64 protein-coding genes and 3 tRNA genes (2 of these 67 only partly in view) are annotated in these 53,993 nt (G+C 58.8%); 45 read left to right on the top strand and 22 right to left on the bottom strand.

Going from position 1 to position 53,993, the window contains the following annotated elements:
• Nucleotides 1-525 carry the 3' portion of a uracil-DNA glycosylase family protein gene (locus tag WA367_RS09755; RefSeq protein WP_336056562.1) on the top strand. 105 nt of this gene lie to the left of the window's left edge, so only the last 525 of its 630 coding nucleotides appear in the window; its start codon lies beyond the left edge, outside the window; the stop codon is at nt 523-525.
• A gap of 89 nt (nt 526-614) precedes the next feature.
• On the top strand, nt 615-1,109 hold the full coding sequence (locus WA367_RS09750) for an Lrp/AsnC family transcriptional regulator (protein ID WP_336057097.1): 495 nt from the start codon (nt 615-617) through the stop codon (nt 1,107-1,109).
• Nucleotides 1,110-1,148: 39 nt separating this feature from the next.
• Here WA367_RS09750 and WA367_RS09745 read toward each other — a convergent pair whose 3' ends face one another.
• The 7 genes from WA367_RS09745 to moaA all read right to left on the bottom strand — a co-directional run bounded on the left by WA367_RS09745 (nt 1,149) and on the right by moaA (nt 7,638).
• The gene (locus WA367_RS09745) at nt 1,149-2,021 is read right to left on the bottom strand and encodes an NAD(P)-dependent oxidoreductase (RefSeq protein ID WP_336056561.1); all 873 of its coding nucleotides are present in this window, start codon (nt 2,019-2,021) and stop codon (nt 1,149-1,151) included.
• 30 nt (nt 2,022-2,051) lie between these two features.
• Entirely contained in the window at nt 2,052-2,900 is an 849-nt protein-coding gene (locus WA367_RS09740) for an ABC transporter permease (RefSeq protein WP_336056560.1), read from the bottom strand.
• On the bottom strand, nt 2,897-3,610 hold the full coding sequence (locus tag WA367_RS09735; RefSeq protein ID WP_336056559.1) for an ABC transporter permease: 714 nt from the start codon (nt 3,608-3,610) through the stop codon (nt 2,897-2,899). The genes WA367_RS09740 and WA367_RS09735 overlap by 4 nt, the downstream gene beginning before the upstream one ends.
• Nucleotides 3,611-3,760: 150 nt before the next feature.
• Nucleotides 3,761-4,546, bottom strand: coding sequence for an ABC transporter substrate-binding protein (locus WA367_RS09730; RefSeq protein ID WP_336056558.1), 786 nt, complete (start codon nt 4,544-4,546; stop codon nt 3,761-3,763).
• Nucleotides 4,547-4,687: 141 nt separating this feature from the next.
• On the bottom strand, nt 4,688-5,302 hold the full coding sequence (gene mobA, locus WA367_RS09725; RefSeq protein ID WP_336056557.1) for a molybdenum cofactor guanylyltransferase: 615 nt from the start codon (nt 5,300-5,302) through the stop codon (nt 4,688-4,690).
• A complete protein-coding gene (locus WA367_RS09720) occupies nt 5,295-6,500 on the bottom strand; it encodes a multidrug effflux MFS transporter (RefSeq protein ID WP_336056556.1) in 1,206 nt (401 codons plus the stop codon). The genes mobA and WA367_RS09720 overlap by 8 nt, the downstream gene beginning before the upstream one ends.
• A gap of 130 nt (nt 6,501-6,630) precedes the next feature.
• Nucleotides 6,631-7,638 (bottom strand): GTP 3',8-cyclase MoaA, encoded by a 1,008-nt coding sequence (gene moaA / locus WA367_RS09715; protein WP_336056555.1) that lies wholly within the window; start codon nt 7,636-7,638, stop codon nt 6,631-6,633.
• Between the two features lie 111 nt (nt 7,639-7,749).
• Here moaA and WA367_RS09710 point away from each other — a divergent pair, with 111 nt between their 5' ends.
• A complete protein-coding gene (locus WA367_RS09710) occupies nt 7,750-8,100 on the top strand; it encodes a DUF971 domain-containing protein (protein WP_336056554.1) in 351 nt (116 codons plus the stop codon).
• A gap of 8 nt (nt 8,101-8,108) precedes the next feature.
• Here the strand turns inward: WA367_RS09710 and WA367_RS09705 are convergent, their stop codons facing one another.
• The gene (locus WA367_RS09705) at nt 8,109-8,918 is read right to left on the bottom strand and encodes a polysaccharide deacetylase family protein (protein ID WP_336056553.1); all 810 of its coding nucleotides are present in this window, start codon (nt 8,916-8,918) and stop codon (nt 8,109-8,111) included.
• Between the two features lie 332 nt (nt 8,919-9,250).
• On the opposite strand from WA367_RS09705, the gene WA367_RS09700 reads away from it, so the two are divergent.
• Entirely contained in the window at nt 9,251-11,134 is a 1,884-nt protein-coding gene (locus tag WA367_RS09700; RefSeq protein ID WP_336056552.1) for a L,D-transpeptidase family protein, read from the top strand.
• A gap of 58 nt (nt 11,135-11,192) precedes the next feature.
• Here the strand turns inward: WA367_RS09700 and WA367_RS09695 are convergent, their stop codons facing one another.
• The 3 genes from WA367_RS09695 to WA367_RS09685 form a co-directional block, all read right to left on the bottom strand.
• The gene (locus WA367_RS09695) at nt 11,193-12,644 is read right to left on the bottom strand and encodes a TrkH family potassium uptake protein (RefSeq protein WP_336056551.1); all 1,452 of its coding nucleotides are present in this window, start codon (nt 12,642-12,644) and stop codon (nt 11,193-11,195) included.
• A 71-nt stretch (nt 12,645-12,715) separates the two neighbouring features.
• A tRNA-Val gene (locus WA367_RS09690) sits at nt 12,716-12,790 on the bottom strand.
• 55 nt (nt 12,791-12,845) lie between these two features.
• On the bottom strand, nt 12,846-13,541 hold the full coding sequence (locus WA367_RS09685) for an HAD family hydrolase (protein WP_336056550.1): 696 nt from the start codon (nt 13,539-13,541) through the stop codon (nt 12,846-12,848).
• Between the two features lie 136 nt (nt 13,542-13,677).
• Here WA367_RS09685 and rpiA point away from each other — a divergent pair, with 136 nt between their 5' ends.
• Nucleotides 13,678-14,373, top strand: coding sequence for a ribose-5-phosphate isomerase RpiA (rpiA, locus tag WA367_RS09680; protein ID WP_336056549.1), 696 nt, complete (start codon nt 13,678-13,680; stop codon nt 14,371-14,373).
• 45 nt (nt 14,374-14,418) lie between these two features.
• Nucleotides 14,419-14,949, top strand: a complete 531-nt coding sequence (locus WA367_RS09675; RefSeq protein WP_336056548.1) for a DUF2059 domain-containing protein — start codon at nt 14,419-14,421, stop codon at nt 14,947-14,949.
• A gap of 97 nt (nt 14,950-15,046) precedes the next feature.
• On the opposite strand, the gene WA367_RS09670 is transcribed toward WA367_RS09675, so the two are convergent.
• The gene (locus WA367_RS09670) at nt 15,047-15,874 is read right to left on the bottom strand and encodes a TrmH family RNA methyltransferase (RefSeq protein ID WP_336057096.1); all 828 of its coding nucleotides are present in this window, start codon (nt 15,872-15,874) and stop codon (nt 15,047-15,049) included.
• Nucleotides 15,875-16,068: 194 nt separating this feature from the next.
• Between WA367_RS09670 and WA367_RS09665 the strand changes: the two genes are divergently transcribed.
• From WA367_RS09665 to WA367_RS09495, 35 genes are all read left to right on the top strand, one after another.
• Nucleotides 16,069-16,153, top strand: a tRNA-Tyr gene (locus tag WA367_RS09665).
• Between the two features lie 62 nt (nt 16,154-16,215).
• Nucleotides 16,216-16,289: transfer RNA gene (locus tag WA367_RS09660), tRNA-Gly, on the top strand.
• 167 nt (nt 16,290-16,456) lie between these two features.
• Nucleotides 16,457-17,632 (top strand): elongation factor Tu, encoded by a 1,176-nt coding sequence (gene tuf, locus WA367_RS09655; protein WP_336056547.1) that lies wholly within the window; start codon nt 16,457-16,459, stop codon nt 17,630-17,632.
• A gap of 66 nt (nt 17,633-17,698) precedes the next feature.
• On the top strand, nt 17,699-18,007 hold the full coding sequence (gene rpsJ / locus WA367_RS09650) for a 30S ribosomal protein S10 (RefSeq protein ID WP_036483982.1): 309 nt from the start codon (nt 17,699-17,701) through the stop codon (nt 18,005-18,007).
• Between the two features lie 81 nt (nt 18,008-18,088).
• Nucleotides 18,089-18,814 (top strand): 50S ribosomal protein L3, encoded by a 726-nt coding sequence (gene rplC / locus WA367_RS09645; RefSeq protein WP_336056546.1) that lies wholly within the window; start codon nt 18,089-18,091, stop codon nt 18,812-18,814.
• Nucleotides 18,814-19,434: a 50S ribosomal protein L4 gene (gene rplD / locus WA367_RS09640; RefSeq protein WP_336056545.1), complete on the top strand. Its 621-nt coding sequence runs from the start codon at nt 18,814-18,816 to the stop codon at nt 19,432-19,434. Before rplC ends, rplD begins: the two co-directional genes overlap by 1 nt.
• Nucleotides 19,431-19,724 carry a 50S ribosomal protein L23 gene (locus WA367_RS09635; RefSeq protein WP_036480290.1) on the top strand — a complete coding sequence of 98 codons (294 nt, stop codon included), beginning with the start codon at nt 19,431-19,433 and terminating at the stop codon, nt 19,722-19,724. Before rplD ends, WA367_RS09635 begins: the two co-directional genes overlap by 4 nt.
• Nucleotides 19,725-19,743: 19 nt before the next feature.
• Nucleotides 19,744-20,580 (top strand): 50S ribosomal protein L2, encoded by an 837-nt coding sequence (gene rplB / locus WA367_RS09630; RefSeq protein ID WP_336056544.1) that lies wholly within the window; start codon nt 19,744-19,746, stop codon nt 20,578-20,580.
• 16 nt (nt 20,581-20,596) lie between these two features.
• Nucleotides 20,597-20,875 carry a 30S ribosomal protein S19 gene (gene rpsS, locus WA367_RS09625; RefSeq protein WP_036480295.1) on the top strand — a complete coding sequence of 93 codons (279 nt, stop codon included), beginning with the start codon at nt 20,597-20,599 and terminating at the stop codon, nt 20,873-20,875.
• Between the two features lie 2 nt (nt 20,876-20,877).
• Nucleotides 20,878-21,267: a 50S ribosomal protein L22 gene (gene rplV / locus WA367_RS09620; protein WP_036480298.1), complete on the top strand. Its 390-nt coding sequence runs from the start codon at nt 20,878-20,880 to the stop codon at nt 21,265-21,267.
• Entirely contained in the window at nt 21,267-21,971 is a 705-nt protein-coding gene (gene rpsC, locus WA367_RS09615) for a 30S ribosomal protein S3 (RefSeq protein ID WP_036480299.1), read from the top strand. The genes rplV and rpsC overlap by 1 nt, the downstream gene beginning before the upstream one ends.
• A gap of 24 nt (nt 21,972-21,995) precedes the next feature.
• The gene (rplP, locus tag WA367_RS09610; protein WP_036480302.1) at nt 21,996-22,409 is read left to right on the top strand and encodes a 50S ribosomal protein L16; all 414 of its coding nucleotides are present in this window, start codon (nt 21,996-21,998) and stop codon (nt 22,407-22,409) included.
• Between the two features lie 13 nt (nt 22,410-22,422).
• Complete coding sequence (rpmC, locus tag WA367_RS09605) at nt 22,423-22,623, top strand: 50S ribosomal protein L29 (protein WP_336056543.1); 201 nt, start codon at nt 22,423-22,425, stop codon at nt 22,621-22,623.
• Between the two features lie 11 nt (nt 22,624-22,634).
• Nucleotides 22,635-22,877 carry a 30S ribosomal protein S17 gene (gene rpsQ / locus WA367_RS09600; RefSeq protein WP_036480307.1) on the top strand — a complete coding sequence of 81 codons (243 nt, stop codon included), beginning with the start codon at nt 22,635-22,637 and terminating at the stop codon, nt 22,875-22,877.
• 66 nt (nt 22,878-22,943) lie between these two features.
• Complete coding sequence (gene rplN / locus WA367_RS09595; protein WP_336056542.1) at nt 22,944-23,312, top strand: 50S ribosomal protein L14; 369 nt, start codon at nt 22,944-22,946, stop codon at nt 23,310-23,312.
• 13 nt (nt 23,313-23,325) lie between these two features.
• Nucleotides 23,326-23,640, top strand: coding sequence for a 50S ribosomal protein L24 (gene rplX, locus WA367_RS09590; protein ID WP_036480311.1), 315 nt, complete (start codon nt 23,326-23,328; stop codon nt 23,638-23,640).
• On the top strand, nt 23,633-24,190 hold the full coding sequence (gene rplE / locus WA367_RS09585; protein ID WP_036480313.1) for a 50S ribosomal protein L5: 558 nt from the start codon (nt 23,633-23,635) through the stop codon (nt 24,188-24,190). Before rplX ends, rplE begins: the two co-directional genes overlap by 8 nt.
• Nucleotides 24,191-24,217: 27 nt before the next feature.
• A complete protein-coding gene (gene rpsN / locus WA367_RS09580) occupies nt 24,218-24,523 on the top strand; it encodes a 30S ribosomal protein S14 (RefSeq protein WP_336056541.1) in 306 nt (101 codons plus the stop codon).
• 13 nt (nt 24,524-24,536) lie between these two features.
• Nucleotides 24,537-24,935, top strand: a complete 399-nt coding sequence (rpsH, locus tag WA367_RS09575) for a 30S ribosomal protein S8 (protein WP_036480317.1) — start codon at nt 24,537-24,539, stop codon at nt 24,933-24,935.
• A gap of 38 nt (nt 24,936-24,973) precedes the next feature.
• Complete coding sequence (rplF, locus tag WA367_RS09570; RefSeq protein WP_336056540.1) at nt 24,974-25,507, top strand: 50S ribosomal protein L6; 534 nt, start codon at nt 24,974-24,976, stop codon at nt 25,505-25,507.
• Between the two features lie 12 nt (nt 25,508-25,519).
• Complete coding sequence (gene rplR, locus WA367_RS09565; RefSeq protein WP_336056539.1) at nt 25,520-25,879, top strand: 50S ribosomal protein L18; 360 nt, start codon at nt 25,520-25,522, stop codon at nt 25,877-25,879.
• Nucleotides 25,880-25,951: 72 nt separating this feature from the next.
• On the top strand, nt 25,952-26,509 hold the full coding sequence (gene rpsE, locus WA367_RS09560) for a 30S ribosomal protein S5 (RefSeq protein WP_336056538.1): 558 nt from the start codon (nt 25,952-25,954) through the stop codon (nt 26,507-26,509).
• 58 nt (nt 26,510-26,567) lie between these two features.
• Nucleotides 26,568-26,768 (top strand): 50S ribosomal protein L30, encoded by a 201-nt coding sequence (gene rpmD / locus WA367_RS09555; RefSeq protein WP_336056537.1) that lies wholly within the window; start codon nt 26,568-26,570, stop codon nt 26,766-26,768.
• Nucleotides 26,769-26,784: 16 nt separating this feature from the next.
• Complete coding sequence (gene rplO / locus WA367_RS09550) at nt 26,785-27,255, top strand: 50S ribosomal protein L15 (protein WP_336056536.1); 471 nt, start codon at nt 26,785-26,787, stop codon at nt 27,253-27,255.
• A 223-nt stretch (nt 27,256-27,478) separates the two neighbouring features.
• Nucleotides 27,479-28,819, top strand: coding sequence for a preprotein translocase subunit SecY (gene secY / locus WA367_RS09545; RefSeq protein ID WP_336056535.1), 1,341 nt, complete (start codon nt 27,479-27,481; stop codon nt 28,817-28,819).
• Nucleotides 28,816-29,466: an adenylate kinase gene (locus WA367_RS09540; RefSeq protein ID WP_336056534.1), complete on the top strand. Its 651-nt coding sequence runs from the start codon at nt 28,816-28,818 to the stop codon at nt 29,464-29,466. The genes secY and WA367_RS09540 overlap by 4 nt, the downstream gene beginning before the upstream one ends.
• Nucleotides 29,467-29,659: 193 nt before the next feature.
• Nucleotides 29,660-30,028 (top strand): 30S ribosomal protein S13, encoded by a 369-nt coding sequence (gene rpsM, locus WA367_RS09535; RefSeq protein WP_036480332.1) that lies wholly within the window; start codon nt 29,660-29,662, stop codon nt 30,026-30,028.
• Between the two features lie 125 nt (nt 30,029-30,153).
• Entirely contained in the window at nt 30,154-30,543 is a 390-nt protein-coding gene (gene rpsK / locus WA367_RS09530) for a 30S ribosomal protein S11 (protein ID WP_036480335.1), read from the top strand.
• Between the two features lie 94 nt (nt 30,544-30,637).
• Complete coding sequence (locus tag WA367_RS09525) at nt 30,638-31,648, top strand: DNA-directed RNA polymerase subunit alpha (RefSeq protein WP_336056533.1); 1,011 nt, start codon at nt 30,638-30,640, stop codon at nt 31,646-31,648.
• A gap of 47 nt (nt 31,649-31,695) precedes the next feature.
• Nucleotides 31,696-32,127: a 50S ribosomal protein L17 gene (gene rplQ / locus WA367_RS09520; protein WP_336056532.1), complete on the top strand. Its 432-nt coding sequence runs from the start codon at nt 31,696-31,698 to the stop codon at nt 32,125-32,127.
• A 176-nt stretch (nt 32,128-32,303) separates the two neighbouring features.
• Nucleotides 32,304-33,758, top strand: a complete 1,455-nt coding sequence (locus WA367_RS09515; protein WP_336057095.1) for a DegQ family serine endoprotease — start codon at nt 32,304-32,306, stop codon at nt 33,756-33,758.
• A gap of 15 nt (nt 33,759-33,773) precedes the next feature.
• A complete protein-coding gene (locus WA367_RS09510) occupies nt 33,774-35,093 on the top strand; it encodes a replication-associated recombination protein A (RefSeq protein WP_336056531.1) in 1,320 nt (439 codons plus the stop codon).
• Nucleotides 35,093-35,473: a fluoride efflux transporter CrcB gene (gene crcB / locus WA367_RS09505; RefSeq protein WP_336057094.1), complete on the top strand. Its 381-nt coding sequence runs from the start codon at nt 35,093-35,095 to the stop codon at nt 35,471-35,473. Before WA367_RS09510 ends, crcB begins: the two co-directional genes overlap by 1 nt.
• Before the next feature lie 34 nt (nt 35,474-35,507).
• The gene (locus WA367_RS09500; protein WP_336056530.1) at nt 35,508-36,494 is read left to right on the top strand and encodes an RluA family pseudouridine synthase; all 987 of its coding nucleotides are present in this window, start codon (nt 35,508-35,510) and stop codon (nt 36,492-36,494) included.
• Nucleotides 36,495-36,542: 48 nt separating this feature from the next.
• Complete coding sequence (locus WA367_RS09495) at nt 36,543-37,334, top strand: ATP12 family chaperone protein (protein ID WP_336056529.1); 792 nt, start codon at nt 36,543-36,545, stop codon at nt 37,332-37,334.
• 12 nt (nt 37,335-37,346) lie between these two features.
• Here the strand turns inward: WA367_RS09495 and WA367_RS09490 are convergent, their stop codons facing one another.
• The 4 genes from WA367_RS09490 to gltX form a co-directional block, all read right to left on the bottom strand.
• Nucleotides 37,347-38,981 (bottom strand): sodium:solute symporter family transporter, encoded by a 1,635-nt coding sequence (locus WA367_RS09490; RefSeq protein WP_336056528.1) that lies wholly within the window; start codon nt 38,979-38,981, stop codon nt 37,347-37,349.
• A complete protein-coding gene (locus WA367_RS09485; RefSeq protein WP_336056527.1) occupies nt 38,978-39,223 on the bottom strand; it encodes a hypothetical protein in 246 nt (81 codons plus the stop codon). Before WA367_RS09485 ends, WA367_RS09490 begins: the two co-directional genes overlap by 4 nt.
• 196 nt (nt 39,224-39,419) lie before the next feature.
• Entirely contained in the window at nt 39,420-40,709 is a 1,290-nt protein-coding gene (gltA, locus tag WA367_RS09480; RefSeq protein ID WP_336056526.1) for a citrate synthase, read from the bottom strand.
• Between the two features lie 163 nt (nt 40,710-40,872).
• Nucleotides 40,873-42,294 carry a glutamate--tRNA ligase gene (gene gltX / locus WA367_RS09475; RefSeq protein WP_336056525.1) on the bottom strand — a complete coding sequence of 474 codons (1,422 nt, stop codon included), beginning with the start codon at nt 42,292-42,294 and terminating at the stop codon, nt 40,873-40,875.
• A gap of 113 nt (nt 42,295-42,407) precedes the next feature.
• Between gltX and WA367_RS09470 the strand changes: the two genes are divergently transcribed.
• Nucleotides 42,408-44,759, top strand: a complete 2,352-nt coding sequence (locus WA367_RS09470; protein WP_336056524.1) for a ComEC/Rec2 family competence protein — start codon at nt 42,408-42,410, stop codon at nt 44,757-44,759.
• Nucleotides 44,760-44,788: 29 nt separating this feature from the next.
• On the opposite strand, the gene lexA is transcribed toward WA367_RS09470, so the two are convergent.
• The 6 genes from lexA to WA367_RS09440 all read right to left on the bottom strand — a co-directional run bounded on the left by lexA (nt 44,789) and on the right by WA367_RS09440 (nt 51,021).
• Complete coding sequence (gene lexA / locus WA367_RS09465; RefSeq protein WP_336056523.1) at nt 44,789-45,511, bottom strand: transcriptional repressor LexA; 723 nt, start codon at nt 45,509-45,511, stop codon at nt 44,789-44,791.
• A gap of 83 nt (nt 45,512-45,594) precedes the next feature.
• Complete coding sequence (locus WA367_RS09460) at nt 45,595-46,803, bottom strand: molybdopterin molybdotransferase MoeA (protein ID WP_336056522.1); 1,209 nt, start codon at nt 46,801-46,803, stop codon at nt 45,595-45,597.
• Nucleotides 46,784-47,287, bottom strand: coding sequence for a cyclic pyranopterin monophosphate synthase MoaC (gene moaC / locus WA367_RS09455; RefSeq protein ID WP_336056521.1), 504 nt, complete (start codon nt 47,285-47,287; stop codon nt 46,784-46,786). The genes WA367_RS09460 and moaC overlap by 20 nt, the downstream gene beginning before the upstream one ends.
• Nucleotides 47,288-47,293: 6 nt before the next feature.
• On the bottom strand, nt 47,294-48,094 hold the full coding sequence (gene trpC, locus WA367_RS09450; RefSeq protein ID WP_336056520.1) for an indole-3-glycerol phosphate synthase TrpC: 801 nt from the start codon (nt 48,092-48,094) through the stop codon (nt 47,294-47,296).
• A 26-nt stretch (nt 48,095-48,120) separates the two neighbouring features.
• Complete coding sequence (trpD, locus tag WA367_RS09445) at nt 48,121-49,131, bottom strand: anthranilate phosphoribosyltransferase (protein WP_336056519.1); 1,011 nt, start codon at nt 49,129-49,131, stop codon at nt 48,121-48,123.
• Between the two features lie 3 nt (nt 49,132-49,134).
• The gene (locus WA367_RS09440; protein ID WP_336056518.1) at nt 49,135-51,021 is read right to left on the bottom strand and encodes a peptidyl-prolyl cis-trans isomerase; all 1,887 of its coding nucleotides are present in this window, start codon (nt 51,019-51,021) and stop codon (nt 49,135-49,137) included.
• A gap of 136 nt (nt 51,022-51,157) precedes the next feature.
• Here WA367_RS09440 and tpiA point away from each other — a divergent pair, with 136 nt between their 5' ends.
• The 3 genes from tpiA to WA367_RS09425 all read left to right on the top strand — a co-directional run.
• The gene (gene tpiA, locus WA367_RS09435) at nt 51,158-51,916 is read left to right on the top strand and encodes a triose-phosphate isomerase (protein WP_336056517.1); all 759 of its coding nucleotides are present in this window, start codon (nt 51,158-51,160) and stop codon (nt 51,914-51,916) included.
• A 158-nt stretch (nt 51,917-52,074) separates the two neighbouring features.
• Nucleotides 52,075-52,494, top strand: a complete 420-nt coding sequence (gene secG / locus WA367_RS09430; RefSeq protein ID WP_336056516.1) for a preprotein translocase subunit SecG — start codon at nt 52,075-52,077, stop codon at nt 52,492-52,494.
• A gap of 140 nt (nt 52,495-52,634) precedes the next feature.
• Nucleotides 52,635-53,993, top strand: partial view of a CTP synthase gene (locus tag WA367_RS09425; protein ID WP_336056515.1) — the 5' portion only. The gene runs 270 nt beyond the window's last position; only the first 1,359 of its 1,629 coding nucleotides appear in the window; it begins with the start codon at nt 52,635-52,637; its stop codon lies beyond the right edge, outside the window.

Raw genomic sequence — 53,993 nt, 5'->3', positions numbered from 1 at the left:
CCCCGCCCCGTAGCCTGGCTCTCATCCAAGGCGAGAATCCTGATAGCCGGGCAGGCGCCGGGGACGAAGGTTCATGCATCGGGCATTCCATTCGATGACCGGTCTGGTGATCGATTGCGCTCATGGCTCGGCGTATCGCGCGAGGCCTTCTACGACAGAAACCTGTTTGCAATTGTGCCGATGGGGTTCTGCTTTCCGGGACAGGATGAAAAAGGCGGCGATCTTCCACCACGCCGCGAATGCGCGCCGACCTGGCGGGAGGAAGTGATGGGAGCCATGCCGCAGGTCGAGCTGATCCTTGCTGTTGGCCAATATGCACAAGCTTGGCATCTGGGGCGACTGAAACAGCGAACCCTGACGGATACGGTTGCCAATTGGAGGGAGATCCATGCCAAGACAAAGCCGGTGCCAGTGCTACCTCTGCCACATCCTTCGTGGCGGACAATCGGGTGGGCGCGGAAGAACCCATGGTTCGAGAGAGAATTGCTGCCATTTTTACGCAAAGAGGTGTCTGTGAGAATGTGACACCATCACTGGGTGATAAGTGAAATGAGATTCTTGTGGTCGAAGAATGTCGGTGATATTTGAGAATAAATTTCTCAATGGGTGCCATTATGGACCGTCTAGACCGTAAAATTCTCCGCCTGCTTCAGGAAAATGCCACTCTTGCCGTTGCGGATATCGCAAAGAAGGTGGGGCTTTCCACCACACCATGCTGGAGGCGCATTCAGAAACTTGAGGAGGAGGGTGTCATTCGCCGCCGGGTGGCGATCCTTGATCCTGCGAAGGTGAATGCGCGCGTCACGGTCTTTGTCTCCATCCGCACCAATGCCCATAGCCATGAATGGCTGAAGCGCTTTTCGGAAGTCATCCGCGAGTTCCCCGAAGTCGTGGAGTTTTATCGGATGAGCGGAGATGTGGACTATCTTCTGCGGGTCGTCGTTCCCGACATTGCCGCCTATGACGCGTTCTACAAGCGTCTGATCTCCAAGATCGAGATCAGGGACGTCTCCTCAACCTTCGCGATGGAGCAGATTAAGTACACGACCGAGTTGCCGCTGGATTATCTCGTCCTCGACAAGGAAAGCCAGTCCAGCGCGGCGTCGTAATTGGCCATGGGCGCTGACGAAGCCAGCGCCCGTGGACGCCTATTTCTTTTCCAGGCGCGCAAGCAGAGACGATGTGTCCCAGCGGTTGCCGCCCATCTGCTGAACATCCTTGTAGAACTGATCCACCAGAGCCGTAACGGGCAGTTTTGCGCCATTATTGTCGGCCTCAGTCAGGCAGATGCCAAGGTCCTTGCGCATCCAATCGACGGCAAAACCAAAATCGTATTTCCCCTCCGCCATGGTCTTGTGGCGGTTCTCCATCTGCCAGGAACCGGCGGCACCCTTGGAGATCACATCAACGACTTTCTCAACATCAAGCCCGGCCTTGCCAGCGAAATGTATGCCTTCGGCAAGCCCCTGAACCAGGCCTGCAATGCAAATCTGGTTGACCATCTTGGTGAGTTGACCTGAGCCTGCCGGGCCCATGAGGCCAATCATGCGTGCGTAAGATACGATGACTGGCTTAGCCTTGTCGAAATGCTCCTGCGCGCCACCGCACATCACGGTGAGGACGCCGTTTTCTGCTCCTGCCTGGCCGCCGGAAACCGGTGCATCAATGAAGGCAAAACCTTTTTCTTCGGCAATTCCGGCAAGCTCGCGGGCGACTTCTGCCGATGCGGTGGTGTTGTCGATAAAGATGCTGCCGGGTTTCATGGACTGAAACGCGCCGTCGGACCCGGTTGTCACTTCGCGCAGGTCGTCATCATTGCCCACACAGGCAAAGACAAAATCCTTGTCTTTTGCCGCTTCGGCCGGGGTCGACGCGTGTACGCCACCATATTGGTCTGCCCAGTTCTTTGCCTTCTCGGTGGTGCGGTTATAAACCGTCACCTCGTGCCCGCCGCGTTCCTTCAGATGCCCGGCCATGGGATAGCCCATGACGCCAAGGCCGATGAATGCCACTTTCGCCATCGTTTCCCTCCTCCATGTTTGGTGCAGTGCCTAACGCTTCAGATGGCGCGTCAGGCGGTTCTCAATACGGTCGATCACGACGCGCAGCGTTTCAACGAGCGACAGATAGATGAGCGCGGCCCAGATATAGGTCTGGAGATCGAACGTGCGGGCAAAGGCGCGTCGCGTCTCGCCCATCAGGTCATAAACCGTGATGATCGCCACAATGGCAGACCCCTTGATCATGAGTATGATCTCGTTGCCGTAGGAGCGAAGCGAAACAAGCAGGGCCTGCGGGAGAATGACCTTGTAAAGCGTTTGCATGCGCGTCAGGCCAAGCGCGGAAGCTGCCTCCCACTGTCCACGACCGACGCTTTCGACAGCACCACGCAGAATTTCAGCCTGATAGGCTGCTGTGTTGAGCGTGAAGGCAAAGAGGGCGCAATTGAACGCGTCGCGGAAGAACCACCACAGACCAACTGTCTGCAGCTCCGGGCGGAACGAGCCAAGGCCGTAATATACGAGAAATGCCTGTGCGAGCAGGGGCGTGCCGCGGAAGAAATAGACATAGCCATAGGCGAGTGACGAGATCACCCTGTTCCCGGAGCGTCTTCCGATCGCGATGGGGATGGAAAGCAGTGCGCCAAGAATTACGGACAGACCAACAAGCTTGATTGTGATCCAGAGGCCGGACGCATAACGCGGTGCGTAGCGCCAGAAGATATCGGGGTCCCAGGCGGCGACCAGATAAAGTGCAATGCCGAGGGCGGCGAGTGACCAGAGAGCGACCAGAGCGAAACCCGCAATGCGCGCTTTGGAAAGTCCTGCGGCCTGCACAGGTGGTGGCGGACTGGCCGGGATCATGCCGTTTGCCGCGGATGTGTTGCCTTCCAGGCTCATCGTGCAGGACCTCCTGCAGACACACGCCGTTCAATCGCGCCCAAGGCTATTGAGCTTAGAAGAGCCAGCACGAGATAGAGCAGACAGGCGAGGGAGAAGAAGAGGAAGGCTTCCTTGGTGACGCGCGCTGCCACTCCGGTTTGGCGTAGAATATCCGACAAGCCGATGACCGATACGAGTGCCGTCTCCTTCAGCAAGATGAGCCAGAGATTGGAAAGGCCGGGCAGGGCCAGACGGATAAGCTGAGGCGCGATGACCAGCCGCATGGTCTGCCAGCGGGAGAGGCCGACGGCGTGTGCGCCTTCATATTGTCCTGCCGGAATGGCCTTGAAGGCGGAAAGGAACACTTCGCTGGCATATGCTGAGAAAACCGCACCAAGCGCTACCATGCCCGCTGCAAATGCGCTGATCTCGATAGTGATGTCGGTGCCGATCAGCTGCAAAATCCGCTGAACGCCAATCTGTGCCCCGTAATAGACGAGGAACAGGGTCAGGAGTTCGGGCAAGCCACGGAAAATCGTGGTGTAGATCCCGCAGGCCATGCGGAGCGATCGCTCCTCGGATTTTTTTCCCAATGCGACGAGAAATCCGAGTGCCAGCCCAAGCGGCAGGGTCGCAAGAGCCAGGGTTACCGTGACCAGCACACCGGCGGCGATGTCATCGCCCCAGCCTTCAGGTCCGAAACTGAGGAGGGTCATGAGACCATCCATGCGCGGTTATCCCTTTTCTGCAGCCGCTTGAAAATCGTCAGCACCGGTAAGGCGGCTTGTGAAAGGATGCAAGTTTCCGCCCATGGCAGGTGGTGCAAGAAGCCAAAAAAGCGGCGGGAAAACTCCCGCCGCTCAATGGTTCAATGCAGATCAGCCGCCATACACGTCGAAAGTGAAGTAGCTGTCGTTGATTTCCTTGTAGGTGCCGTTTTCACGGATCGCCTTGATGGCGGCGTTGAACTTCTCGCGCAGTTCGTCTTCGCCCTGACGGATCGCGATACCGATGCCCGGTCCGTAGATTTCCTCAACCGGGTCCACCGTGCCGACGATCTTGCAGCAGGCGCCGTCTTCGGTCTTCAGCCACTCATCAATGACGATGACATCGTCAATGGCTGCATCAAGACGTCCGTTTACCAGGTCGAGCTTGTATTCCTCGGCCGTGGGATAGCCCTTTACGTCTGCATCCTCGTAAGTGGTTTCAGCATACTGGGCATGCGTGGTGGAAGCCTGTGCGCCGATTGTCTTGCCCGAAAGGTCTTCAGGTGTGACGCCGGAAATATCCGAATCCTTCGGCACCACGATCGCAGGCGGCGTGTTGTAATACTTGTCCGTGAAATCGACCTGTTTCAGACGCTCTTCGGTGATAGACATGGAAGCGATGATCGCGTCGAACTTGCCACTCTGAAGAGCCGGGATCATGCCATCCCATTCCTGGGTGACGAACTCGCACTCTGCATTCATTTCTTCACAGAGCGCCTTGGCGATGTCGATGTCGAAGCCTTCAAGCTCACCGCTGGCATTGGTGGAATTGAATGGAGGGTATGCACCCTCAGTGCCAATCTTGATCTGGAGCTTGTCTTGGGCCTGGGCCGCGCTGCTGGCAAGGGCAATGGCCAGTGCGGAAAGACCGAGGGCGAGACGCCGTGATACCATCATGGATGTTCCTCTCTGTCGTGGCATTCCAATGCGTTATTGCTTTTCATTGGAACGGAAGCCGCGATACTCCCACTCTTCGCAGCAAAAATGCAACCATAAACAATCCCTTGGCGGGGTATACGCAGATGGTTTTTCACTGGTTTAGAGTGAGTTTTGAGAACTTTGGTTGCTGTAGATGCGCTCCGCTTCGAGCAGATCCCGGGGCTGGTTGATGTTGAAAAACGCATGTTGCGGCGCATCGTCAAAGTCCACAACGGTTGCATTGCAAAGTTTAAACGCAAAATGGCGAAGGCTCATGGGTTCACTTGCGATGGCCGCGCGCAGTTCCTTACGCAACGCTTTAGGCCACAACGCCAAGGCCGGGTGAAGGCGCTTGTTCTGGCTGCTGATTGCCGGGGCGTCACCCGAAGCATGATCGCGCAGCCGTTCAACCAGATCACAGGGGAAGAAGGGCGTGTCGACTGCAACGCTCACGAGGTGGGTTTCCTCTCGCTCAGCCATCCACTCCAGACCGGCAAGTATGCCTCCCAATGGGCCACGGTCATTGATCGGGTCTGCGAGCACTGGTGTGTCGGGCGGACAAACAGGCGCAAAGCGTCCGCTTATCAATAGCTGTGAAACTTGTGGTGAAAGGCGTGAGACACAGTGGTCCAGAAGAGTGCGTCCCGCCAGTTTTGCCAGCGCCTTGTCCGAGCCGAAACGAGTGGAGCGCCCACCAGCGAGAACAATACCCGCAATTAGCGGTCGTTCAGACATCACCGGCGATCCGCGCCACATGCATGACATAGAGCGTGGCAATGACACCGCATGCAGCTGAGGCCAACATGACGAGTACCAGCGGGAAAGGCCCTGTCTCTACTGAAAGCAATGCGCCGGAGATGACTGAAAGCGCAGCCCCGCCGCCGATCTGCAATGCACCGCCGAGGCCCGATGCGGAGCCTGCCAGATGTGGCCTCACACTCACAACACCGGCATTTGCATTGGGAAGCGTGATGCCATTGCCGAGCCCGACCAGGAAGCTTGGACCGAACAGGGAGAGTGCGTGCATATATCCGGCGGCAAAGAGGAGTAGGGAGATGATCATGCCGCAAAAGGCCGCAATATTGCCAGCAAGCATCATCTTGTTGATGCCCATACGTGCAGAGTAGCGTCCCGAGAGGAAGTTTCCGAGCATGTAGCCAAGCGTTATGACCGCGAAATACATGCCATATTGAGACGGTGTGAGACCCAGCAGTTCCGTAGCTACAAAAGGGCCGCCGCCGAGAAAGGCGAAGAAGGCGCCGGATGTAAATGCGGCTGTCAGAGAATATCCCCAGAACCGGCGGGACTGAAGCAACTTGGGATAGTTGCGAAACTGGCCGCCCAGACTGGAGGACTGAGTTCGGTTCGTTTCGCCCAGATCGAGATAAACGATGATCACGGCAAATAGGCCGAAGCCGAGCATCAGGTAAAACGGGGCCTGCCAGCCATAGGTTTCGCCCAGAATGCCGCCGATGAGAGGCCCGATTATGGGGGCCGCCGTCATGCCCATGGTGATATAACCGATGCGGCTGGCGGCTTCGTTTGCCTCGACAGTGTCGCGCACGATCGCACGCGAAAGAACCATGCCGGCTGCCGAAAAGGCCTGACATATACGGAAGAGAAGCAATATCTCGACTGTCGGTGAGAGTGTGGCAGCAAGCGTACTCACCACGAAAACAGAAAAACAGAACAGCATGACCGGTCGCCGACCGAAACGGTCGGATGCAGGCCCAATGAAAAGCTGCAGGATGGCTGTCGCGCCCAGATAGAGTGATACCGTCAACTGCACCACGGCATAGTCGGCATCGAAATGAGCGGCCATCTGGGGGAGTACGGGCAGGAACACATTCATCGAAACCGCGGCGGTCGCGGCTGCAATCACGAGTGTAAGTATGTGTGGTGGTGTGGTGTTGTCGATCGCCCGACTGGCCATATGCCTGTTTTCCAAATGTCGCTCGTGGCCTTCTGTGCTGACGGAATCACGGCCTGATGTTCCAGCTTGATGAAGACGCGAAGGCGTTGAGATCTGCAAGGTCCAGTTGCCGGTCGGGGGCAGTTCCAACCTATCCGCCGGTCACGCTCATATGCCTGGAGACGGCGGGCTGTCTCGTGGTCCGGTCGATCACGAAGTCATGGCCTTTGGGCTTGCGCAGGATTGCCTCGTCGATCGCTTGTGACAGTAGCGTATTGCCCTCAGACGCGCGCAGCGGAGCACGCAGATCAGCGGCGTCTTCCTGGCCAAGACACATGAAAAGCGTGCCTGTGCACGTAATGCGCACGCGGTTGCAGCTTTCACAGAAATTGTGGGTGAGGGGCGTGATGAAGCCAAGCCGCCCGCCGGTCTCCTTCACCTGGACATAACGTGCCGGACCACCAGTCTTGAAAGGAATGTCTTCCAGCGTGAACTGGTTTTCCAACTGGCTGCGCAACTCGCTCAGTGGCAGGTACTGGCTGGTCCGGTCGCCATCTATTTCGCCCAGTGGCATGGTTTCGATCACGGTCATGTCCATGCCCCGGCCATGGGCCCAGCGCATCATCTCGGGAAGCTCCCGTTCGTTGAAGCCGCGCAGGGCCACCGCGTTCAACTTTACTGCGAGACCAGCATCCAGCGCAGCATCAATGCCGCGCAGAACGCGATCCAGATGGCCCCAACGGGTGACCTCATGAAACTTCTGCGGATCAAGTGTGTCCACAGACACATTCACGCGTTTCACGCCAAATTCGGCAAGTTCGTGAGCGAAGCGTTCGAGCTGGGAGCCGTTGGTCGTGAGGGTCAGCTCCTCCAGCGCGCCTGTTTTCAGGTGACGTGAGAGGCTTTTGATGAGCTGCATGATATTCTTGCGCACCAATGGCTCGCCGCCGGTGAGACGCAGCTTTTTGACACCTTTTTCCACGAAAACGGTGCACAGGCGATCGAGCTCTTCGAGGCTCAGCAGGTCCCGTTTGGGAAGAAAGGTCATGTCTTCAGCCATGCAATAGACGCATCTGAAGTCGCACCGATCGGTCACGGAGACACGCAGATAATCAATCCTGCGCCCAAACGGGTCCACCATGTCGCCGAATGCTGTCATGTTGTATATCCTGCTCCGCCCGGTGGGACGGTTCTCGTCTTTCAAGGAGGCGGAGCCTATCACCGGGTCCGACCGTGCTGCAATCAGGAACGATGAGGAAGTGTCACAGCCATGAAGCCTCCGCTCGAGATCAGGGTGGCATCCGACCGCCGCCGTTTGACGCTGACCTTTCCCGACAGCGCGCCTTGCGGCTTGGACGCGGAGTATCTGCGCGTCTTCTCGCCTTCAGCTGAAGTTCGCGGACACGGTCCTGATGACAAGGTGCTCCAAACGGGCAAGCGCCATGTCATGATCACGAATATCGAACCGGTGGGAAATTACGCCATCCGCATAACCTATTCGGATGGTCATGACAGCGGCATCTACACCTGGCGCTATCTGAAGGAGCTTTGCGACAGCCACGAAACCAAGTGGGCCGAATATCTTGCCGAGCTGGAAGTAGCAGGCGCAGGCCGCGAATAGTACCGCCTTCAGCTTGAGGCGTCGTGACTTTCCGTAGGTGCAGGGGGGCGCGGAACCAGGTGAACCACGCGGTAGCCTTCGCGCTCCATCGCCATGAGCAAGCTTGGCAACATGCGGGCGGTTCGCCTGTGAATGTCATGCAGCAGGATGATGCCTGAACCCCGCTTGCGGAGCGCCCTCATGATCCTGTCGCGGATCTGGTCGGGTGTCGAAACCCAGTAATCTTTAGAATCGATCGTCGGATCAATGACGGTTATGCCCTGACGGGCGAGGCTGTCTCGCAGCTTTGGCGTATCGGCGAGATAGGGGAAGCGGAAAAACGGTGCGGTCTTTCTCTCCAAGGGCACAAGTGCGCGGTCGAGGCTCGCCTGGCCAGCCTTGATCTGCTGACGGGCATCGTTTGTGTTGATGCGAGCGAGGTTGAGGTGGTTCTGCGTGTGCGAGCCAATCGTGTGGCCTGCAACCGCGACCTCCCGCACAATGGCGGGATAGGAATTGGCCATCTGTCCGACCATGAAGAATGTGGCTTTCACATCATGTCGGGCGAGAGTTTTGAGGATGTTTCGTGTGTGGTGACGGATCGGACCATCATCAAAGGTCAGCACGACTTCCCCATCGGAAAGCTTCAGGTCGTCGATGCTGTTTACTGCTATGGTGCGACCGGCCAGTCCGGGCTTGTTCAGCGGAAATTGCGCCTGCAAAGGTTGGGCCGCTTGATGCTCAGGCGATGTAAAGGCCGTGGGTGCAGGCTGATTGTGGGTACAAGCCTGCAGAGCAAGTGCCGTGACCAGACCCGTAACCTTCCAGAAATTGAACATGCAACCTGCTCGCATAAGTGGAGATGCGGGCAGTCTGCGATGCTATGGTTAACGGATGGATAATTCCGGCTGCTGCCTGTTTCCTTCCGCATTGTTTAAGACGCAGCCGCCACGGTCGGTAACTGTGCTTCTTTGGCCACAAAGTCAGGCAAACAGGCGCTTAATCACATCGACGTGACTATGAATGCCGCTGATATTCAGAGAGAGTTAACCTAACGCCGATGAGTTGGCAGGGCTGCCTGCGCATTGGGCCTACACTACCTTGCGACGAAACCGGCAGCGGATCTGGAGCATTCACCTGCTTGACCGACGGGATTATTATGGGGAGCGCCATGAAGGCGAGTTTTTTCAAGTCCACTGCCGTTTTGGCACTCGTTCTGACGGTAGGTGGCGCGGTCGTGCCTACAACGGCTCAGGCTGAACAGAAATATCTGTTCGACTATCTCTTTGGCGGCAATCAAAAGCGTCAGCAGGTGCGCAAACCAACGCCCCAGGTCAGGCAGCAGGTTCAGCCGCGCCAGCGCAAGCAGACGGTAAAACGCGCTGCGCCGAAACCGCTGCCCAAGATTTCCGGCCCGCAATATTACAATTACAAGGTCGCCGCTCTCTCCGCCGTCAGTTTCGCTTCAATCATCGAGGCAGCCGAAGGTGAGGGAGCAAATGCCACTTTCGCCGAAGCCATGAAGACGCTGAGCGGTGAAGATTTGCGTGCAGAGAAGGCTGTGGCAGCTGCCATTGCCGAATATTACGCGGCCAATCCTGATTTTATATGGCTTGAGGATGGAAAGCCAAACAGCCGCGCGGAGCGCGTGCTTGAAGCACTGGCTCAGGCCGGGGAGCATGGGCTGGATGAAACCCACTATGCCGTCTCCCTTCGCCCCAGTGCAGCGCTTTCCGAGGATAATGATGAAGCCTTGATGGCGCAGGCGCGCTTCGAGATGCAGTTGAGCGCCAAGGTTCTGCGTTACGTTCTGGATGCGCGGCGCTCGCGAATCGATCCGAACAAGATTTCCGGTTATCATGATTTCGACCTGCCGGAGGTTGATCTCGTCAAGGCGCTTGATATCCTTGCTCATACCTTCGATCCGCAACGCTATCTGGAAAGCCAGCATCCCCAGAACGAGCTTTATGCCCATCTGCGCCGGGAACTCGCCGCGCTGCGCAAGAGCAGCGAGCGTGAGATCGTGGTGGACCCGGATACATTTATCCGACCCGGCAAGGCGCATGAGGAATTTCCCAAGCTGATGCAGCTCATCGAGCGGGATGAGGAACTTCAGTTCAGCGAGGAGCAGCGTGCGCTTTTTGCGGCTTATGACGGCGGCGACATCTATGCGCCAGATCTGGTGCCGCTGATCAAAGCTGCGCAGAAGGCCAAGGGGCTGACGGCTGATGGCATCATCGGCAAGCGTACCGTCGCGGCGCTTGCCGGCGAATCCAAGGCTGCTCGCATCGAGAAGGTGAAGCTGGCAATGGAGCGCCTGCGCTGGCATCCCTCAAAGCTTGGCGATACGCGCGTCATGATCAATGCTGCATCCTATACGGCGCAGTTCATCGAGAACGGGCAGGAGAAGCTGTCCATGCGGGTGGTTGTCGGCAAAAAGGCCAATCAGACGACCTTCTTCCACGACGAAATCGAATATGTGGAATTCAATCCATATTGGGGCGTGCCGCGCTCCATCATCGTCAATGAGATGCTCCCGCGGTTGCGTCGGGATCCCGGCTATCTTGATCGTGCAGGGTATGAGGTGACGGATTCCCGTGGGCGCCGCATCCCGTCGAGCACGATCAACTGGGGGCGGTATGGGGCGAATATCCCGTACAATGTCCGCCAGACGCCGAGTGAACGGAATGCGCTGGGTGAATTGAAGATCATGTTCCCCAACAAGCATGCCATCTACATGCACGACACGCCCGCCAAGAACCTGTTCTCACGGGATATGCGGGCCTATAGTCACGGTTGTGTGCGCCTTGAAGATCCTCGCGCAATGGCCGCCGCAGTGCTGCAAAGCACGCGGGAGGACGTTACCTCGTCCGTCAATCGCGGAAAGAATGCAAGGCGGAACGTGCCCACAAAGATCCCCGTCTATGTCGCCTATTTCACTGCATTTCCCGATGCACAGGGCAAGGTCGGGTACTACGAGGATATCTATGACCGCGACGAAGCGTTGCTGAAGGCGCTGGCAAAAGTTCAGGAGCAGAGATCGGCCGGTAGCTGAGGCGGATTGAGCTGCGTTCAAAGCCGTTGGCGGAAACGCCGACGGCTTTTTTCCATGGTCAACGCCAGAATGACGGTAGCAGAAGAACGAGAACCGCCAGGATCTCCAGGCGTCCAAGGAGCATGGTGACTGTAAGTATCCACTTGGCATAGTCGCTGAGTGGAGCGAAGTTGCCAGCCGGACCGATTATCGGGCCAAGGCCGGGGCCGACATTGGTCAGGGCGGTAAGGCTTGCCGTAATCGAGGTCGTGATCTCCAGCCCACCGGCGGCAAGCAGCGCGGAAGCCAGCGCCCAGACAAACAGAAAGGCGAAGATGAACAGCGTCACGGAGCGCTGCATCTGCGCATCCACGATGCGGTTCCCATAGGGCACGCTTTTTATGGCATTCGGGTAGACCAGCATATGGAGGCCGTTCAGGATCATGCGTCCCATGATGAGGAAGCGGTAGGCCTTGATCCCGCCTGCTGTGGAGCCGGAGCATCCACCGACGAAGGTTGCCAGAAAGGCCAGAGTGACCGCCAGAGGCCCCCAGAGTGTATAGTCTTCGCTGGCGAAGCCGGCCGTGGTGATGATTGAGACGAAGTTGAAAGCGGCTGCGGTGAGTGCTTCACCAAAGGGCACATGTGCACCAAGGGTGCGTTCCAGCGCTGCAAGAAACACGAATATCCCGACATAGGTCATGAAGAGCCTGATCTGGGGATCGCGGACCGCATCAAGCCGTCCACGCACCATCATCAATATCAGGATTGAAAATGGCAGAGCCGAAAGGAGCATGAAGACCGTGCCAACCCATCTTATCGCATAGCCTTCATAGTGGCCGATGGAGGCATCGTGGGTCGAAAAGCCGCCCGTGGCGATGGTGGTCATTGCATGATTGATCGCGTCGAACAGGCCCATGCCGGCGGCCACATATGCGACGGCGCATAGCACGGTGAGGCCGACATATACGGCGAGCAGAGCCTGGGAGAGGGTGGTCAGACGACTGAATGGTTTGTCTTCGATATCCGAGGATTCGATGCGCAGATATGAAAAGCCGCCGACCTTCAGGATGGGAAGCAAAAACAGACCCAGCGCGATCACACCGATGCCGCCGATCCACTGCAGGACCGAGCGCCACATCAATATGCCTGGAGGGGCGCTGTCCAAGCCGGAGATGACGGTGGAGCCGGTTGTGGTGATTGCAGACACGGATTCGAAAACTGACGAGGCGAAATCGAGTCTCAGTGAAGAGGCATAGAACGGTACCGCACCGACCAGGCCCACGGTCGCCCACAGAACCGTTACGACCAGAAATGCAAAGCGCGTGGAAAGCACCGGTTCGCGCGTATGTGTGGCCAGCGCGGAAGCGAGTGCAAGGCCGCCGGTTGTAAGGGCGCTGGCGAGGAAGACGGACCAATCGTCATTGCCGTAATAGATGTCGACGAATGCGGGAACCAGCATCGCCGCTGCTACATAGATGGCAAAGATGGAGGCGACATAGGCCGCCGCTCTGACTGGAGCTGCGTGCAAGGACGTATCGCTTTCTTGAAAAACCGATTGGACGACTTTTTAGGTCCGATCCTCATCTGCCGGGTTGCAGATGGTGGGCGCGACAGGGATTGAACCTGTGACCCCACCCGTGTGAAGGGTGTGCTCTCCCGCTGAGCTACGCGCCCGCCCGACGGCAAATTGCCGAGCGAGCGGCGATATAGAAGACGGCTTGGGTGCAAGTCAAGAGACTGCGTGACCTTGAGACGCCAGGATCAGCTTCTGCGCCAGTTCGACCGTCAACTCATCAAAGTGAGAAATCACACGGCTTGGCTCGAACACTTGGACCGGCTGATCGGTATATCCGAAATCCACGGCCACCACCGGGATTCCGGCAGCCTTGGCAGTATCGATATCGGTACGCGAATCGCCGATCATTACGGCGCGTTCGGGATCGCCGCCGGCCATTGCGATCGTGTCGGTCAGGTGGCGCGGGTCGGGCTTGCGGTGACCGAATGTGTCAGAGCCACAGATTGCCGAGAATAGCGCCGTCATCTGCAACGCCTCCAGGAGCTGGCGTGACAGGCCTTCATATTTGTTGGTGCAGACGGCTGTCAGGTAGCCGGCCTCATGGAATCGCGCAATTGAGGCGAGGACACCGACGAAAGGGCGCGACCTGCCCGGCATGTTGGCGGTATAGTGGTCAAGGAATATCTGTTGCAGGCGATCAAGCTCGCCTTCGGCAAGACTTCGCCCGTGGGCATCGAAGGCGCGCTGGATCATGACCCTGCTGCCAAAGCCCACATAGCGGCGTATCTCGCTTGCATTCACCGGTCCTATGCCGACACCTTCAAGGCAGTGGTTAAGGCTGTCGAGCAGGTCGGGAGCAGTATCGATCAAGGTGCCATCCAGATCGAACACGATAATGGGCTGCGTCATGAAAATCCTCCTGGCTGGTGCTTCTGGTTACAGGCTGGATAAGGGCGGGGCAACAGTCAGGCAGCCGCAGCATATCTCCAGAATTGCCCAGACTTGCGAAAAAGGGTAGGGAACCAACCCAGACAGTGAGGGCGGAATGGCAGACCAACAGGCATTGAAGATTGAAGCGGCGCGAGAGGCGCTGAAATTCGTCGAAGATGGCATGCGGCTGGGAATCGGTACCGGTTCGACAGCTGCCGAATTCGTTCGCCTCCTGGCGGAGCGTGTGGCCGATGGTCTCAACGTCATCGGCGTGCCCACATCAGAACGGACAGCAAAGCAGTGCCGCGAGCTTGGGGTGCCACTCACGACCCTTGAGGAAACACCGGAACTCGACCTTGGGATTGATGGCGCTGACGAGATCGGTCCTGAACTTGCACTCATCAAGGGCGGCGGTGGAGCCTTGCTCCGTGAGAAAATCGTCGCGGCAGCCTGCCGGGAAATGATTGTCATTGCCGATGAAACCAAGCTGGTGGACACGCTCGGCGCGTTTCCGCTGCCGATCGAGGTGAACGAGTTTGGTCTGGGGGCGACAAAAGCCGCCATAGAGCGCGCCGCAGAAGGTCTTTCATTGAGCGGTGAGATCCGCCTGCGTGAACGTGAAGGCAAGCCTTTTGTAACCGATGGTGGACATTTCATCCTCGACGCATCTTTTGGCCGCATTCGCGAGCCAAGAGCGCTTTCGGATGCGCTTCATGCTATCCCCGGCGTTGTCGAACATGGGCTATTCCTGGACATGGCAAGCCGTGCGGTGCTTGCAGGCGCACAGGGCGTGCGCATGCTCCAGGCTTGAAGAAGCAGAGCAAGAAGTAATGAGATACAACGGAGTTGTAACGCAATGAATATGGCCAAACGCGCTCGCCACGTCGCGCTAGCCGCTGCGATGGCCTTTTCCATGCTGTCGATGAATGCAGTCGCGCAGGAAATTTCCGATTCGCACCTCAAGGCCGCCCGCGAAGCCGTGGCAGCCATCAACGCCACCTCGGATTATGATGTGGTGCTTCCACAGGCAGCACAAAATCTGAAGACGCAGCTCATTCAGCAAAGCCCTAATCTGGTGGACCTGATCAACCAGACGGTTGATGAAAAGGCCCTGGAGCTTGCGAGCCGTCGTGCTGATCTCGAGCAGGAAGCCGCGCTTGCCTATGCCCGCGTCTTCAGCGAGGAGCACCTGACCGCGATCGCCGAGTTCTACAACTCCGAAGCCGGCAAGAAGCTTGTCGCTGACGGTCCGATTGTCATTCGTGAAGTTGCCAAGGCTGGTGAGATCTGGCGGCGCGGAATTGTCCGCGATCTCTCCAACGCGGTTGGTGAAACGCTTCAGGCTGCAACGAACTCCCAGGCTCCTGCCGAGGGCAACAACCAGTAGGTTCTGGAGAACCGGTCCCTGATCAGCAACAAGCCCGGGCGCGCAGCCCGGGCTTTTTTTTGATGTTGGAAGCGCCGTGCGTTGCCCGATCCGGAGGCTAGATGCTTTGGAGAGCCCGCCTTGCGACATAGAGCGACACTGCCGCCGCATTTGACACATTCAGCGAGCGAATGGCTCCAGGCATGTCGAGGCGCGCCAGAGCGGTAACGGTTTCCCGCGTTTTCTGCCGCAGGCCCTTGCCTTCGGCGCCGAGCACCAGCGCGATCCGTTCCCCCGACAGCGTTTCCTCGAGAGGGGCCGGGCCTTCCGAATCAAGCCCGACCGTCTGGAAACCTGCCGCATGAAGGTCTTCCAGCGCGGCGGCAAGGTTTCTGACTTCAATGTGATCAATATGTTCGAGGGCGCCCGAGGCTGACTTGGCAAGCACACCCGATTCGGTGGGGCTGTGGCGCGTTGTCGTGACGAGTGCACCTACGTCGAACGCGACGGCGGAGCGCATGATGGCACCGACATTGTGGGGATCGGTGACCTGGTCCAGTACCAGGACAAGGTTCGCTTCACCAAGCGCGCTCAGCGCCTTTGCCTTGCGTCGGTATGCTTCCACGACAACGCCCTGATGAACTGCATCGCTGCCAACCAGTGCGTCGATTGCTTTCGGTTCGACGAGTTCAGCGGGGAAGGGGAGTAGCTCCAGATCGCCCAGTTCAAGCCGTTGTGCGGCATTTCGCGTGACCATCATGCGCAGAATCTTGCGCGATGGATTATCCAGCGCAGCACGAACCGTGTGCAGTCCGTAGAGACGCACCTGATTCTCCGGCAGGTCCGGTGCGTTTGGCTCCGTCACCTGCTTGCGTTCGCGATGTGCGCGCCTGAGGCGTGCGTAATGGCTGTCTTTGGCCGAGCCGGCCTTCTTGTCATCTGTCATGATTGCAGCGCTATAAACCATGATACGCTGACCTGCCATCAGGCAGTTGGCCAGGAGCGGCGAAAAATTATCCACTGCGTGCTGTCACACTGTTGACAGAAGAAGTCGTCCTCGCCATAACGCGCCTCGCAGACGGGCCGAGGCAAAAACCGAAGCTCAGACGCAAAAGTAGCTCGCTACACGGTTCCGGTTTCGGAGGGGTGTCCGAGTGGTTAAAGGAGACGGACTGTAAATCCGTTCGCTATGCGTACGCTGGTTCGAATCCAGCCCCCTCCACCACCGGCCGGACCGTGCGAGTTGCCCTCCAAGCGAAAAGTGAAGGAGGGCTGTTCACGCTGTATGCGGGTATAGCTCAATGGTAGAGCAGCAGCCTTCCAAGCTGAATATGCGGGTTCGATTCCCGCTACCCGCTCCAGATGCTCCTCATACACCAAGTGGATTGATTGCCGGTCGCGGTCGGCTTTGCCCATCATTCGGCAGTCCGATGGCTTTGAATGAAGCAAGACCCCTTGTTTTTTTCGGCCATAGCCGCTAATCGCCCCCGCATCTGCAATTCCAACCACGCCGCCTAAGGGAAATAAGATGGCCAAAGGTAAATTTGAGCGTACGAAGCCGCATGTGAACATCGGGACGATCGGTCACGTCGACCACGGCAAGACGTCTCTGACGGCCGCGATCACCAAGTATTTTGGTGAATTCCGCGCCTATGACCAGATCGACGGTGCGCCTGAAGAGAAGGCACGCGGTATCACGATCTCGACGGCCCACGTTGAGTATGAGACGGAAGCGCGTCACTACGCTCACGTCGACTGCCCGGGCCACGCCGACTATGTGAAGAACATGATCACCGGTGCGGCACAGATGGACGGCGCGATCCTGGTTTGCTCGGCTGCTGACGGCCCGATGCCGCAGACCCGCGAGCACATCCTGCTTGCCCGTCAGGTTGGTGTTCCGGCCATCGTTGTCTTCCTGAACAAGGTTGACCAGGTTGACGATGCCGAGCTTCTCGAGCTGGTCGAGCTTGAGGTTCGCGAGCTTCTGTCGTCCTACGACTTCCCCGGCGACGACATTCCGATCGTCAAGGGTTCGGCTCTTGCTGCTCTCGAAGACTCCAACAAGGAGATCGGCGAGGATGCAATCCGTGAGCTGATGAAGGAAGTTGACGCCTACATCCCGACGCCTGAGCGTCCGGTTGACCAGCCCTTCCTGATGCCGATCGAAGACGTGTTCTCGATCTCCGGCCGTGGTACGGTTGTGACGGGTCGCGTCGAGCGCGGCATCATCAAGGTTGGCGAGGAAGTCGAGATCGTCGGTATCCGCGACACCACGAAGACGACGGTTACCGGCGTCGAGATGTTCCGCAAGCTGCTCGACCAGGGTCAGGCCGGCGACAATATCGGTGCTCTGATCCGCGGTATCGACCGTGAGGGCGTTGAGCGCGGCCAGGTTCTTTGCAAGCCGGGTTCTGTAACCCCGCACACGAAGTTCAAGGCAGAAGCCTACATCCTGACGAAGGAAGAGGGCGGCCGTCACACGCCGTTCTTCACCAACTACCGTCCGCAGTTCTACTTCCGTACGACGGACGTGACGGGTGTTGTTTCCCTGCCGGAAGGCACGGAAATGGTGATGCCTGGCGACAATGTGACCGTTGACGTCGAGCTGATCGTGCCGATCGCCATGGAAGAGAAGCTGCGCTTCGCTATCCGTGAAGGTGGCCGTACCGTCGGTGCCGGCATCGTGGCATCCATCACCGAGTAATCTGGGGCAGCATCCGGCGCGGCGCGGCAAAGGCCCGCGCCGCAGCGGAGAAGGAAACGAAGAATGATGAACGGACAAAATATCCGTATCCGCCTCAAGGCTTTCGATCACCGGGTGCTCGATTCCTCGACCCGCGAGATCGTGTCTACGGCAAAGCGCACTGGTGCGAATGTGCGTGGGCCGATCCCGCTGCCGACGCGCATCGAGAAGTTCACGGTGAACCGTTCGCCGCATATCGACAAGAAGAGCCGTGAGCAGTTTGAAATGCGCACGCACAAGCGTCTTCTGGATATCGTCGATCCCACCCCGCAGACGGTTGACGCGCTTATGAAGCTCGATCTGGCTGCCGGCGTGGACGTCGAGATCAAGTTGTAGGCGGAAGACATTAGGTGAGGAACCCGCGATAGGCGGCTTTAAGGCGGCCGAAGGCGGGAACCCTGAAAGGAAATCGAACCGATGCGTTCAGGTGTTATCGCACAGAAGATCGGGATGACGCGCGTCTACAACGAGGCGGGCGAGCACATCCCTGTCACGGTGTTGCGCATGGAAAATTGCCAGGTCGTCGCGCAGCGTACCGAGGAGAAGAACGGCTACACGGCTGTTCAGCTCGGTGTTGGACTGGCCAAGGTAAAGAACACGTCGAAGGCTATGCGTGGTCATTTCGCCACGGCCTCCGTCGAGCCCAAGGCCAAGCTGGCCGAGTTCCGGGTAAGCCCCGACAACCTTCTTGAGGTTGGTGCAGAAATCACTGCCGAGCACTTTGTTGCCGGCCAGAAGGTTGATGTCACCGGTACCTCGATCGGTAAGGGCTTCCAGGGTGTCATGAAGCGCCACAATTTCGGTGGCGGTCGTGCGACCCACGGTAACTCGGTGTCTCACCGTTCGCATGGTTCGACCGGTCAGCGTCAGGATCCGGGCAAGGTCTTCAAGGGCAAGAAGATGGCTGGTCACATGGGTTCGACCCGCGTGACGACTCAGAATCTTGAAGTTGTTTCCACGGATACCGAGCGCGGTCTGATCCTGGTTCGCGGCGCAGTTCCGGGTTCCAAGGGTGCATGGATCGTGGTTCGTGATGCGGTCAAGGCACCGCTGCCCGAGAATGCTCCGGTTCCGGCTGCAATCCGTGCTGCAGGCAACACGAATTCGGCTGAGAATGCCGGTGCCAGCGAGGGTGCAGAATAATGGACGTCAAGGTAACAACACTCGCAGGCAAGGAAGCCGGCAAGGTTGCGCTTTCCGATGCAATCTTCGGTCTTGAGCCGCGCGAGGACATCATTCACCGCGTAATCCGCTGGCAGCTTGCCAAGCGTCAGCAGGGCACGCACAAGACCAAGGGCCGTGCAGAGATCGCACGCACCGGTGCAAAGATGTACCGCCAGAAGGGGACGGGCCGCGCTCGTCACTCGTCTGCTCGCGTACCGCAGTTCCGTGGCGGTGGTCGTGCTCATGGTCCGGTTGTTCGCAGCCATGCACATGATCTTCCCAAGAAGGTCCGTGCGCTCGGTCTGAAGCATGCGCTTTCAGCCAAGGCTCGTGCGGATCAGCTCATCGTTCTCGATGACCTGTCCTTCGCCGACGGCAAGACCAAGGCGCTTGTCGACAGCTTTGCAAAGCTCGGTCTTTCGAATGCGCTGATGATCGGCGGCAACGAGATCGACGCTGGCTTCAAGCGGGCTGCAGCGAATATCCCGAATGTGGATGTTCTGCCGGTCCAGGGTATCAATGTTTACGACATTCTTCGTCGCGGCACGCTGGTGCTGTCGAAGTCGGCTGTCGAGGCACTCGAGGAGCGCTTCAAATGACGGATCTTCGCCATTACGACGTGATCGTCAGCCCGGCGATCACCGAGAAGACCACCATCGCCTCGGAAAACAACCAGGTTGTTTTCAATGTTGCGCCGAAGGCAACCAAGCCGGAAATCAAGGCTGCGGTTGAAGCTCTCTTCGGTGTGAAGGTGAAGGGTGTGAACACTCTTGTCCGCAAGGGCAAGGTCAAGCGGTTCCGCGGCACGATCGGCAGACAGAGCGACGTCAAGCGCGCAGTTGTCACGCTGGCCGAGGGCCATTCGATCGACATCGCGACAGGTCTTTGAGAGGCCCGGGGATTAGAACATGGCACTCAAGCACTTTAAACCTGTAACACCGGGCCAGCGTCAGCTGGTGATCGTCGACCGTTCGGGCCTCTACAAGGGCAAGCCTGTCAAGGGCCTGACCGAAGGTCTGACCTCCAAGGGCGGTCGCAACAATACGGGTCGTGTAACGGCCCGCTTCCAGGGTGGTGGTCACAAGCGCTCCTACCGTCTGATCGACTTCAAGCGTCGCAAGTTCGACGTTTCGGCGACTGTCGAGCGCATCGAATATGACCCGAACCGCACCGCGTTCATCGCGCTGGTTCGTTATGAGGACGGTGAGCTGTCCTACATCCTGGCTCCGCAGCGTCTTGCTGCCGGCGACAAGGTCATTGCCTCGCAGAAGGCTGTTGACGTGAAGCCTGGCAATGCAATGCCGCTGGGTTCCATGCCGATCGGCACCATCGTCCACAATGTGGAGATGAAGCCGGGCAAGGGCGGTCAGATGGCACGTTCGGCTGGTGCATATGCCCAGCTGGTTGGCCGCGATGACGGGATGGCGATCCTTCGCCTGAACTCGGGCGAGCAGCGTCTGGTTTCCGGTAACTGCATGGCAACTGTCGGTGCGGTATCGAACCCGGATCATTCGAATGTGAGCCTTGGCAAGGCCGGTCGCAAGCGCTGGATGGGCAAGCGTCCTCACAACCGTGGTGTCACCATGAACCCGGTCGATCACCCCCATGGTGGTGGTGAAGGCCGTACCTCTGGTGGTCGTCATCCGGTTTCGCCCTGGGGCAAGCCCACCAAGGGTGCGAAGACGCGGTCGAACAAGTCGACTGACAAGTTCATCATGCGCTCGCGCCATCAGCGCAAGTCTTAAGGAAAGGTAACGGCAAGTGTCCCGTTCAGTCTGGAAAGGTCCGTTCGTAGACGGTTTTCTGCTCAAGAAAGCAGAGAAGGTGCGCGAAAGTGGCCGCAAGGAAGTGATCAAGATGTGGAGCCGCCGCTCCACCATTCTGCCGCAGTTCGTGGGCCTGACCTTCGGCGTCTACAACGGCCAGAAGCATATCCCGGTCCTCGTCTCTGAAGAGATGGTCGGCCACAAATTCGGTGAATTTGCTCCATCCCGCACCTATTACGGCCACGGGGCGGACAAGAAGGCAAAGAGGAAGTAACGATGGGCAAAGCCAAAGCACCGCGCAGGCTTGCAGATAACGAGGCACGTGCCGTATTGCGCACGATCCGCGTCAGCCCTCAGAAGCTGAACCTCGTTGCTGCCATGATCCGCGGAAAGAAAGTGGCGAGCGCTCTCGCCGATCTTGAATTCTCGCGCAAGCGCATCGCCGGTACCGTCAAGAAGACGCTTGAATCGGCCATTGCAAATGCAGAGAACAATCACGATCTCGACGTGGATTCGCTGGTGGTGGCTGAGGCCTTTGTCGGCAAGTCGATGGTTCTCAAGCGTTTCCATGCCCGCGGTCGTGGCCGTGGTAACCGGATCCTGAAGCCTTATTCGCATCTGACGATTGTCGTCCGCGAAGTCGAAGAACAAGTGGAGGCCGCCTGATGGGCCACAAAGTCAATCCGATCGGCCTGCGCCTCGGCATCAACCGGACCTGGGATTCCCGCTGGTTCGCTGACAATGCTGAATATGGTCAGCTCCTTCATGAGGATCTGAAGATCCGCAACTATATTCAGAAGGAACTGAAGCAGGCTGCAATCTCCAAGGTGGTTATCGAGCGTCCGCACAAGAAGTGCCGCGTTACGATCCACGCAGCCCGTCCTGGCCTGATCATCGGCAAGAAGGGTGCGGACATCGAAAAGCTGCGCCGCAAGCTGACCCAGATGACGAATGCGGAAACGCATCTCAACATCGTCGAGGTTCGCAAGCCGGAAATCGACGCAACGCTCGTTGCCCAGTCGATTGCCCAGCAGCTGGAGCGTCGTGTTGCATTCCGTCGCGCCATGAAGCGTGCGGTTCAGTCGGCCATGCGTCTTGGAGCAGAAGGTATCCGTATCAACTGCTCGGGTCGCCTGGGTGGCGCGGAAATTGCTCGTATCGAATGGTACCGCGAGGGTCGCGTTCCGCTGCACACGCTGCGTGCGGATGTTGACTATGGCACGGCTGAAGCTAAGACGGCCTACGGCATTTGCGGCGTGAAGGTTTGGGTATTCAAGGGCGAGATCCTTGAGCATGACCCGATGGCTTCCGAGCGTCGTGCTGTCGAAGGCGACCAGGGTGGCAACAACCGCCGCCGTGAAAACGCCTGATAGCCGGGATTTTGGAGTAGAAAGATGCTGCAACCAAAGCGCACGAAATTCCGCAAGCAGTTCAAGGGCCGTATTCACGGCACTGCAAAGGGCGGCACGGAACTGAATTTCGGTTCCTTCGGCATCAAGGCTCTCGAGCCGGAGCGCGTTACTGCGCGCCAGATCGAGGCAGCCCGCCGTGCGATCACGCGTTACATGAAGCGCCAGGGGCGCGTGTGGATCCGCGTGTTCCCCGATCTGCCGGTCACCTCGAAGCCTACGGAAGTCCGTATGGGTAAGGGTAAGGGCTCGGTTGATTACTGGGCAGCCCGCGTCAAGCCGGGCCGCGTGATGTTTGAGATCGACGGCGTGGGTATCGACGTGGCCCGTGAGGCGCTGCGCCTCGGTGCTGCCAAGCTCCCGGTCAAGACGCGCTTCGTACAGCGCATCGCAGAGTAGGAGACGGTTCATCATGAAGGCCGCAGACGTTTGGGCAATGACCCCCGACCAGCTCAATGATGAGCTGGCCAAGCTGAAGAAAGAGCAGTTCAATCTCCGCTTCCAGCGGGCAACCGGACAGCTCGAGAAAACCGCGCGCGTGAAGCAGGTTCGCCGCGACATTGCGCGTATCAAGACAATCGCCGCCGAGAAGTCGGCCGGCAACAACGCCTGAGGAAAGCGAACATGCCAAAGCGCGTTTTGCAGGGCACCGTGGTTAGCGACAAGGGCGACAAGACGATTGTCGTTCGCGTCGAGCGCCGGTTCGCTCATCCGCTCTTGAAGAAGACCGTGCGCCGCTCAAAGCGGTACAAGGCCCATGACGAGAACAATGCGTTCAAGGTCGGCGACAAGGTGTCGATCGAAGAGACGCGTCCGATCTCGAAGGACAAGAGCTGGATCGTCGTTACCGAGAACCAGGCGCAATAATAATTGGAATATGCCGGAACTGCCGTTAAGAGCAGCTTCCCCTGAAGAATTAGAAGGCGGCCAGTCATGATTCAGATGCAAACAAACCTCGATGTGGCGGATAATTCCGGCGCACGTCGTGTCATGTGCATCAAAGTGCTCGGCGGCTCGAAGCGGAAATATGCTTCCGTAGGCGACGTTATCGTTGTCTCGGTAAAAGAAGCCATTCCGCGCGGCCGTGTGAAGAAGGGCGACGTTATGAAGGCGGTTGTGGTTCGCACCGCCAAGGACATTCGGCGCGCGGATGGAAGTGTCATCCGGTTTGACAACAACGCAGCCGTACTCGTCGACAACAAGAAAGAGCCTGTCGGTACCCGTATCTTCGGACCGGTTCCGCGCGAACTTCGCGCCAAGAACCACATGAAGATCATTTCGCTGGCGCCGGAAGTGCTCTAAGGAGGCCGGAGAAATGCAGAAGATCAAAAGAGGCGACCAGGTCGTCGTGCTCGCCGGCCGTGACAAGGGCCGTACGGGCGAAGTAATCAAGGTGATGCCGAAGGAAGACCAGGCTCTGGTCCGTGGCATTAATGTCGTTCGCCGTCACCAGAAGCAGTCAGCGCAGCAGGAAGGCGGCATCATCTCCAAGGAGTCGCCGATCAACCTGTCCAACATCGCACTGGCCGATCCCAAGGATGGCAAGCCGACCCGCGTCGGTTTCCGTGTTGGCGATGATGGCAAAAAGGTGCGTGTCGCCAAGCGCTCGGGAGAAGTGATCGATGGCTAACGCGAACATCCAGCCACGTATGAAGAAGCGTTACGACGAAGTGATCCGCAAGGAGCTTCTCGAGACCTTCAACTACAAGAACGAGATGCAGATTCCGCGCCTCGACAAGATCGTCATCAATATTGGTGTCGGCGAGGCGACTGCAGACTCCAAGAAGCCTTCGGTTGCTGCCGAAGATCTGGCGCTGATCGCAGGTCAGAAGCCGGTCATCACCCGCGCCCGCAATTCCATTGCAGGCTTCAAGGTGCGTGAAGGCATGCCGATTGGTACTAAGGTTACGCTTCGCAAGGAGCGCATGTATGAGTTCCTGGACCGCCTCGTGAACATCGCGCTTCCGCGCGTTCGCGACTTCCGTGGGCTCAACCCAAAGAGCTTTGACGGCCGCGGCAACTATGCCATGGGCGTAAAGGAGCACATCGTATTCCCTGAGATCAACTACGACAAAGTCGACCAGATCTGGGGTATGGACATCATCGTTTGTACGACTGCTGAAACCGACGACGAGGCACGGGCGCTGTTGAAGGCTTTCAACTTCCCGTTCCGGCAGTAACGGCAAGCGAGAACAAGGAAATATCCTATGGCTAAAGTTAGCGCAGTCGAGAAGAACAAGAAGCGCCAGAAGTTGGTGGACCAGTACGCTGAAAAGCGTGCGGCTCTCAAGGCCATCATCAAGGACCAGGACAAGCCGATTGAAGAGCGCTTCAAGGCGCAGCTTCAGCTGTCCGCGCTTCCGCGCAACTCGTCCAAAACCCGCATCCGCAACCGCTGCGATGTAACCGGCCGTCCGCGCGCCTATTACCGCAAGTTGAAGATGTCCCGTATCGCGCTTCGCGAGCTTGGCAATAACGGTCAGATTCCTGGCCTTGTGAAGTCGAGCTGGTAAGGGGGCTGAAGAAATGTCTGTGAATGATCCACTCGGCGATATGCTGACCCGCATCCGCAACGCCATCGGCCGCAAGAAGACCAAGGTCTCCACGCCGGCCTCAAAGCTGCGTGCGCGTGTGCTCGACGTCCTCAAGGCCGAAGGCTATATCCGCGACTACAGCCAGGTCGACTATGACAATGGCAAGTCGGAAATCGAGATCGAACTGAAATATCATGAAGGCGCACCGGTGATCCGTGAGATTGCACGGGTTTCCAAGCCGGGCCGTCGCGTTTATGTGTCTGTCAAATCGATTCCCCAGGTTGCGAACGGTCTTGGTGTCGCCATCCTTTCAACGCCCAAGGGCGTGATGGCAGACCATGAGGCGCGCGAGCAGAATGTAGGCGGAGAGGTTCTCTGCCAGATCTTCTGATCGGGCGGTAACCGCAACGGAACAGCGAGGACGAAACCATGTCTCGTATTGGCAAGAAGCCAGTCCCCGTGCCGGAGGGCGTTACCGCCACCGTCGAGGGGAAGACTGTTACGGCCAAGGGGCCGAAGGGCGAGCTCAAATTCGTCGTTAATGACGAAGTGCTCGTGAAGATGGAAGACGGCGCGATCCAGGTTGATCCGCGCGATCAGTCGAAGCTTGCACGCTCCAAGTGGGGCATGTCTCGCACGCAGATCGCCAACATCCTGAATGGCGTGAAGACCGGCTTTGAAAAGAAGCTCGAGATCAACGGCGTTGGTTACCGTGCAGCGATGCAGGGTACCAAGCTGCAGCTTTCTCTGGGCTACAGCCACGAAGTGGTCTATGAAGCGCCTCAGGGTGTTTCGATTGCCGTGCCGAAGCCGACCGAGATCGTTGTCTCGGGCATCGACAAGCAGGCTGTCGGCCAGGTCGCGGCCGAAATCCGCGAATTTCGCTCTCCTGAGCCCTACAAGGGCAAGGGTGTCAAATACGCGGATGAGACCATCGTCCGTAAGGAAGGCAAGAAGAAGTAAGGAACGCAGGCAATGGTGTCGAAGGTATCCGTTAAACGGCGCGCCGCGCGCGTTCGCCGTAAGCTTAAGGCGGTCGCCAACGGCCAGCCGAGGCTTTCCGTCTATCGTTCGTCGAAGAACATCTATGTTCAGGTCATCGACGATGCGAAAGGTCACACGATCGCAGCCGCGTCCACGCTGGACAAGGACCTGCGGGCCAAGCTGAAGAGCGGCGCCGATACGGCCGCTGCTGCCGAGGTTGGCAAGCTTGTGGCAGAACGTGCCAAGAAGGCTGGTGTTACGGCTGTGGTTTTTGACCGCGGACCATACATCTATCACGGCCGCGTCAAGGCGCTGGCCGATGCTGCCCGTGAGGGTGGTCTGGAGTTTTAACCAGTTCCGGGCGAAAACGCCCGGAGCTTTCCATCAATCCCGTGCTTCCGGAAAAGAAAAAGGACAAGGACAATGGCACAAGGCCGTAGGGACGACCGTCGCGACCGCGAAGAGCGCGATAGCGAATTCGTCGATAAACTCGTACACATCAATCGCGTAGCCAAGGTGGTCAAGGGTGGCCGTCGTTTTGGTTTCGCAGCACTCGTCGTCGTTGGCGACCAGAAGGGTCGCGTCGGCTTTGGCCACGGCAAGGCCCGTGAGGTGCCTGAGGCAATCCGCAAGGCTACCGAAAGCGCAAAGCGTGACATGATCTTTGTTCCGCTGCGTTCCGGTCGCACGCTGCACCACGACGTGAATGGCCGCCACGGTGCGGGCCGCGTTCTCCTGCGTGCTGCAAAGCCGGGTACCGGTATCATTGCCGGTGGTCCGATGCGTGCAGTTTTCGAGACGCTTGGCGTTCAGGACGTTGTCGCGAAGTCGATGGGTTCGTCCAACCCCTACAACATGGTTCGCGCTACCTTTGATGCCCTGAAGCATCAGATGCATCCGAAGGATGTGGCTGCACAGCGCGGCATCAAGTATTCCACCCTCCAGGCACGTCGCGGTACCGCGGTCGCCGGGGAAGAATAAGGCTGGCAGACCGGCTTCGCCTTTGTGCTGAATCGGTCAATGGCAAGGAATGATGGAAATGGCAGAGAAGAAGAAGGGCGCGACGATCACCGTTGAGCAGATCGGCAGCCCCATCCGCCGCCCAAAGGAACAGCGTGCAACGCTGATCGGTCTGGGCCTTAACAAGATGCACCGTCGCTCGACGCTTGAGGACACGCCTTCGGTTCGCGGCATGATCGCAACCGTTGCCCACCTCGTGCGCGTCGTAGACGAAGCCTGAGATCGAGGAGCTTATCATGAAACTCAATGAACTCAGGGACAATGAAGGTGCCCACGTTTCGCGCAAGCGCGTCGGTCGTGGCATCGGTTCGGGCCTCGGCAAGACCGGCGGTCGCGGTGTAAAGGGTCAGAAGTCGCGTTCCGGCGTGGCGATCAAGGGCTTCGAGGGCGGCCAGATGCCGCTTTACCGTCGCTTGCCCAAGCGCGGCTTCAAGAATATCTTCGGCAAGGACTTCAACGAGGTCTCGCTTGAGCGTCTTCAGCAGGCTGTTGACGCCAAGAAGCTGGACGAGAAGGCCACTGTCGATACGGAAGCTCTCATCAAGGCCGGCGTTGTTCGCCGCGCTCGTGATGGTGTGCGTATCCTCGGCAATGGTGAGCTCAAGGCAAAGCTGAACCTTGAAGTTGCCGGTGCGACCAAGTCTGCGATCGAGAAGATCGAAAAGGCTGGCGGTTCGGTCAAGGTCACCGCAAAAGCTGCGGAATAAGTGTATAGCTGCAAGCGGCGCGTCAGCGCCGCTTGCATCCGGTTGCGGCCGGGCCTATCTGGGGCCGGTAATGCATTGACGTTGCCGCGACGTCGAGGATGTCTCCGCCGCAATGGCGGTCATAGCCGGATGCCCCGGCGGATCTTCAAGCGCGGTCGTCACAAGACCAACCGTGCAGGAACCTGGTTACGCCCAGGCGCGTGACGAAGGGGAGAAGTTCTTTATGGCATCGGCAGCCGAACAACTTGCGTCCAATCTCAATTTCGCAGCCTTTGCCAAGGCAGAGGATCTGAAGAAGCGTATCTGGTTTACGCTTGGTGCTTTGCTGGTCTATCGACTTGGCACCTATATTCCCATGCCCGGTATCAATCCCGATGCCTTTGCGCAGGCCTTCCAGCAGCAGTCTGGTGGCGTGCTTGGCATGTTCAACATGTTTGCCGGTGGTGCAGTGGAGCGCATGGCGATCTTCGCGCTCGGCATCATGCCTTACATTTCCGCCTCCATCATTATGCAGCTCATGACGTCCGTGGTGCCGTCATTGGAGCAGTTGAAGAAGGAAGGCGAACAGGGCCGCAAGGTCATCAACCAATATACGCGTTATGGCACGGTTCTTTTGGCTACCGTGCAGGCCTATGGCATCGCCGTGGGGCTTGAAAGCGGCGCGGACATTGTCACCGATCCAGGCTGGTTCTTCCGCATTTCGGCGGTCATTACGCTTGTCGGCGGCACGATGTTCCTGATGTGGCTGGGCGAGCAGATCACTGCGCGCGGCATTGGTAACGGTATTTCGCTCATCATCTTCTCCGGCATTGTGGCGGGTCTTCCATCTGCCATTGGTGGCACTCTGGAACTTGGTCGTACCGGCGCGATGTCCACCGGGCTCATTCTGGCGATCATCGTTCTGGCCATTGCGGTCATCGCACTGATCGTCTTCTTCGAACGTGCGCAGCGTCGGCTTCTGATCCAGTATCCGAAGCGTCAGGTTGGCAATCGGATGTTCCAGGGTGACACTTCGCATCTGCCGCTGAAGCTCAATACGGCCGGTGTTATTCCGCCGATCTTCGCATCGTCGCTTCTGCTTCTGCCGGCGACCGTTGCGGGCTTTGCCGACACGACGACTCTGCCGTCCTGGGCAAGCACGGTACTTGCCACGCTTGGTCACGGGCAGCCGGCCTATATGGTTCTCTATGCCGCGCTGATCGCATTCTTCGCCTTCTTCTACACGGCTATCGTGTTCAACCCGAAGGAGACTGCGGATCAGCTCAAGAAGCATTCGGGATTCATTCCCGGCTATCGTCCGGGTGAGCGTACGGCCGACTATATCGACTATGTGCTGACTCGCATTACCGTCGTCGGTGCGATTTATCTGGTGCTGGTCTGCCTGTTGCCAGAGTTCCTGATCGCGTCCACCGGCGTACCCTTCTACCTCGGCGGTACATCGCTTCTGATCGTCGTCAGCGTCACTCTTGATACCGTGGCGCAGGTACAGGGCCACCTGATTGCCCATCAGTATGAGGGGCTGATCAAGAAATCGAAACTCCGTGGGGGGAAAAGAGGACGATGAGGCTTATACTTCTTGGACCGCCGGGGGCGGGCAAGGGAACCCAGGCTCAGCGGCTGGTCGAGAAGCTCGGCATCCCACAGCTTTCCACTGGCGATATGCTGCGCAAGGCTGTCGCCGACGGAACCGAGATTGGCAAGAAAGCCAAATCGGTGATGGATGCGGGTCAGCTGGTTTCGGACGATATCGTCAATCAGATCGTATCCGAGCGGGTCGATGCAGATGACTGCGCCAACGGCTTCATCCTCGATGGCTATCCGCGCACGCTCGTGCAGGCTGATTCTGTTGAAGAAATGCTGAGTGCCAAGGGGCTTAAGCTTGATGCGGTAATCGAACTGCGCGTTGATGACGCGATTTTGGTCGATCGCATTGCAGGTCGTTACACCTGCGCCAATTGCGGGGCTGGATATCACGACGAGAATCTGAAACCACGCCAGGAAGGCGTGTGTGACAAGTGTGGAAGCACCGAGTTCAAGCGTCGCGCTGATGATCGTCCGGAAGCTGTGAAGGATCGGCTGTGGGTCTACTACAAGGAGACCGCGCCGCTGATCGGGTACTATCACGCAAAGGGCAAGCTCCACACCGTTGACGGCATGGCCGAGATCGACGCCGTTACCGAGGAGATCGAGACAGTTCTGCGCTCGCTCTGAGCGCTGATCTTAAAAGCGGGCAGGGGAGTTGACTTTCACGCCCGTTTCCGTCAAAGACCGACACAAATCGCTTTGTATTTATAGCGGTCGGTGCCGGGCTGAAGAACGATGGCCGGTATCGGGCGCTTTCGCTTTGTCCGGCCTTCATAAGTGAAGTGCCGCGAAGAGCGGCAGACAACCAAGGAGAGCCGACGTGGCCCGTATTGCTGGCGTCAACATTCCGACGAACAAGCGCGTAGTGATCGCGCTTCAGTACATTCACGGCATTGGCCCGCATTTCGCGCGCCAGATCGTGGAGCAGGTAGGTATTCCCGCAGAGCGTCGCGTGAGCGAGCTTACCGATGCGGAAGTCCTGCAGATCCGCGAGACGATTGACCGCGACTACCAGGTCGAGGGTGATCTTCGCCGCGAAGTTTCCATGAACATCAAGCGTCTGATGGACCTTGGCTGCTACCGCGGTCTGCGTCATCGTCGTTCGCTGCCTGTTCGTGGTCAGCGCACGCACACCAATGCGCGTACCCGCAAGGGTCCTGCCAAGGCAATCGCCGGCAAGAAGAAGTAAGTGAGCGAATAGCGAAGTCGCGAGTAGCGAGTAGGGATCCCTATTCACTATTCGCCATTCGCTACTCCCTTACTGGTGGAGCCGCTGGTGTTACGGCGGTGTAGAGATCAACGGAAGGAAAGTTTATGGCTAAGGAAGCCGCACGCGTTCGCCGTCGTGAACGTAAGAATATCTCGTCGGGTGTTGCACACGTCAACTCGACCTTTAACAACACCATGATCACCATCACCGACGCGCAGGGCAATGCGATTGCCTGGTCGTCTGCCGGTGCTCAGGGTTTCAAGGGTTCGCGCAAGTCCACACCGTTCGCTGCACAGACTGCTGCTGAAGATTGTGCGCGCAAGGCACAGGAACATGGCATGCGCACCCTTGAGGTTGAGGTTTCCGGTCCGGGTTCGGGTCGTGAATCCGCGCTCCGCGCTCTCCAGGCTGCCGGTTTCACGATCACCTCGATCCGTGATGTGACCCCGATCCCGCACAATGGTTGCCGTCCGCGCAAGAAGCGTCGCGTCTAATCGCTTACACCGTAAGAGCGGTACGCCGCTCCTCTGCGGTCTCCAGCACGCCCGGCACGAATGGATGGTGTCGGGGTAACGGAAGGAAAAGCTTATGATCCAGAAAAATTGGCAGGAACTGATCAAGCCGAACAAGATCGAGTTCACGTCCAAGGGCAAGACGCAGACCACTTTGGTCGCCGAGCCGCTTGAGCGTGGTTTCGGCCTGACGCTCGGCAACGCGCTTCGTCGCGTGCTTCTGTCCTCGCTTCGTGGTGCGGCTGTTACTGCGGTGCAGATCGATGGCGTGCTTCACGAGTTCTCCTCGATTTCCGGCGTTCGTGAAGATGTCACCGACATCGTCCTGAACATCAAGGAAATTGCCATCAAGATGGATGGTGACGGACCCAAGCGCATGGTCGTGCGCAAGCAGGGCCCCGGCGTTGTTACCGCTGGTGACATCCAGACCGTTGGCGATGTCGAGATCCTGAACCCCGATCACGTGATCTGCACGCTCGATGAAGGCGCAGAGATCCGTATGGAGTTCACGGTCGACACCGGCAAGGGCTATGTGCCTGCCGACCGCAACCGTGCCGAAGATGCTCCGATCGGTCTAATCCCGGTCGACAGCCTCTACTCGCCGATCAAGAAGGTCTCCTACAAGGTCGAAAACACCCGTGAGGGCCAGGTTCTCGACTATGACAAGCTGACCATGACCATTGAAACCAATGGTTCCGTGTCCGGTGAGGATGCAGTCGCTTTTGCAGCGCGCATTCTGCAGGATCAGCTCGGTCTGTTCGTCAACTTCGAGGAGCCGCAGCGCGAGCAGCCTGCAGAGCAGGTCACGGAGCTTGCGTTCAACCCGGCACTTCTGAAGAAGGTGGACGAGCTGGAGCTTTCGGTCCGTTCGGCCAACTGCCTGAAGAACGACAATATCGTCTATATTGGCGACCTGATCCAGAAGACGGAAGCGGAAATGCTCCGCACTCCGAATTTCGGCCGCAAGTCGCTGAACGAAATCAAGGAAGTGCTTGCTTCGATGGGGCTGCATCTCGGCATGGAAGTGCAGGATTGGCCACCAGACAATATCGAAGAACTCGCAAAGCGCTACGAAGACCAGTATTAAGCGCCCGGGGCCTTTAGAGCCTGACGGGTATGTGAAGGAGAATAGCCATGCGTCACGGAAAATCCGGCCGCAAGCTGAACAGGACCGCCAGCCACCGCAAGGCGATGTTTGCCAATATGGCAGCATCCCTCATTGAGCATGAGCAGATCGTCACCACGCTGCCCAAGGCCAAGGAACTGCGTCCAATCGTTGAAAAGCTGGTGACGCTCGGCAAGCGTGGCGACCTGCATGCACGTCGCCAGGCGATTTCCGCAATCCGCGACGAGAAGCTCGTTCGTCGTCTCTTCGAGACGGTCGCACCGCGCTATGCAACGCGCAATGGCGGCTACCTGCGCATCATGAAGGCGGGCTTCCGCCACGGCGACAACGCACCGATGGCTGTCATCGAGTTCGTTGACCGCGATGTTGATGCCAAGGGCGCAGCCGATCGCGCACGCGTCGAGGCAGAAGCTGCCAATGAGGAAGCAGAAGCAGCGTAAGCTGTGATTGCTTCAATTTGTGATACTGATCAAAGGGGCTTTCGAGCCCCTTTTTTCGTGCTCACCGTTTCGCCATCATCGCGGACTGTCATGGCAGATCCCATCAGGTGATTCATAAACTCAAATGGAAGGACGCGAAGATGATCGGGCGCATGGTTCCGACGGTTCAGGCTGCAATGCGGATTGGGTTCCTGTTGCTGGCGGTGGCGACGCCTGCGACTGGGCACGCGCAGGACGGGATAGCCGATGCGCTTGGTGAGCTTCTTCGAGGAAGTCGTGTAGAGGGGCCTGCAGGGGCGAATGGCGAGACAGTCAGGCGTGTGCCTTTCTCACAGGCCGAGATGCAGCTCTCTTTCGCACCGCTGATCAGGGAAACAGCGCCGGCGGTCGTGAACGTCTATGCGTCGTCACATGTCGAGGTGCGCTCTCCCTTTGCGGGCGATCCCTTCTTCGAGCGCTTTTTCGATGTTCCCCGCATGCCGCCACGCGTGCAGTCCTCGCTTGGTTCGGGGGTTATTGTTGATGAGGACGGTATTATCGTGACCAATTACCACGTCATCCGCGGTGCGGATGAGGTGAAGGTGGCGCTTGCCGATGGACGTGAGTTCGAGAGTGAGGTCCTGCTGAAGGATGAGGGTCTTGATCTTGCGGTGCTGAGGATCAGCAATGATGCGCCACTGCCAGCCGTTCGGCTGGGCGATTCAGAAGCGCTGGAGGTGGGTGACCTGGTGCTGGCAATTGGCAATCCGTTCGGTGTTGGCCAGACCACGACGAGCGGCATCGTCTCTGCCCTTGCGCGTACGCCAAGCGGGATCACAGATTTCGGCTTCTTCATCCAGACCGACGCTGCCATCAATCCGGGCAATTCGGGTGGTGCTCTTGTCGGCATGGATGGATCGGTCGTGGGAATCAACACCGCCATTTTCAGCCGTTCGGGCGGTTCCAATGGTATCGGCTTTGCCATTCCCGCCAATATCGTGCGGGTTGTTGTCGAAGCTGCCCAACGCGGCGAGGATTTCTTCGAGCGACCCTATATCGGTGCCAGCTTCGACGCGGTTACGGCACGTATTGGTGATGCGCTTGGTCTGGACCGTCCAATGGGCGCGCTCGTTGTGGATGTCGTCGAGAACAGTCCTGCGGACCGGGCAGGGCTGCGCAGCGGTGACCTGGTTCTGGAAGTCGGTGGCAAACCCGTGGAGCATCCGGAGGGACTGGAATACCGCCTGGCGACCATGCCTCTGGGCTCCCGGGCAAAGCTGTCCGTATTGCGGGAAGACCGCCGCATGGAGATCGAGATTTCGATCGAGCGAGCGCCAGGCGGAACCACGAAGCCTACTACCATCAAGGGAAACAGTCCTTTTGCCGGTGCAACTGTTCAGGACATTTCTCCGCGCCTTGCGCAAAGGATGCGTCTGCCGGTAGACCAGAAGGGCGTTGTGGTCACGCAGGTTCAGCGGGGTGCACCGGCATCACGTGTGGGGCTTCGCGCGGGTGATATCGTTCGCGAGATCAACGGCACGAAAATCAGCGATGTCACCACACTGCAGGTGGCGGCATCATCTGGAGCGCGTTGGTGGCAGTTCACGATCGAGCGCGACGGCAGAATGATGCGTCAGGTAATCCGGTATTGAGGCAAAGCAGTATCCATGGGTGATCTCTTCCAGTCACCAACCAGCAACGAGAGCGCAGCACCGGTCGGTCAGCCTCTGGCAGAGCGGCTGCGTCCCAAAAAGCTGGAGGAGGTAGTCGGACAGGAGCATCTGACGGGGCCGGATGGGGCGCTGACGCGCATGATCCGTTCCGGCTCCCTGGGGTCACTCATTTTCTGGGGACCGCCGGGTACTGGGAAAACCACCGTGGCGCGGCTTCTCGCCGGCGAGACAGAACTGGCCTTTGAGCAGATTTCGGCGATATTCTCCGGTGTCGCGGACCTCAAGAAGGTTTTCGAGGCGGCACGTCTGCGCCGCAGCCAAGGGCGGCAGACGCTCCTGTTCGTGGATGAGATCCATCGGTTCAACCGCGCGCAGCAGGATTCCTTCCTTCCGGTCATGGAGGATGGAACCGTTGTTCTGGTGGGCGCAACGACGGAAAACCCGTCCTTTGAGCTCAATGCCGCTCTTCTGTCGCGCGCACGTGTCCTTTCGTTTCAGTCGCTCGAGCCGGATGATCTTGCCCATCTGCTTGACCGTGCCGAGGCGCTTGAGGAGCGCCCGCTGCCGGTAGATGACGATGCGCGTGCGATGCTTCTGCGCATGGCAGATGGTGATGGGCGCTCCTTGCTGACACTTGCCGAAGAAGTCTGGCGCGCAGCAGGTGAGGGCGAGAATTTCGATGCAGAGAGTCTGCTCAAGGTCGTACAGCGCCGCGCGCCTATCTATGACAAGGGGCAGGATGGCCACTACAACCTCATCTCTGCCCTGCATAAATCGGTTCGCGGGTCTGATCCGGATGCAGCGCTCTACTATCTTTGCCGCATGTTCGATGCTGGTGAAGACCCGCTCTATATCGGGCGCCGGCTCGTGCGCATGGCGGTCGAGGATATCGGGCTTGCCGATCCCCAGGCGCTTGTCATCACCAATGCCGCCAAGGATGCCTATGACTATCTGGGTTCACCTGAAGGGGAACTTGCACTGGCGCAGGCTTGCGTCTATCTCGCCACCGCACCGAAATCCAATGGCGTCTATACAGCCTTCAAGGCTGCCTATCGTGCCGCGAAGGAGCATGGCTCTCTGCTGCCGCCGAAACATATCCTGAATGCGCCGACCAAGCTCATGAAGGAAAGCGGATATGGCAGCGGCTATCGATACGACCATGATGAGCCGGACGCTTTCTCCGGCCAGAATTATTTCCCCGAAGCGCTTGGTCGGCAGAGCTTCTACGATCCGCCGGAACGCGGGTTCGAGCGGGAGATACGCAAGCGTCTCGGCTATTGGGCGAAGTTGCGTCGCGAGCGGGGAGAGCCTTGATCGTGAATGTCTTGCTGGTCTTTCTGGGCGGCGGAGCCGGCGCGGGGCTGCGTTATCTGTCTGTCCTCTGGATAAGCCGGCTGTTCGGAGCCGGGTTTCCGGCGGGTACCATGGTGGTGAATGTGGCCGGCTCCTTTGCCATGGGGCTTCTGGTCGGCTATCTCGCCCGCCGTGCTGAAGGAGTGGGCGAGGGCATGCGTTTGTTGCTTGCCACAGGTTTCCTCGGGGGCTTCACGACCTTTTCAGCATATTCGCTCGATTTCGCCGCCTTATGGGAAAGGCAGGCCGTCATTGCCGCACTCTCATATGCCGTGGCGAGCGTCATCCTCTCCCTCTTTGCGGTCTTTGGCGGTTTGTGGCTCGCAAGAAGCTTCCCATAATGCTATTGGCCCCAGTCGAAATGGATGCAGGTAAATGGCTGGCGTAGAACAGATCAAGGTAGACGACGGTGAAGCGGGCATGCGCCTCGACCGTTGGTTCAAAGCACATTATCCCGGGCTTGGATTCGGGCAATTGCAAAAGCTTTTGCGCACGGGGCAGGTGCGCGTGGATGGCGGGCGGGCGAAGGCCGAAACGAGGGTCCAGCCTGGCCAGATGGTGCGCGTCCCGCCGCTTCAGGTCGACCACAAGGCGGCCGGTCCGGCAACTGTGCGCACGATGCGCGGCCAGGCTGATGGTGACGTGCTCTCGCAAATGCTCATCCATGAGGATGACAAGGTCTTCGTCTTCAACAAGCCCGCGGGGCTTGCGGTGCAGGGTGGATCGGGTGTCGCACGTCATGTGGACGGCATGCTGGAAGCTTGGCGCAACAAGAAAGGCGAGAAGCCGCGCCTCGTCCATCGTCTCGACCGGGATACGTCTGGCGTGCTTGTCGTAGCACGCAGCCGGCTTGCCGCGATGAAGCTGGCCGAAGCTTTCCGCGCGCGCGAAACCCAGAAAATCTACTGGGCGCTTGTCAAAGGCGTGCCGAAGAAGCGCGAAGCAAAGATCTCCACCTGGCTTGCCAAGGAGCAGACGCCGGATGGGGACCGCATGCGCGTGGTGAAGCATGGGGAGCCGGATTCCGACCATGCGGTTTCCAACTACAGGATCGTCGAACAGGCCGGAACGGCACTGTCTTGGCTTCACATGGAGCCCTATACCGGGCGCACGCACCAGCTGCGTGTGCACGCCGCGCATATCGGTTGCCCGATCATCGGCGATCCGAAATATTTCGAGGCCGACCAGAACTGGGAACTGCCGGGTGGTTTGCAGAACCGGCTGCATCTTCATGCCCGTCGCATCATCATCCCGCATCCTTCCGGCGGAAAGCTGGATGTGACGGCGGAGATGCCCGGCCACATGCAGCAGGCCTGGAACCTGCTTGGATTCGACGAGGCGCTCGGTGAAACGGAAAGCTGAACGGATAAGTCCTTTCGCTGCCGAAATCGCAAACCTATATGAGTTGTCATGCGTGAAATTCTAACCGATCTCGAAACCCCTTCTGCGTTGTCGGACCCCGATCCGGTCAAGCGCGCGCAGAAGCAGATGCAGACACCTCTTCCAAAGCGTTTCTACAAAAACGTTGAGATAGGCGAGGCGGATGACGGCTTTAAGGTGCTGCTGGACGGCAAGCCGGTACGCACGCCTGGCAAGACAGTGGTGACGCTTCCCGTGCGAGAGGCTGCAGAGATTGTCCGGGCCGAATATGATGCACAGGAAAGGGAAGTCGATCCGGCAACCATGCCCGTGACACGCCTTGTGAACACCGCGATAGACGGTGTTGCGCAGGATCCGCAGGCCGTTGCCGAGGATATCTTGCGCTTCGCCTCAAGCGACCTGCTTTGCTATCGGGCAGACGGACCGGAGACGCTTGTTGGGAACCAGCGCGAACATTGGGACGGCGTCCTCGATTGGGCCGAAAGACGCTTCGGCGGGAGCTTCAACCTTGCCGAAGGCATCATGCATGTTGAGCAGCCGCGAACCACAATTGCAGCTGTCGGTACCTATCTGCGTGAGCGCACAGAGCCCTTGCGCATTTCCTGCCTGCATCTCATGACCAGCCTCACCGGCTCCGCACTTCTGGCGCTTGCCGTGGAGGATGGGGAAGTTTCGGCTGAAGAAGCCTGGACGGCTGCGCATGTCGACGAGGACTGGAACATCTCGCAGTGGGGCGAAGATGGCGAAGCTGCACAAAGGCGCGCCAACAGGTGGCGCGACATGAAGGCGGCCTCGGACCTTCTTGCCGTGCTTCCAAGATAGCCTGCCCACCAATTATTTCGCCAGATTCGCGTAGGGCGCATTGCCGTTGGGGAAATGAAGAGCTTCGTGCTTTGTCTCGTCCTCGCCTGAGGCGCTGCGCTTATGCACGAGATTGGCGGCGAGCATGCAAATAAGGCTTCCTGCCATGCCTGGCAATGCGATGCGGTTGAAGTCGAGGGCAAGCCAGGGCGTATCCACCGTGGAGACGTGATAGAGCCACAGTGACGCTGCGGTCAGCCCGCCCAGCATTCCTGCCAGCGCGGCGATCCAATCCATCCTCTTCCACCAGATACCGAGGATCAGTGGCAGAAGGATTGAGGAGGCAGAGAAGCCGAGGGCAAGGCTGATGCCGGGCAGGACAAATTGTTGCCCGTGCAGAACGAGAACCGCCCCACCGCCTGCCATCAATAGGATCGCAAGCCTGGCGACAACAAGGCGGGAAGCCGTGTCAGCCTTGGCACCCTTCCAGGCGAAGACAATATCATTGCTCATGCTGTTCGCGCTGTTCGTTATGGCCAGGCTGGTCAGGGCAATAGCGGCTGCCAGCAAGCCGGCAGTGACAACCCCGCTCCATACCTGCGGGAAATCCGCTGGAGGATTGCCGAGCATTTCCTCCACAATTTGAGTCATCGCATCCAAGGGCAACAGGACGCTTCCATTTGCACCCGTGGAACTGGTGAACTCCGCAGGTAGAACTGGCACGACGGCGACTATCCCAAGAATGAACAGAAGGGCCCAGGCGCTTGCCATTCGAGCTGCCTTCAAGCTTCGAGCCGTGGCAAAAGCGGCATGTACGAAAGGAAGGGATGCCACGCCCGCCATGCATGTCAGCATCATGGTCGCGCTGCCCCAGCCACTTACGCTTAATGGTGAATCTAATTCATCACTCAAAAGCGTTGGCCGAAGTTCCGCTGTTGCGGGAAGCGGGTCGGCCAGTCCGAGTGTTTGTAGAAAGGGGAGCAGTAGATAGGCAGCAAGCCCCATGCATATGGCAACGAACAGGGGACCAGCCGTCCATCCGACACTGCGCATGCCCCCAAAGATTGCACTTAGGGCGACCAGAAGAGCGCTTGCGATTGCAGCTGTTAGAGGTGTGACTTGAAGTTTTGATTCAAGAACTGTTGCTGCCAGGGCGAGGCCCGCGATGATGAACGCCGCATTGACCGCCAGCAGAACCAGGCTCGCGCAGATCCGGACACTGTTGCTGTCAAAGTGATCTCCAAGGAAGCTTGCGGTCGAGGAACTTCCGCTTTTTCGGAAATGGGGCACTATGCAGGCGTTCAACACGACGTATGCGGCTGTGCCACCCGCGGCGCAGAAAGCCAGGGCAGTGTAACCGATCGGCTCGCCTCCGAGATTGAAAACAAGCGCGCCGCACAGAAACGATGCTGCCAGGATGCAGCCAACAAGCCGGGAACTGGCAGCCTGATCGCCGTAGAGGAAGGCATGAAGCGTCATGGTGCGCGAAACAAATGCCGCATAAAGCAAATGCAAACCGACCACGGTGAGAAAAATCCGGTCGATGGTCGCTCCATCCGTACCCAATATCTCAAGTATGACAAGAAGTCCGACAAGCGCTGCGGCAAGAAGCCCGTAGGACCATGTGAGACGGCGCGGCCTGGAAGAATTGCCGGGTACCGATCTCATCGCGCGACTTCCTCGAAGCCAAAGCTCTGATCGAGCCTTGCGCGCCGCAGATTGTGAGTAACGACTATCAGCAGATGTATTGTGACCAGAAGCGGGAGGGAATAGCCGGGAAGCCGAGAGACGCCGATGAACTGCAACGCCACCAAGGCAATAGCCCAGGTCGCAGTTACAGCCAGCAAACTCACAAGCATCAGGTTCCTGCATTTTCGCAGGTAACGCTCACGCGCATCAGCCTTCTGCATCCCATCCTCCCCCGTCTTGAAGCTGCAGAGAATCGCCGCAGTTCGACCACAGTTTCAAGCAGTTGGGCTTGAAAGGGAACTCGCCATGCGAGGAAAGGGCGCCAAATGCGGACATTTCAGAACTCGCAGGCGGCATGACGCCATAAAAAAGGCCCCGCCCGAGGGCGAGGCTCTGTCTCATTGTCTTGAGTGGCGATCAGCGCTTTGCAATCGGCACGTAGTCGCGCTGTGTGGAGCCGGTGTAGAGCTGGCGCGGGCGGCCGATCTTCTGGTTCGGGTCCTCGATCATCTCTTTCCACTGGGCGATCCAGCCGACGGTGCGGGCAAGGGCGAACAATACCGTGAACATGGTGGTCGGGAAGCCAAGTGCCTTGAGCGTGATGCCAGAATAGAAGTCGATATTCGGATAGAGCTTCTTCTCGATGAAATATTCATCGGTCAGGGCAATGCGCTCCAGCTCCATCGCAATATCGAGTTGCGGGTCGTCCTTGATGCCAAGCTCGCTGAGAACCTCGTGACAGGTCTTCTGCATGATCTTGGCGCGCGGATCGTAGTTCTTGTAGACGCGGTGACCGAAGCCCATGAGGCGGAACGGGTCGTTCTTGTCTTTCGCACGCTCGATATATTCAGGAATGCGGTCAACCGTGCCGATTTCCGACAGCATGTTCAGTGCGGCTTCATTGGCACCACCATGGGCAGGGCCCCAGAGGCAGGCAATACCGGCTGCGATACATGCAAAGGGATTGGCACCCGAGGAGCCAGCCAGGCGTACCGTGGAGGTAGATGCATTCTGCTCGTGATCAGCATGCAGGATGAAGATCCGCTCCATGGCGCGTGCCAGGACCGGGTTCACCTTGTATTCTTCGCACGGGACCGAGAAGCACATATGGAGGAAGTTGGCCGCGTATCCGAGATCGTTCTTCGGGTAAACGAAAGGCTGTCCCACATGATATTTATACGCCATTGCCGCAATGGTCGGCATCTTGGCGATCATGCGCAGGCTGGCAACCATGCGCTGATGCGGGTCGGAGATATCGGTGGAGTCGTGATAGAAGGCAGACATCGCGCCCACGACACCGCACATCACCGCCATAGGGTGGGCGTCCCGGCGGAAGCCGGTGAAGAAACGGTTCATCTGCTCATGCACCATGGTGTGGTGCGTCACGCGGTAGTCGAAGTCTTCCTTCTGAGCCTTGGTCGGAAGTTCACCGTAGAGAAGCAGATAGCAGGTTTCCAGAAAGTCGCCATGCTCGGCCAACTGCTCGATCGGATAGCCGCGATGCAGCAGAATGCCCTCGTCACCGTCGATATAGGTGATCTTCGATTCGCAGCTTGCGGTAGAGGTGAAGCCCGGGTCATAGGTGAACATGCCGGTGTTCTTGTACAGAGCACCGATATTGATGACGTCCGGTCCGAGCGTACCATTCAGTACCGGAAATTCCTTGCTGTCGCCACCAAGCTCCAGTTTCGCACTCGATTCTGACATCGCAACACCTCTTCCATATGTGAAACTTGGGGGCGCGGGATAATGCTCCGCGCAGGAGACGCGGCCCGCCACAGGTGGCACTTAGCTATCGCATTTGTCTGCCCATGCCAAGCGCACCACACCCCCAATGTTGCAGTGCACCGGCGATGTGCAGACCAAAGTATTATGCCACCTGATCTTTTATCCGGGCGAGCGATTCCTCCCGTCCAAGCACGACCAGCACATCAAAGATGCCCGGCGAAGTGGTGCGACCCGTCAGAGCAGCGCGCAGCGGCTGGGCAACCTTGCCAAGCTTTACCTCCGCCCTTTCGGCACATGCGCGCACTGCCGCTTCCGTGGAATCCAGCGTCCATTCGTCCAGAGCGGAGAGGTCGGAGTGGAGGCTGGCGAGGATCGCGCGTGCATCATCGGTCAAAAGGCTGGTGGCCTTCTCCTCGAACGGCAATGGGCGCTTGGCGAAAATAAATCCAGCGCCATCAAGGAGTTCGACGAGCGTCTTTGCGCGTTCTTTCAAACCGGGAATGGCCTGTCGGATCTGTTCGCGTTGTTGATCCGTCAGGTTCTGTACGATCAGCGGACCGCCTTCCAGATAGGGCATCTGCTTCATGAACAGCTCAAAAAGATCGTCGTCAGAGCTGTTGCGCATATGGATGCCGTTGATGGCCTCGAGCTTCTTGAAGTCGAAGCGCGCTGCGCCCTTGTTCACATCCTCGATCTCAAACCATTCGACCATCTGCTTGATGGACATCACTTCGTCATCGCCATGGCTCCAGCCAAGGCGGGCGAGGTAATTGCACAGTGCCTCGGGCAGATAGCCCATGGAGCGATAGGCTTCCACGCCCAGCGCGCCGTGGCGTTTGGACAGCTTCGCACCGTCAGCACCGTGAATCAGCGGAATATGCGCCATCACCGGCACATCCCAGCCCATGGCCTTGTAAATCAGGGTCTGGCGCGCGGCATTGGTAAGGTGGTCGTCACCGCGGATGATGTGGGTTACGCCCATGTCGTGATCATCCACGACGACTGCGTGCATGTAGGTTGGCGAGCCGTCGGAGCGCAGAATGATGAAATCGTCGAGATCCTTGTTTGGAAAGCGCACCTCGCCTTGAACCTTGTCATGAATGACGGTCTCGCCATCCTTTGGCGCCTTGATGCGAATGACAGGCTTTACGCCTTCAGGCGCTTCGGAGGGATCACGATCACGCCAGGTGCCGTCGTAGCGCGGCGGGCGGCCTTCAGCGCGCGCCTTTTCGCGCATGGCCTCCAGCTCTTCCTGGGAGGCATAGCAATAATATGCTTCGCCTCGTTCCACCATTTCCAAGGCCACTTCACGATGGCGATCGGCCCGCGAGTGCTGAGAAACCGGCTCGCCGTCCCAGTCGAGGCCGAGCCAGGACATTCCCTCGATAATGGCCCTGGTTGCTTCGTCGGTGGAACGCTTGCGATCGGTATCCTCGATACGCAGCAGCATCTTGCCGCCTGTGTGACGCGCATAAAGCCAGTTGAACAATGCTGTCCGGGCGCCGCCAATATGCAGGAAGCCGGTGGGTGAGGGGGCGAAGCGGGTTACGACAGGTTTTGACATGACATCCTGTTTGGGCTGTGGGCGATCCTGACCGCCCATCCGTCGGGTGGAAATTGCGTGCGCCTCATGTAGCATAGGCGAGAGCGCACGCAAGCGCCGGGGGCTTATGGGAAATGCAAGGTGACGGGGCGGCCACCAGCATGGATGAGCGCGAGCGGTTCGGGCAGGGTTTCGGCCAGGTCGGTTCGCCCGTGGCGGAGCCTGTCCGGGATATTGCAGAAGCTGGTGGTGCGACGCTGCCTTCGGCGCAGCCACGGTCGCGTAAATCCCTGACTCAGTCGTTGAGTGGAAATGTGCTGAGCGACCTGCACGTGGAAGCTGCCCGAGGCACACCGTTCCTGTTTCTGCCTGTCTTGCTGGCCATTGGCGCAGCGGTCTATTTCGCCTTGCCGGAAGAACCAGCAGGCGCAGCCATCGTGGCAACTGTCACGGTGCTCCTTGCGGGCCTTTTTCTGGCGCGAGGTAGACCGGTGGTCTCCCTCGGACTTGCGGCGTTACTGGTTTTCTCAATGGGGCTGGCCGCAGCCAAGCTGGAGACCTGGCGGCGATCAACACCGATGCTTGGTTCGCCCATTGCCACAACGCTGACGGGGCAGGTGTTGACACTTGAGCACATGGCAAACGGACGCATCCGGCTTACGCTGGATGTGATCGGGACAGAGCGGCCGCAACTGAGATATGCACCTGACCGTGTCCGGGTCAGCGCCCGCAATGTGCCGGATGCGCTGGCGCCGGGCGACGTTGTCAGCGGGCTGGTGCGGCTGATGCCGCCTTCCGGGCCGGTGCGCCCTGGTGCCTATGACTTTGCCTTTACGAGCTTTTTCCAGGAGCGGGGTGCAGTTGGCTTCTTTCTGCGCAATCCCGTGCGCGTTCAAAAAGCCGAAGAGAGTGTTCTATTGCGTGCGCAAAGCCTGGTCCAAAGGCTGCGCCGGGCGCTCGCTGAGCGAATTTCGCGCCATGTGGATGGGCAGGCTGGGCAAGTGGCGGTCGCGATGATCACCGGTTTCCGTGCGGGCATACCCGAAGAAACGAATGAGTGGCTACGGCGCGCAGGGCTGGCGCATATTCTGGCAATTTCAGGCCTGCACATGGCATTGGCCGCCGGATGCGTCATGCTTGGCGTGCGCTGGGGCTTCGCGCTCTTTCCTCAGAGCGCCTCGCGCCTGCCGGTGAAGAAATATGCCGCAGGCGCAGCTTTGCTTCTGGCCACGCTTTATCTGCTGATCTCCGGAGGAGCCGTCGCCGCGCAACGCAGCTATATCATGCTCGCCGTCATGCTGGCAGCGCTTCTGTTTGATCGCGCGGCGATAACAATGCGTAATCTCGCCATTGCCGCCCTCATCATCATTGCCGCATCACCCCATGTGGTGGTCGGGCCCAGTTTTCAGATGTCCTTTGCGGCGACTGCGGCACTGATTGCCGCGTATGGATGGTGGACGGAACGCCGCCGCAGGGCCTCGCACCGGCCGCATCGGGAGCGAGGGCTGGCCGCTCGCGTGGCAATGGCGGTACTACTGTTCTTCGCCGGGCTTTGCGCGACCAGCATTATTGCCGGCCTGGCAACCAGCCTGTTCGGAGCGTGGCATTTTCAGCGCGTCAGTCCTTATGCTTTGCCTGCAAATCTGGCGGCCATGCCCCTGGTCTCGCTTGTTGCCATGCCATCTGCGGTAATCGCAATGATCATGATGCCATTTGGGCTGGATGGACCATTCTGGCTCCTGATGGGCAAGGCGATAGAGGGGATTACGCTGATCGCCGAAACGGTTTCAGATCGCAGTCCCATTGATGCGATCGGTCTGATGCCGCGGGGCGCATTCCTGCTGCTCGTCAGCGGGTTTACATTGCTGGTCATTTTCACGACGCGGTTGAGAATTCTGTCGCTCCCGTTCCTGCTTGCCGGACTGGCCGTCTGGTCCCAGCGCGACCTTCCAGATGTCCTTGTGAGCGATGATGCGCGGCTCGTCGGTGTCCGCGTGGCAAACGGGGCACTGGCGGTCAACAGAGACCGGCCCAACGGCTTCACCATGGGTGATTGGAAACATGCGCTGAATGTCGATCAGGTGATCAAGCCGCAGGGTGTGGATGAGGGGCAGGCCACACCAGACAACGCCTTTTCATGCGCCGACACGGTCTGCTCGCTGGAGCATCCCCATGGTGGAGCAATCGTGCATCTGAAGGACCCGGCAGACACTAGAGCCTATTGCTCGAAAGCTGCGGTGATCGTGGTCGACGATGCCACAATCTCCTCTCCATGCGGCAGGCACGTGTTGCTGCTGACCAAGAAGGATCTCGCACAAAATGGTGCTGCGGCAATCTATCTGTCGACCAGACCGGACAGGATAACCCGACTTGTACATGCCGTGGCCAGGCCCTATCGGCCCTGGCATGAACACCGACAATATTCTCGCGCTGCAAGGGCCTGCCGCCCTACCGGAGGGATTAACCCTCCTGCGGGCGCGCTATGAATTCAGCAGCGACCCGAGGGCTCACAAGGTCAGTAGCGGCGGATCAAACCGACCAGCTTGCCTTGAACCTTCACGCGGTCGGGGCCGAAAATGCGCGTCTCATAGGCAGGATTGGCTGCCTCAAGCGCAATGGATGCGCCCTTGCGCCTGAGCCTCTTGAGTGTGGCTTCCTCATCGTCAACCAGCGCAACAACGATCTCACCGGGATTGGCCGAACTGGAATGTTTGATGATGACAGTATCACCATCGAAGATCCCAGCCTCGATCATCGAGTCGCCTTTTACTTCCAGAGCGTAGTGCTCCCCACCTGAAAGCATATCCGGCGGTACCGTGATGCTGTGGGTCTGGTGCTGGATGGCATCGATGGGCACACCGGCTGCGATACGCCCCATGACCGGGACGCTGTAGGCGCCACCGTCTTCAGCCGGTGCAGGCGCGGGAGCGGCGGGACGGGCAGGTTCGGGCGTTTTGCCGAGGCTACCCTCGATCACGCTTGGCTGAAACTTGCGTGCAGTGCCGCCAAGACCTGGTGCGATCGAATCAGGCAGGCGCAACACTTCCAGCGCACGAGCCCGGTTGGGAAGCCTGCGGATGAAGCCCCTTTCCTCGAGCGCGGTAATCAAACGATGAATGCCCGACTTGGAAGCCAGGTCGAGCGCCTCCTTCATCTCGTCAAACGAAGGCGGGATGCCCGTCTCCTTCAGACGCTCGTGGATGAAGAGCAGCAGCTCGTGCTGTTTGCGTGTCAGCATTGCCGACTCCCGGAATCAGTCATAAACAAAACCAGAACATAATGTATCTGTTCCAGTTGTGTTCCGCAACGGCAATTTTGGCGTCAGTCTCGCAGCATCAGGATCCGGCATCTGTCGCCGGCGGCCGCGGCGGGTGCGTGGGGTTCCCTGATGAGGAGGCAGTTTGCGGCAGCATAAGCCGTCAGGTGCGACGAATCCTGGTGAGCAAACGGTGTTGCTAGAAGCCCCTCAGGGCCTTGTACCGCGACTGCACGCACATAGTCCTGACGTTCATCATTGGCCGACATGGCAGTGGCGAGCCTGGCGCGGCGGATATCGGGACGGAAGATAGCGCCGGAGAGCCGGGCCAGGAGCGGTCGCAGAAAGAGTTCGGCGCAGACAAGACTGGAAACAGGGTTGCCGGGCAGGCCCAGCACCCGCTGGTTGCCCAATCTTCCGGAGATCAATGGCTTGCCCGGGCGCATGGCAACTTTCCAGAACGAAAGCTGCATTCCCGCGTCAGCCAGTGCGCTGCGCACGAGGTCGTGTTTTCCAACCGATGCGCCGCCGAGCGTGACCAGAACATCCGCTCCTTGACCGGAGGCTTGCTGCAATGCCGCAGAAATCAACGCTGCGTCGTCGGGTATGATGCCCAGATCAAGCACTTCAGCACCTTCCTGTTCGGCTATGGCTGCGATGCCGAATGTGTTGGATGCGATGATCTGATTTTCTCCGATCTCGTCGCCGGGAGGGACAAGCTCGTTACCGGTGGCAAGTACCGCCAGAAGCGGTTTCCTGTGCACGCATAGGCTCGGATGTCCGCCAGAGGCGGCAAGTGCCAGAGCTGCGGGATCGAGTTTGCGCCCCGGTTCAAGCAGGGTGTCGCCTTCACGAAAATCGAGGCCTGCCAGCCGGATATTTCGTCCAACCTCGACGGGACACGTCGCACGGATTGTTGCCTGACCGGTCTGTTCGGTGTTCTCCTGTATCAGGACAGCGTCAGCACCTTTCGGCACAGGTGCCCCGGTGAAAATCCGTACCGATTCCCCATGCTTGAGCGTGCCTTCGAACCGTGTGCCAGCCGCAGCCTCTGCGACCACGCGCAGGTTGTTCTGGGGTTTGCGGGTGTCGTCCGCACGTACCGCAAAGCCGTCCATTGCGGATGCGTCGAAGGGCGGCTGGGTCCGGTTGGCATATATCGGTGACGCAAGGACACGTCCTGACGCTTCTCTCAATGGCACGCATTCGGGTTCCAGCGGCTTGACGCCGTCCAGAACTCGCTCCAGCGCTTCATCAACGGGAAGAAGTGCCATCCGGTGCGTCTTCTCTTCTCCAGTGGCCCGATTTGCCGCCGGCTTTCTCGACAAGGCGGAGATTGGTGATTTCCATGCCGCGATCCATGGCCTTGGCCATGTCATAGATGGTCAGGCAGGCAACGGAGGCTGCTGTTAGAGCTTCCATCTCCACGCCTGTCTTGCCGGTCACCCGTGCGGTTGCACAAATGTGAAGGCCCGGCAGTTCCTCGTCGGGTTTGATTTCGACGGCAACGCTGTCGAGACCGAGAGGGTGACAAAGCGGGATGAGTTCGTGGGTGCGCTTTGCAGCCATGATGCCTGCAATGCGTGCAGTGCCGATAACGTCACCTTTCTTGGCATCGCCTCTGCGGATGGCATCCAGCGTTTCCGGACGCATTTTCACGGATCCCTCAGCCATTGCATGGCGGGCGGTTTCGCTTTTTGCGCCAACATCCACCATCTGCGCAGTGCCATCGGAGGTGATATGGGTGAGCCGCGTCATGGAAACTCAAGCAGCCACAGGAGCGAGCAGATCGCGTGTGGCTTGGGCTACATCATCCTGGCGCATCAGGCTCTCGCCGATCAGGAAGGTGTTGATGCCGCATTTCGACAGGCGCTGGCAGTCAGCATTGGTGAAGATGCCGCTTTCGCCCACAATCAGCCGCTCATCGGGGACAAGCGGTGCCAGCTTCTCGCTGGTCTCGAGGCTGACTTCGAATGTTCGCAGATTGCGATTGTTGATACCAATCAGCGGTGAGGACAGTTTGAGCGCTCGCTCAAGCTCGGGTTCGTCATGAACCTCCACCAGCACGTCCATGCCAAGTTGGAAAGCCTCGTCTTCAAGTTGGCGCGCCTCATCGTCGGTGAGGGAAGCCATGATGAGCAGGATCGCATCTGCTCCCCAGGCGCGGGCTTCGTGAACCTGATAGGTCTCGAACATGAAATCCTTGCGCAGGACCGGAAGACCCGAGGCATTGCGCGCCTGTGCAAGATATTCCGGCGCTCCCTGGAATGAGGGCTTGTCCGTCAACACAGAGAGGCAAGTCGCGCCGCCTTCGCGATAGGCTTCGGCGAGTGCCGGCGGGTTGAAGTCCGCACGGATCAGTCCCTTGGAGGGGCTTGCCTTCTTCACCTCGGCAATAAGCGCAAAACGGCCCTTGTCGATGTCAGAGCGCAATGCGCGTGCAAAACCGCGGGGCTCTTCGACATCTGCGGCTTTCGCCTTGAGCTCGCTCAGCGGAACAGCGGCTTTTGCGGCCGCGATCTCCTCGCGCTTGTAGGTCTCGATCTTTTCCAGAATGTCAGCCATTGCCGTCCTTCGCATGTCGCTCCGGCTTACCGGTTGGACACTTCGACCAGTTTTTCGAGGCGCTTCAGAGCGCTGCCATTGTCGATTGCCGCCTGGGCCATCTTCACGCCGTCCTGCAGATTCTCAGCCTTGCCAGCCATGGTCAATGTACCGGCTGCGTTGAAAACTGCGATATCGCGATAGGCATTGCGCTCTCCTTCAAGAACGGCACGCAGCGCGCGGGCATTGTACTCGCCGTCGCCGCCCTTGAGATCAGCTACGGTCACGCGTGGGAGACCGACTTCCTCCGGCGTCAGATCAAAGGTCCGAATCGCACCGTTTTCAAGGGCGGCAACCTTGGTTGTGCCGGCAGTCGTTATCTCGTCCAGGCCGTCGCCATGTACGACCCAAGCCCTGTCCGTGCCAAGCTCCTTCAACACCTCTGCCAGCGGTTCGACCCACTGGGGCGAGAATACCCCCACGAGCTGATGCTTGACGCCGGCGGGATTGGAAAGCGGTCCGAGCAGGTTGAAAATCGTGCGGGTACCCAGTTCCACGCGTGCTGGCCCCACATGGCGCATCGCAGCGTGGTGGTTGGGCGCGAACATGAAGCCGAGACCTGCTTCGGTAATGCACTCGGAGATCCTCTCCGGCCCGATATCGATATTCACGCCAAGTGCGGCAAGGCTGTCGGCAGCACCGGAGCGGGAGGAGAGGGCGCGATTGCCGTGCTTTGCCACCGGAAGGCCGCTGCCGGCAATGATGAATGCGGCGCATGTGGAGACGTTATAGGTGCCTGAAGCGTCTCCACCGGTGCCGACAATGTCCACTGCGTCTTGCGGAGCGGAGACGGTGAGCATCTTGGAGCGCATCGTATCTACGGCGCCGGTGATTTCCGCTACCGTTTCGCCACGGACCCTAAGCCCCATGAGGAAGCCGCCGATCTGCGCAGGGGTGGCCTCGCCCGACATGATAATCTCGAAGGCTTCACGCGCGCGTTCGAAGTCGAGAGGTTCACCCGCGGCGACTGTCGAAATGTGCTTTTTGAGATCTGCCATGGCTCAGAAGCTCATTGCCTGTTCGACGGCATTGCGGTTCACGCGGACCTCATATTTCTGCTGCAGGCCCTGCACTAGCTGCTGAACGAGGTCGTTCGCATAGGCTGAACCGGTGGAGGAAACCACGTCCTGGGGCAGGGCGTCAGGCCCTGTTTCAGCCGGGGCGAAAACTTCCGTTACCTTGAACAGGAAACGACCTTCACCGGCCGGGTTGGGGAATACGCCCACACCCTGCGGTCCAACATTGAACGCTGCTGCTACACCATCACGGCCAAGATCGGAGTCGTCCGCCAAGCGCTTCAGACCGCGCTTCACCTGCTTTTCCTGTCCGATCTCTTCGGCAACCGCGTCGAGCGAGGTGCCCGAACGGATGCTCTGCGCCAACTCGTCGGCGCGCTCGCTCAGACGGCTTGCGGCTTCCGCTTCCTTCCAGTCTGCCACAACCTGGTCGCGGACTTCGTCAAGGTCGCGCTCACGCGCCGGCACGATATCCTCCACCTCGTAGAAGAGATAACCGTTAGCGCCCAGATTGATGGGAGCATTTTCGATGCCTGTGTCGGTCTCGAAAGCTTCGGAGAGAAGATCCCGCGAAGCGGGAAGGTCGGAGATAACATTGCCAGCTTCATCGCGGGCATTGCGGTCCACCTTCTCGATAACCTGCATTTCAAGGCCAAGCCGCTCGGCTGCCTCCTTCATCGTGGCACCACCGGCACGCGCGTCTTCATAGGTGTCGTAAACGTCAAGAAGCGTACGGCTTGCTTCATCCAGAGCGAGTTCGTTGCGGATCTCATCGGCAACTTCCGCCATCGGAGTCACTTGCTCGGGTGTCACATCGGTCACGCGCAGAATCACATGTCCGAACGTGCCTTCAACCACTTCGCTCACCCCGCCTTCGGGCAGTGCGAATGCAGCTTCGGCCAGAGCCTGGTCAGAAAGCTCGTTTTTCGCAAAAGTGCCCAGCTCCGCATCCTCCAGTGACAGATCGCGCATCTCCACGAGGTCTTCGAAGGTTGCTCCGGTGCGCATGCTCTCGCGCGCGGCTGTTGCCTCTTCTTCCGTCGGGAACACGATTTGCTCGATGGTGCGCTTTTCTGGCTGCGTGTAACGCTCTGCGCGCCCTTCGTAGTACTCGCGCACCTGCTCGTCTGTGACGCTTTCGGGGTCTGCGATGTCTTCAGGCTCAAGTTTCACATAGGCAATCTTGCGATATTCGGGAGCCGCGTAGTTCTCGCTGTTCTCCTCGAAATAGCTTGCGAGTTCTTCGTCCGAGGGTTCCTCGATCGGCTCCACGAGGGAGCGTGGCAGCGGCACGAACTCGATCGTGCGGCTCTCACCGCGATACCGGGCAAGATTGCGCAGGAAGGTTTGCGGGGCATCCATGCCGTCGGATACGGCCTCTATGATCTGCTGCCGGATGGCGACCTGTTCGCGGTTCTTCAGATAGTCTTCCGGACGCATGCCGACCTGCGACAACACGAACTGGAATTGCTGGCGGTCGAAACGGCCATCCGGACCACGGAAGGCCGGATCAGAAGCGGTAAGCTCGGCCAGACGGTCCTGGGAGAGACCAAGGCCGATCTCGCGCGCTGCTTCGTCAAGAACCGCACCTGATGCCAGTTCGGAGAGCACCTGATTGTCGACGCCGAAAGCGACCGCCTGTTCGCGGGTTATGCGCGTGCCAAGCTGCTGGGACAGGACCGACAGCGTCCGATCATAGGCAAGCCGGTAGTCCAGCATGGACACCGAAGTGCGGCCTGCAGAGATCACGTCCCTGCCCATGTCCGAGAAGATCTGCCCCGAGATTCCCCAGAATGCGAAGCTGGCCACCAGCAATACGAGCAGCAGCTTTGCGATCCACGTGGAAGCAGCATTTCTCAGAGTGTTGAGCATGATCGATCCTGTATGGATGAGTGTTTTTGTCGTTGCAGGAAGGCAATAACGCCCCAAAGCTGCGCTGTCGATTGCTTTGTGCGGTCAATTTGGTAGGTGATCAGACGCTCAAAAGTCAAAGTATTGTGAGGAACAGATGACGCCGAACATCAAGCCGCTCATCGCTGGCAACTGGAAGATGCACGGGGCAGGAGGCTCGCTTGAGGTCCTCAAGGCCGCGGCTGAAGGCTTTGGTGAGGCCGCACCGGCAGCTGATGGCGTGATCTGCGTTCCAGCAACACTGCTTGATCGGGCGTCCCGAGTTGTTGAAGGCACCGCGTTGCAGACCGGGGGGCAGGATTGCCATGCTGCAGAGCAGGGTGCTCATACGGGAGACGTTTCCGCCGAAATGCTGGCCGATGCCGGCGCGGCCTATGTGATTGTGGGGCACTCGGAACGTCGTGCGGACCATGGTGAAGGCGATGCCACGGTCGCGGCCAAAGCCAAAGCCGCATGGCGTGCGGGTTTGACCGCGATCATCTGCATCGGCGAGACGGAAGCACAGCGCAAGGCAGGCGAGACCTTCACGGTTCTGGAGACGCAGATGGCGGGCTCGATACCCGGAGGCGCCACGGCATCGAATACTGTCATAGCCTATGAACCAGTCTGGGCGATCGGCACAGGACTGACGCCGGAAATCTCCGACATCGAAGCCGCGCATGCGCATATCAGGCAGCATCTGAAGACGCAGCTTGGCGCGGAAGTGGCCGATGCAATGCGTCTGCTCTATGGTGGCTCGGTAAAGCCGGGTAACGCCGAGAGCATACTTTCAGTGGATAACGTTGACGGTGCACTCATCGGTGGAGCAAGCCTGAAAGCGGAAGACTTCCTGGGGATTGCCCGCGCCGCCGGGTAATTCCATTGGTCTCCACCGCTTGCGGATAAAGTTGCAGCACTTATATCCGCAACGTTGCCGCCGTGCTTACGCGGGGGTTGGATTTTGCGATAAAGCCGTGTAATGAGCCGCGTCCGCAGCAATTCGCCGCTTGTCCGCGCAAGGCGCTGGAAGGAAAAATGCAAACTGTCATCATTGTCATTCACCTGCTTGTCGTCCTTGCCTTGGTCGGCGTTGTCCTCATGCAGCGCTCCGAAGGAGGAGGGCTTGGTATCGGTGGCGGTTCGGGCTTCATGTCCGCGCGGGGTGCTGCCAATGTGCTGACCCGCACCACGTCCATTCTTGCTGCAGCGTTTTTTGCCACTTCGCTGGCTCTTTCCCTGATCGCACGCTATCAGGCCAGCCCGACGGATATTCTGGATCGGCTGCCTCAGACGCAGGGCGAGACCGGACAGAGCCAGGGTGGCGCTGGCGTGCTGGATCAGCTCGGCGGTAGCGATCAGCCATCCGCACCAGCAGAAAGTGACGCACCGGCAGTGCCGAATGGTGAGGCCGCTCCGGCAGACAATGCCGAGCCACAAGTGCCCACCGGTCAGTAGCGGGTCGTAGAGAAGGCGCTTCAGGCGCCTTCATTTTTGGTCGCGTCGTGCGTTTTCGCCCGGCGTTCTTGTGAAAATTTGAGGTCCTTGCGATTTTGCCTCTGGCGGAATCGTCGCGGGCCAGTTATGCGGTAGGTCCCATGGCGCGATATGTTTTCATCACCGGCGGCGTGGTTTCTTCTCTCGGCAAGGGTATTGCAGCAGCAGCCTTGGGCGCATTGCTCCAGGCTCGTGGATACCGTGTGCGTATCCGCAAGCTCGATCCGTACCTGAATGTCGATCCAGGAACGATGTCGCCTTATCAGCATGGCGAGGTTTTCGTTACCGATGACGGTGCGGAAACCGACCTGGATCTCGGGCATTATGAACGCTTCACCGGGCGTTCGGCGACAAAGTCGGACAACATCACGACAGGTCGGATCTACCAGAACATCCTGGAGAAAGAGCGCCGTGGCGACTATCTCGGAGCGACAGTGCAGGTCATTCCGCACGTTACCGACGAGATCAAGCAGTTCATTCTGGAAGGCAATGAAGACTTCGACTTCGTCCTGTGCGAGATTGGCGGCACGGTTGGCGATATCGAGGCCATGCCGTTCCTGGAGGCTATCCGTCAGCTGGGCAACGAGCTGCCGCGCGGTAATGCAGTCTATGTGCATCTGACACTGATGCCGTGGATTCCGGCGGCCGGTGAGCTCAAGACCAAGCCTACGCAGCACTCGGTGAAGGAACTCCGCTCCATCGGTATTGCGCCGGACATTCTTCTCGTTCGCGCTGATCGCGAAATTCCACAGGAAGAGCGCCGCAAGCTTTCACTCTTCTGCAATGTGCGCGAATCGGCAGTCATTCAGGCGCTGGACGTTGCGCATATCTATGATGTGCCGACGGCCTACCATCGCGAAGGTCTTGATTCGGAAGTGCTTGCTGCCTTCGGTATCGAGCCGGCACCCAAGCCACGCATGCAGCAGTGGCTTGAAGTTGCCGACCGGATTCACAATCCGGAGGGCGAGGTCACCATTGCTGTTGTCGGTAAATATACCGGCCTGAAGGATGCCTATAAGTCGCTCAACGAAGCGTTGGCACATGGCGGGATGGCCAATCGTGTTCGAGTGAAGCTTGAATGGATCGAGGCGGAGATTTTCGAGAAGGAAGATCCCGCGCCCTGGCTTGAGAAAGTGCATGGCATTCTCGTTCCCGGCGGCTTTGGTGAGCGTGGCGCGGAAGGCAAGATCCTTGCGGCCAAATTCGCGCGTGAACGCAAGGTGCCGTATTTCGGCATCTGCTTTGGCATGCAGATGGCCTGTATCGAGGCTGCACGTTCACTGGCCGGCATTGAGGATGCCTCCTCCACGGAATTCGGCCCGACCAAGGAGCCGGTGGTCGGCCTCATGACCGAGTGGCTGAAGGGCAACATGCTTGAGAAGCGCACGGCTGCCGGCGATCTCGGCGGTACCATGCGTCTTGGCGCATTCGAGGCGAAGCTGGTTGAAGGCTCCCGCATT

It is taken from the genome of Nitratireductor sp. CH_MIT9313-5 (assembly GCF_037029545.1).
Classification (GTDB): domain Bacteria; phylum Pseudomonadota; class Alphaproteobacteria; order Rhizobiales; family Rhizobiaceae; genus Chelativorans.
The sequence above is the reverse complement of the archived record's forward strand: the minus strand, read 5'-3'. Positions and strand labels throughout refer to the sequence as shown.

What these genes read in the sequence shown, in the direction of transcription:
- WA367_RS09525 (WP_336056533.1), top strand. Translation starts at nt 30,638, where the DNA reads ATGATCCAGAAAAATTGGCAGGAACTGATCAAGCCGAACAAGATCGAG.
- WA367_RS09490 (WP_336056528.1), bottom strand. Translation starts at nt 38,981, where the DNA reads ATGAGATCGGTACCCGGCAATTCTTCCAGGCCGCGCCGTCTCACATGG.
- rpiA (WP_336056549.1), top strand. Translation starts at nt 13,678, where the DNA reads ATGGCAGACCAACAGGCATTGAAGATTGAAGCGGCGCGAGAGGCGCTG.
- rplC (WP_336056546.1), top strand. Translation starts at nt 18,089, where the DNA reads ATGCGTTCAGGTGTTATCGCACAGAAGATCGGGATGACGCGCGTCTAC.
- WA367_RS09460 (WP_336056522.1), bottom strand. Translation starts at nt 46,803, where the DNA reads ATGGCACTTCTTCCCGTTGATGAAGCGCTGGAGCGAGTTCTGGACGGC.
- secY (WP_336056535.1), top strand. Translation starts at nt 27,479, where the DNA reads ATGGCATCGGCAGCCGAACAACTTGCGTCCAATCTCAATTTCGCAGCC.
- rplD (WP_336056545.1), top strand. Translation starts at nt 18,814, where the DNA reads ATGGACGTCAAGGTAACAACACTCGCAGGCAAGGAAGCCGGCAAGGTT.
- WA367_RS09740 (WP_336056560.1), bottom strand. Translation starts at nt 2,900, where the DNA reads ATGAGCCTGGAAGGCAACACATCCGCGGCAAACGGCATGATCCCGGCC.
- WA367_RS09705 (WP_336056553.1), bottom strand. Translation starts at nt 8,918, where the DNA reads ATGTTCAATTTCTGGAAGGTTACGGGTCTGGTCACGGCACTTGCTCTG.
- WA367_RS09670 (WP_336057096.1), bottom strand. Translation starts at nt 15,874, where the DNA reads ATGACAGATGACAAGAAGGCCGGCTCGGCCAAAGACAGCCATTACGCA.
- WA367_RS09735 (WP_336056559.1), bottom strand. Translation starts at nt 3,610, where the DNA reads ATGGATGGTCTCATGACCCTCCTCAGTTTCGGACCTGAAGGCTGGGGC.
- rplE (WP_036480313.1), top strand. Translation starts at nt 23,633, where the DNA reads ATGGCTAACGCGAACATCCAGCCACGTATGAAGAAGCGTTACGACGAA.
- rplX (WP_036480311.1), top strand. Translation starts at nt 23,326, where the DNA reads ATGCAGAAGATCAAAAGAGGCGACCAGGTCGTCGTGCTCGCCGGCCGT.
- WA367_RS09500 (WP_336056530.1), top strand. Translation starts at nt 35,508, where the DNA reads ATGGCTGGCGTAGAACAGATCAAGGTAGACGACGGTGAAGCGGGCATG.
- rpsC (WP_036480299.1), top strand. Translation starts at nt 21,267, where the DNA reads ATGGGCCACAAAGTCAATCCGATCGGCCTGCGCCTCGGCATCAACCGG.
- rplQ (WP_336056532.1), top strand. Translation starts at nt 31,696, where the DNA reads ATGCGTCACGGAAAATCCGGCCGCAAGCTGAACAGGACCGCCAGCCAC.
- WA367_RS09685 (WP_336056550.1), bottom strand. Translation starts at nt 13,541, where the DNA reads ATGACGCAGCCCATTATCGTGTTCGATCTGGATGGCACCTTGATCGAT.
- gltA (WP_336056526.1), bottom strand. Translation starts at nt 40,709, where the DNA reads ATGTCAGAATCGAGTGCGAAACTGGAGCTTGGTGGCGACAGCAAGGAA.
- moaA (WP_336056555.1), bottom strand. Translation starts at nt 7,638, where the DNA reads ATGACAGCATTCGGCGACATGGTGGACCCGTTTGGGCGCAGGATTGAT.
- tpiA (WP_336056517.1), top strand. Translation starts at nt 51,158, where the DNA reads ATGACGCCGAACATCAAGCCGCTCATCGCTGGCAACTGGAAGATGCAC.
- rpsJ (WP_036483982.1), top strand. Translation starts at nt 17,699, where the DNA reads ATGAACGGACAAAATATCCGTATCCGCCTCAAGGCTTTCGATCACCGG.
- mobA (WP_336056557.1), bottom strand. Translation starts at nt 5,302, where the DNA reads ATGTCTGAACGACCGCTAATTGCGGGTATTGTTCTCGCTGGTGGGCGC.
- rplB (WP_336056544.1), top strand. Translation starts at nt 19,744, where the DNA reads ATGGCACTCAAGCACTTTAAACCTGTAACACCGGGCCAGCGTCAGCTG.
- tuf (WP_336056547.1), top strand. Translation starts at nt 16,457, where the DNA reads ATGGCCAAAGGTAAATTTGAGCGTACGAAGCCGCATGTGAACATCGGG.
- WA367_RS09720 (WP_336056556.1), bottom strand. Translation starts at nt 6,500, where the DNA reads ATGGCCAGTCGGGCGATCGACAACACCACACCACCACACATACTTACA.
- rpsN (WP_336056541.1), top strand. Translation starts at nt 24,218, where the DNA reads ATGGCTAAAGTTAGCGCAGTCGAGAAGAACAAGAAGCGCCAGAAGTTG.
- WA367_RS09750 (WP_336057097.1), top strand. Translation starts at nt 615, where the DNA reads ATGGACCGTCTAGACCGTAAAATTCTCCGCCTGCTTCAGGAAAATGCC.
- WA367_RS09510 (WP_336056531.1), top strand. Translation starts at nt 33,774, where the DNA reads ATGGGTGATCTCTTCCAGTCACCAACCAGCAACGAGAGCGCAGCACCG.
- rplN (WP_336056542.1), top strand. Translation starts at nt 22,944, where the DNA reads ATGATTCAGATGCAAACAAACCTCGATGTGGCGGATAATTCCGGCGCA.
- trpD (WP_336056519.1), bottom strand. Translation starts at nt 49,131, where the DNA reads ATGGCAGATCTCAAAAAGCACATTTCGACAGTCGCCGCGGGTGAACCT.
- WA367_RS09485 (WP_336056527.1), bottom strand. Translation starts at nt 39,223, where the DNA reads ATGCAGAAGGCTGATGCGCGTGAGCGTTACCTGCGAAAATGCAGGAAC.
- rplP (WP_036480302.1), top strand. Translation starts at nt 21,996, where the DNA reads ATGCTGCAACCAAAGCGCACGAAATTCCGCAAGCAGTTCAAGGGCCGT.
- WA367_RS09440 (WP_336056518.1), bottom strand. Translation starts at nt 51,021, where the DNA reads ATGCTCAACACTCTGAGAAATGCTGCTTCCACGTGGATCGCAAAGCTG.
- rpmD (WP_336056537.1), top strand. Translation starts at nt 26,568, where the DNA reads ATGGCAGAGAAGAAGAAGGGCGCGACGATCACCGTTGAGCAGATCGGC.
- gltX (WP_336056525.1), bottom strand. Translation starts at nt 42,294, where the DNA reads ATGTCAAAACCTGTCGTAACCCGCTTCGCCCCCTCACCCACCGGCTTC.
- WA367_RS09495 (WP_336056529.1), top strand. Translation starts at nt 36,543, where the DNA reads ATGCGTGAAATTCTAACCGATCTCGAAACCCCTTCTGCGTTGTCGGAC.
- WA367_RS09710 (WP_336056554.1), top strand. Translation starts at nt 7,750, where the DNA reads ATGAAGCCTCCGCTCGAGATCAGGGTGGCATCCGACCGCCGCCGTTTG.
- WA367_RS09540 (WP_336056534.1), top strand. Translation starts at nt 28,816, where the DNA reads ATGAGGCTTATACTTCTTGGACCGCCGGGGGCGGGCAAGGGAACCCAG.
- WA367_RS09515 (WP_336057095.1), top strand. Translation starts at nt 32,304, where the DNA reads ATGCGGATTGGGTTCCTGTTGCTGGCGGTGGCGACGCCTGCGACTGGG.
- WA367_RS09635 (WP_036480290.1), top strand. Translation starts at nt 19,431, where the DNA reads ATGACGGATCTTCGCCATTACGACGTGATCGTCAGCCCGGCGATCACC.
- rpmC (WP_336056543.1), top strand. Translation starts at nt 22,423, where the DNA reads ATGAAGGCCGCAGACGTTTGGGCAATGACCCCCGACCAGCTCAATGAT.
- rplO (WP_336056536.1), top strand. Translation starts at nt 26,785, where the DNA reads ATGAAACTCAATGAACTCAGGGACAATGAAGGTGCCCACGTTTCGCGC.
- WA367_RS09675 (WP_336056548.1), top strand. Translation starts at nt 14,419, where the DNA reads ATGAATATGGCCAAACGCGCTCGCCACGTCGCGCTAGCCGCTGCGATG.
- WA367_RS09470 (WP_336056524.1), top strand. Translation starts at nt 42,408, where the DNA reads ATGCAAGGTGACGGGGCGGCCACCAGCATGGATGAGCGCGAGCGGTTC.
- secG (WP_336056516.1), top strand. Translation starts at nt 52,075, where the DNA reads ATGCAAACTGTCATCATTGTCATTCACCTGCTTGTCGTCCTTGCCTTG.
- WA367_RS09730 (WP_336056558.1), bottom strand. Translation starts at nt 4,546, where the DNA reads ATGATGGTATCACGGCGTCTCGCCCTCGGTCTTTCCGCACTGGCCATT.
- trpC (WP_336056520.1), bottom strand. Translation starts at nt 48,094, where the DNA reads ATGGCTGACATTCTGGAAAAGATCGAGACCTACAAGCGCGAGGAGATC.
- rplR (WP_336056539.1), top strand. Translation starts at nt 25,520, where the DNA reads ATGGTGTCGAAGGTATCCGTTAAACGGCGCGCCGCGCGCGTTCGCCGT.
- rplV (WP_036480298.1), top strand. Translation starts at nt 20,878, where the DNA reads ATGGGCAAAGCCAAAGCACCGCGCAGGCTTGCAGATAACGAGGCACGT.
- rpsQ (WP_036480307.1), top strand. Translation starts at nt 22,635, where the DNA reads ATGCCAAAGCGCGTTTTGCAGGGCACCGTGGTTAGCGACAAGGGCGAC.
- rplF (WP_336056540.1), top strand. Translation starts at nt 24,974, where the DNA reads ATGTCTCGTATTGGCAAGAAGCCAGTCCCCGTGCCGGAGGGCGTTACC.
- moaC (WP_336056521.1), bottom strand. Translation starts at nt 47,287, where the DNA reads ATGACGCGGCTCACCCATATCACCTCCGATGGCACTGCGCAGATGGTG.
- lexA (WP_336056523.1), bottom strand. Translation starts at nt 45,511, where the DNA reads ATGCTGACACGCAAACAGCACGAGCTGCTGCTCTTCATCCACGAGCGT.
- WA367_RS09745 (WP_336056561.1), bottom strand. Translation starts at nt 2,021, where the DNA reads ATGGCGAAAGTGGCATTCATCGGCCTTGGCGTCATGGGCTATCCCATG.
- rpsK (WP_036480335.1), top strand. Translation starts at nt 30,154, where the DNA reads ATGGCTAAGGAAGCCGCACGCGTTCGCCGTCGTGAACGTAAGAATATC.
- rpsE (WP_336056538.1), top strand. Translation starts at nt 25,952, where the DNA reads ATGGCACAAGGCCGTAGGGACGACCGTCGCGACCGCGAAGAGCGCGAT.
- WA367_RS09700 (WP_336056552.1), top strand. Translation starts at nt 9,251, where the DNA reads ATGAAGGCGAGTTTTTTCAAGTCCACTGCCGTTTTGGCACTCGTTCTG.
- rpsH (WP_036480317.1), top strand. Translation starts at nt 24,537, where the DNA reads ATGTCTGTGAATGATCCACTCGGCGATATGCTGACCCGCATCCGCAAC.